Here is a 42,238-nt window from a genome sequence, read left to right on the forward strand (position 1 = left end):
GGAACCGATCGGCGTCGATCCGGCCCGCGGACAGAGCGTCGTAGAGTGCACCGTGCCCTCGGGTGAACACCCCGGTCAGTGACAAGCCCGGCAGCGAAACCACTGGCCCGGAGCTACACAGCACCGCGTCGGTCAGCTCGAACAGCGCATCCGAGCGGGCGGTCAGGCACTGATGGAATCCGGCCCGGAAGTCCCGCAGCGCCCCGGCTCCCGCGCCGGTGCCGGGTTCAGGGAGAATAGACAAACGAAGCCCTTGCTGTTGAGATTCTTTGTGTCGCAACAAGAATCATCAAGCAAGGGCTTCGCTCGTATTCAAGCGGGAGTGCCTGACCAGCACCAAAGGTTAAAAATCAAGCTAGGCGTGCTCGCGGTGGACGACGACTTCCCCGGCGGGGACGTCGACGACGGCTCCGTCGGTCTTGACCTTCGCGTCGGCATCGGTGTGGTTGATGCAGAACAGCCAGCTGCGGCCGTCCTCGTGCGCGCGGCGCACGACCTCGACGCCTGCGGGCGCTTCGGCGACGGGGGCGACCCCGGCGTCCTCGGCCGCGGCGGCGACGATCCGGTCGAGCGTGGCGTCGTCGGGGAACGTCGTCAGGTAGTGCGCTTTGCCCTGGCCGAAGCGGTTGACGAGCCAGGCGGGGGTCCCGTCCGCATAGGTGTCGCGCACGTCGGCGCCGGTGCTCTCGGCGGCCTCGCTCCAGATCGTGCCGGTCCCGCCCGAGGCGAGGGCGACGGTGGTGTCGATGAGCGGGTAGAACTCCTCGGTGCGCACGCCGAGGACGTCGCGGATCGCGCCGGGGTAGCCGCCGAGGTAGACCGTGTCGGTCTCGTCGGCGATGCCGGAGTACGGGGTCACCAGGACCGTGCCGCCGCCGTCGACGAACCGCCGCAGGTTCTCGGCGCCCTTGCGGGACATGAGATAGATCGCGGGGACGACCACGAGCCTGTACCCGGAGAGGTCCCCTTCGGGTTCGGCCACGTCGGCGGTGATGCCGGCGCGCCACAGCGCGGCGTAGTAGGTGTCGAAGACCGCCTGCGCGTCCAGGTCGGTGGTCGGGCGCGCCTCGTGCTCCTGGGCCCACCGGTTCGGGAAGTCCCACAGGATCGCGGTGTCGGCGCCGACGCGCGAGCCCTCGACCTCGGCGAGCTCCTTGAGGCGGGCGCCGAGTTCGACGACCTCGCGCCAGATCTTGGAGTCGGTGCCCGCGTGCGGGACCATCCCCGAGTGCCACTTCTCGGCGCCCTGGCGGGAGGCGCGCCACTGGAAGTACATGATCGCGTCGGCGCCGCGCGCGAAGTGCTGGAACGAGTTGCGCAGCAGTTCGCGGGGGGCCTTGGCGCGGTTGCGGCCCTGCCAGTTGACGGCGGAGGTGGAGTGCTCCATGAGGATCCACGGCTTCCCGGCGCCGAGCGAGCGGGCGTAGTCGGCGGCGAAGCCGAGGTTGACGTGCGGGTCCTGCCCGATCAGGTAGTGGTCGGTGGCGACGACGTCGACGACCTCGCTGAACTCCCACAAGTCGATCTCGGGGTGCGAGCCGGTCATGAAGTTCGTGGTCATGGGCTTGTCGGAGTACTTGCCGACGACGGCGGCCTCGGCGAGGTAGTTCTGCCTGAGGCGCCAGGACGAGTAGCGCTTCCAGTCGAGCACGTGGCCGGGGTTGGGGATCGTCGGCGTCGGGAGCGGGGCGAACACCTGGTCCCACGAGGAGTAGGCCTGGGACCAGAACGCGGTCCCCCAGGCGGCGTTGAGTCCGTCGAGGTCGCCGTAGCGCTCGCGCAGCCACACGCGGAACTTCGCGGTCGCGGCCTCGGTGTAGGAGCGGGCGTTGTGGCAGCCGTACTCGTTGTGGAGGTGCCACAGGGCGAGTGCGGGGTGCTCGGCGTAGCGGCGGGCGATCTGCTCGGTGATCGCGAGCGCCTTGGCGAGGTACACGTCCGAGGAGGGGTCGAAGCCCTGGCGGGAGCCGTGGGTGAGCTGTCGCCCGCTCGAGTCGACCATGACGGCCTCGGGGTAGGTCGCGGCGAACCACGGCGGCGGGGAGGAGGTGGGGGTGGCCAGGCACGCTTCGATGCCGTTGGCGGCGAGGAGGTCCATGACCTCGTCGAACCACGCGAAGTCGTAGCGGCCCTCTTCGGGTTCGAACTTGGCCCAGGAGAAGATGCCGACGCTGACGCGGTTGACGCCCGCTTCGCGCATGAGCCGCATGTCCTCGGCCCAGGTCTCGCGGGGCCACTGCTCGGGGTTGTAGTCGGCGCCGTAGACGACGGGCATGGGGGCTCCTTCGCGGGGGGAGAGGGTCGGGTGCGCCCTCCAGGCTACGGCAACCGCATTCCGGCATCAACCCCATTGACCAGCTTTTTCACACCCTTGCGCGAAGTGGTGGAGGTCTCAGTGCCCGGCACTGCCCAACCGGGCTGCGCACTGTCGCACCCATAGGGCAGGGTTGTTGTCAGGGGTGCTCAGAATGTCCGTTTTGAAGGCAAACGCCCGGACACTCCCGATCTCACTGGGCGGCCGTGTACCAGCCCGCCGCGCCCGGCTCGACCCACCAGGTGCGCTTGCGGCCCAGTTCGCCCACGAGCCCGTCCTGGATGTAGGTCACCGAGTCCTCGGGGTGCACCGCGACGGCCCGGCCCCGGGCCCGGCGCACCTCGATGCGCAGCTTCTTGCGCAGGCGCCCCACGGTGACGGGCACGGCGACCGCGACGTCGATCTTCCCGTCGGCGGGGTCGGGCTCGGCGAGCACCATGTCGTCGGTCGCGGCGTACCCGTCCGCGTTCGCGACCACGCACGCGAGGATCTGCTCGCTCCCGTCGGCGAGCACCACGTCGTCGAGGTTGACCACGCCGCGCCACGGCCGGTCGCCGCCGCCCAGGCGCACGCCGTCGACGGCGACGCCGCCGCCGTCGTGGCGCATCAGGTCGGTCCGCTTCACGCGCCCCGAGGCGACCGCCTCGGCCACGTCGGCGGGCTTCTCGGGCAGGCCGAGGCGCTGCACGATCCCCGGCACCGCGCTCAGCGGCAGCACCGCGAGCGCGGGCAGGTCGGCGACGGTGCGCCCGGCGGGCAGGTCGTCGGGACGCTGGCTCGGCGCGGGGAGGGTCCGGCGCATCAGGCGCGCGACCACGGCGTTGACCTGCTCGTCGGTGTCCGCGGCGAGGACGATGCGCTCGTCGGGGTCGTCGAGCACCGGGTCGATCTCCTCGGCCTTGGACGCTTCGACGGTCCGCACGACCGCGCCCCGCGACTTGAGTTCGTCGACCAGGTGCAGCGTCTGCGTCCGCGGCCCCGGGTTCGCGCAATTGGCTTCCAGGAGTGTCAGCACGACAACGTTCACAGCCGTCACCTTACGGTGTGACTGCGGTCCGTCGCATAGTGCTCAGCCCTGCTGAGACCCGCGATAAATGAATGCAAGTAGGCTTACCAGGTAATCGGGTGATCAACTTCCCGGGAGGATGGGCAGATGCCAGCGATCGCGGTCGTCGGAACGCAGTGGGGCGACGAGGGCAAGGGCAAGGTCACCGACCTGCTCGGTGCCGAGATGGACTACGTCGTCCGCTACCAGGGCGGCAACAACGCGGGCCACACGGTCGTGACGCCCGACGGCACCAAGTACGCCATCCACCTCGTGCCGGTGGGCATCCTGACCCCGGGCGTGGTCCCGGTCATCGCCAACGGCGTGGTCGTGGACCCGAAGTTCCTCATCTCGGAACTCGACGAGCTCGTCACCGGCGGCGTCGACGTGTCGAACCTCAAGCTCTCGGCGGACGCGCACCTCATCATGCCCCACCACCGGGCCCTCGACCGCGTGGTCGAGCGCTACCTCGGCGGCGCCCGCATCGGCACGACCGGCCGCGGCATCGGCCCGGCCTACGCCGACAAGGTGGCGCGCCAGGGCATCCGCGTGCAGGACCTGCTCGACCCGAAGATCCTCTCCATCAAGCTGGAGCAGATCCTCCGCGAGAAGAACCAGATCCTCGTGAAGGTCTACAACCGCAAGGCGATCGACCCGGAGGCCGTGGTCGAGGAGTACCTGGGCTACGCCGAGCGCCTCAAGCCGTACATCGCCGACACGCGCCTGCTGCTCAACCGGGCCCTGGACGAGGGCAAGAACGTGCTCCTCGAAGGCGCCCAGGCGACCATGCTCGACGTGGACCACGGCACCTACCCGTTCGTGACCTCCTCGAACCCGACCACGGGCGGCGCCTGCGTGGGCACCGGCATCGCGCCGAACAAGATCACGACCGCGATCGGCATCATCAAGGCGTACACGACCCGCGTCGGTTCGGGGCCCTTCCCGACCGAGCTGTTCGACGAGTTCGGCGAGTTCCTGCTCAAGAAGGGCGGGGAGTACGGGGTGACCACGGGCCGGCGCCGCCGCTGCGGCTGGTTCGACGCGGTCCTGGGCCGGTACGCGGTGCGCGTCAACGGGATCACCGACCTGTTCGTGACCAAGCTCGACGTGCTCTCGGAGCTGGAGCGGGTCCCGATCTGCGTGGCGTACGAGGTCGACGGCCAGCGGGTCGAGGAGATGCCGATGACCCAGACCGATGTGCACCATGCGAAGCCGGTGTACGAGTACCACGACGGCTGGTTCGAGGACATCTCCCACTGCCGCAAGTTCGACGAGCTGCCGCAGAACGCCCAGACGTACATCGAGCGGCTCGAGGAGCTGTGCGGCGCCCAGGTGAGCGTCGTCGGCGTGGGCCCGGGCCGCGAGGAGAACATCATCCGCCACCCGATGATCTAGGGGCGCAAGCGGACGAGAAGCAGTGAACGGAAGGGGCCCGCCGATGGCGGGCCCCTTCCGTCGTGCGCCAGCGGTCGCTCGGTCGCGGCCGGATCAGCACGCGCCGTCGGGAACGGAGGTCGGGTCGTGGAACTCATTCGTGTAGCAGCGGTCGCGGAAGTGCCCTTGGTTCCCGATCGCGACGATCCGGATGCCGCTGAGTTCCCCGTCCGAACCGTTGTACTGGGGTACGGACAGGTAGATGATGTGCTCACCTGCCCTCACGCGCGCCCTTGTGGGGAATTCGAACTCGTTCTTCATCATCTGGTTGGTCCTCCAGAAGCAGGTCACCAGGTTGCCGACATCCGTGCCGCTGCCTCCGAGCTCTTTCGCGATCAAATGGCAGCGGTGGAAGATCGCGAAGTCGTTGTGCTTCGCGGCCAACCAGTTCTCGACCTCGACCTCGTCCCCGTCCAGGGGCCAGTTCCACAGCGTCAGATTGCCCGCCTTGCTTCCGTCCGGCAGCGGCCTGCACAGGTAGGCGCCGGCGAACACGGCCTTCGGCCCGTCCGCGTAGCCGGGGGCGCTCGCCGTCGCCGGTTCGGCGCCGCCGTTGGTGTAGGTCGGGGTGCAGTCTCGTTCGGGGTCGCGCCAGTTGACGGCGGTGATCTGGTGCTCCGCATCGACCGTGACGATGTTCGCGGCGGCCAGCTCCTCGACGGCCGCCTCCGATAGCCCCAACCCGTTGAGCCGCTCGATGATCTGCTGCTCGGTAGGCGGTGCGAGCATGGCGCATAGCGACGCGAGCGGCCATTCGTAGTGGCCCGCGCCGTTGACGATCGTGAGGTGGTCGAAGCCGGAGCCTCCGCCTTCGCAGACGCTGGATGCGACCGGCGCGAGCAGCGTCTCCAGCTCGGGTGACCCGGCCGTCCATAGGTCGGGGATCGATTCGGGCACGACCAGGCGCACATGGACGGTGCATCCTTCGGCCGCCGCGGCGGCATTCCCGGTCGCGCGGTCGATCCCGGCGGCCAGGTCGCCGTTGGGGACCGTGGTGATCCCGGTGCAGCGCAGCTCTTCCGGAGTCGGGTACTCGCTGACGACCACCGCGTCCATCGGGGCTTCGGCGTCGCCCGGTACGTAGGTCAGGGAGACCGTGGGGGCGGCGGGGTCGGCCAGCTCCTGCAGGGCGGTCTCCAGGCCCGGCAGGTAGGCGGGGAGGTCGACCGCGTCGATGTCGTTGAGCTGCTGGGCGACCGACGCCCACGACGTGAACCGGTCCCCGGCGTCGGCGAGGCGGCGCAGGAGCGGCGTGTCGGCGTATTCGCCGCGGGCCGGGTCGGCCTGGGTGGCCTGGTCCATCGCGTCGAGGGTGTCCTCGACCGGCACGTCGGCGTCGAGCATGTCGTGCATGGCCTCGACCGCGATGTCCTTGGCCGCCTCGGCGAGCGGCGCCAAAAGCCGGTCGAGCGCGGGCTGCTTGGCCGGTCCGCCGAGCTTGTTCACCAGCGAGTTGTAGCGGTCGGGGCTGGTCCCGCCGATCTCGCGCGAGTAGATCTGGACGAGGACCTGGGCGGTCCCGGTCGTGGTCTGGCCGGGCGAGGGCGTCGGGGCCGGGTTGGGGATGGTCTTGGTCGAGGTGGTCGCCGAACCGCCGGGAGCGATGGGGCCGAGCGTCTCGGTGACGGGGCTGAGTCCGGGGATCACGCTGGTGGTGACCTCCGCGGTCCCGGGCCCGGTGCCGCTGTTGGTGACGGTCGCCGACACCGAGCAGGTCGGCGTGGTGCAGTACGGCGCGTTGATGCCGGCGGAGAACTCCGGGAAGGACGCGAGGAAGTCCTCCACCGTCGGCAGCGGTTCGACCTCGGCCGGGGCGCTCGGCGCGTCGGCGTCCGCCGCGGGGTCCTGGCCGTTCAGGGTCTTCGTGGTCTGCTCTTCGACGGCGGTCGCGGCCCCGGGAGGCGCGGGGACGGGCCGTGCGTCGAGGACGCCGACCCCGCCGCCGTTCTGGGCGTGCCCGGCGGCCACGTCGCCGCCGTCCCACACCGCCGGTGCGGCCTCCACCGTCGAGTGCGGTGCGGCGGCGGTCTGGAAGAGGTCGGCGCTGATCGGACCGGAGAGCGACAGGACCTCGGCCGGCAGGGTGCTGGTGCGCACGAGCGTCCAGCCCTCCCAGGTGACCGCGACGGCCGGGACGCCTTGGTAGGCGGTCAGATCGGGGTCCACGCTCCCGTGGTCGCCGATGTCGCGGATGAACTCGGCGAGCGCGGTCGGGTTGAACTCCGCGGCGAGGTCGATCGGCAGCGCCGTCCCGTCGTCGGGCCGGACCCACTGGTCCTTCACCATGCCGGCCTGGGAGGGGGCGCGCCGGGACCACCAGTCCTCGTCGCCCCGGACCGCGGAGCCCTCGGGGGTGGTGTGGACGGTCGCGGTGCCCGCGTAGGTGTCGGCGACGGTGCCGGTCGCGTAGCCGTCGGCGGTGATGGTGAAGTGGCCGGTGGACTCGGTGCCGTCCGCGGCGCGGTAGGTGAAGGCGAGGTCGACGGCTTCGGCGTCCTCGAAGACCGCCGCGGCGTCGATGCCGAGGGTGCCGGTGCGGGCCTCGCCGGCGTAGACGATCACCATGGTCGCGGCGCAGATCGCCGCCACGACGGCGATCATGCTGATCGGCAGGGTCACGTGGAGGTTCGCGTGCCAGGGCGGGCGCGGGGGGCGGGGCTGCGGGGGCGGAGGGTACGGGGCGTACATGGTCGCGCTCCTCGGGTCGGCGTCGGCACCGTTGGGGTGCATGGCCTTCAGATTCGCGGCGACCGTCATGTTTCCGTCCTGAACGGATCACCCTTCGGGCACGGGCCGCCCGCTCAGAAGTGGGTCGCGACGCCGAACGCCTCGCGCAGGCGGCGCATGTCCTCCAGGTCGCGCTCGGCCGGCTCGTAGCCCTGGTGGAACTCGATCTGCTGCGCGACCGACAGGCACGGGACCGGCTCGCCCTCGATCAGCCCGGTCGTGAAGCAGTCCGCGGGGTACCGGAACGGCCTGCCGTCCTCCAGTGAGGACTGCACGGCGGAGCCGTCCGCGTTGAAGCGCAGCGGATGCAGGTCGATGTCGAGGCCGGCCGGCTCGGTTAGGACGAACCGTACGGGCCGCCAGTCGAGCGTCTCGGCGTATCCGAGTCCGCCGAGCACCGAAAGCAGGCGCTCCTCCTGCTCTTCGCGGTGCATCAGGTCGAGGTCGCGGTGGGGCCGGGTCTGCTCGCCGAGGAGGGCGTCGATGCCCCAGCCGCCGCCGATCCACACCTCGAGGCCCGCTCCGCGGATCGCGGCGAGCAGGGACAGCACATCATGGGATTCCATCACCGCCAAGACGGTAGGGCACCGGCGATGCGGTCCCCCGGGACCCCTCCCGGCCGGTCAGCGCTACTACTGGGTGCCAGCCGCCCGGTCCGGTCTCCCGCGCGAAGACCGGTCGGCCCGCATAGCCCCCGACCCCTGCCCCAGGAGGACTGCCGTGAACCGCTCCACCGATCCGCATCTGCCCCGCATGCCGGGATCGGCGATCCTCGCGGTCGTCTTCCTGTGCCTGCTGGCCCTCATGTGCCTGACCTCCGGTTTCAACCTGCGTGCGTTGTCGCCGGCGTTCGGCGGCCTCCTCCTGGCCGCCGCCGGGTTCAACGCGTCGATCGCGGTGGGCGTCGCGCGGCGCCGGCGCTGGGCCCGCGCCACCGGTATCGCGGGGTGCGTCGTCGTGCTCGCCCTCGCGCTCTTCGAGGCCATGCGCACGACGGCCGAGGGCGGCGACGCAACGGTCTACTCCGGACTCATCGGCCTGAACGGATTCCTGCTCTTCTTTCTGGCGCACAGGAACACGCGCGCCTGGTGCGATCGGGGCCGGGAGCCGCGCCCCCAGATCCTGCCGCTCGCCCGGCCCGAGGCCGCACCGGAGCCGTTCACCTTCAACGACAGCGTCGAACTGCTCGAGCCCGTGGAGGAGTCGGGCCTGCGGGCGGGCCTCGTCGGCACCGTCGTCGACACGCCCTCCGACACGTCCGACGTCATAGTCGAGTTCACCGGCCTCGAAGGCGACCAGACCGCGCAGGTCGCACTGCGGCCCGACCAGATCCGCCTCCTCGACACGACCGAGTCCTAGGCGCGGGCGTCCTCAGGGGCCGGCGTCGGCCGGGCCGACGGTCCCGGTCGGGACTTGAGGGGAGTTCGTCGCGACGCAGGGGTACCGTTCGACCACACAAGGCCGCTATAGTGCGGGTTGGACGCTGTTCGCGCCGATTCGCCCCTTAGGAGCGGCTATGAGGACAATGACGACCTGCGTAGCGGCCTCGATGCTGCTGCTCGCCGTATCCGCGTGCAGCCCAGAGGAATCCGAGGAAGGCGACGGTTCGATCGTCTTCTGGACGCCGTACACGACTCCCGAGCGCATCGCCTTGCAGCAGCCGGTGATCGACGCGTTCACCGAGGCCACGGGCATCGAGGTCGAGATGGTCCCGCTCGAGCCGGACCAGGCCGGGCAGACCCTCGTCACCGCCGCGGCCTCGGGCGAGGTCCCCGACGTCATCGCGCACAATCCGTCCTCCACGGCCGCGTGGGCCTCGCAGGGCCTGCTCGACGACGAGGCGCCGCAGGAGGTCGTGGACGCGCTCGGCGAGGACACGTTCAGCCGGGGCGCGCTCGACATGGTCACCGTGGACGGATCGCTCCACGCCGTGCCCTCGGACGGGTGGGGGCACACCATCGCCTACCGCACCGACCTGTTCGCGGACGCCGGGCTGGAGGCGCCCGAGTCGGTGGCCGACATCGCGGCCGCCGCCGAGGCGCTGGACTCCGACGGGTTGGCGGGCATAGCGATCGGCACGACTCCGGGCGACGTCTACACGCAGGAGGGCATCGAGTCGATGCTGCTGCCGTTCGGGTGCGAGCTCGCGACCGACGGCGAGGTGACCATCGACGCGCCCGAATGCGTGGACGGCCTCGCGCACTACCAGCGCCTCGTCGCCGCCGCGGGTCCGGCGCAAGTGGACGTCGAGGCGGCGCGGGCGGCGTACCTGTCGGGGTCGGCGGCAATGGTCCTGTTCTCCTCGCACATCGTCGACGAGGTGGCCGGGCTCGACGTGGACAACCCGGTGACCTGCACCGAATGCGCCGACGATCCGCGGTTCCTGGCCGAGAACACGGCGTACCTGACCACGTTCACCGGGACCGGAGGCGAGTCGCCCGTCGAGTACGGGCAGACCACGAACTACGGGATCCCGGCGGGCGCGAACACCGAGGACGCCAAGGCGTTCATCGAGTTCATGCTCTCGGACGGCTATGTGGACAATCTCGCGTCCGCGACCGAGGGGCGCATCCCGGTGCGGCCCGGCCCGGAGGCGGGCTCGACGGAGTACCTCGACGCGTGGGCCGAGCTGCGGTTCGGCAACGACGAGGCGCAGGACGTGTCGATCGGGGAGGTCTACGGACCCGAACTGGTGGACCGGCTCGCGGCCGGGGCGGAGGAGTTCACCCGCTGGGGGTGGGGCTCGGGCGACGCCGAACTGGCCGGGATCGTGTTCTCGCAGACGCTGCTGGCGACCGAGGCGGAGGCGCTGTTCGACGGCGCCGACCCGTCGGAGGTGGCCGCTTCGATGGCGGCGGTGGTCGAGGCGGCGCAACAGGACCTGGGCTGATGGCGGTGCCCGAAGAGGATCCGGAGGAAGGCGCCCGGCCCGCCAAGGGGCCGCCGCCAGACTCGACCGAGGACGCTGTCGCCGGAGGCTTCCCCGCTTCGACCGAGGGCACTGCCGCCGCCGGGGGCACTCCCGTTTCGAACACCGGCCCGGGGCCGGTGTCGGACCCCGGTGGCACGGTTGCAACCGGGGGCCCTTTCCCGACGCCCCGCAGGACTGTCGGCGTGCCCGCCGCCCGAGCCGTCTCGTCCGGCCGCCGCAAGCCGCTGACCATGTCGCGCCGCGAGGATCTCGAAGGGCGCCTCCTGGTGGGCCCCACCGTGCTCGTGGTGCTCGCGTTCGCAGTGCTGCCGTTTCTGGCGGTCGTGCTGTTCGCGTTCCTCGACGTGCGCCTGGTCGACATCCCACGCCTGTACCTCGACGAGCTGGAGTTCACCGGGGACAACCTCGCGACGGTGTGGGGCTCGTCCCGGTTCTGGTCGGCGGCGGGCACCACCGTCGTCTACGCGGGCGCGTCCTCGGCGGGCGCGGTCCTGGTCGGGCTCGCGGTGGCCATGGCGCTGCGGTCGCCGTTCAGGGGCCGGGGCCTGATCCGCGCGCTGGTGCTGGTGCCGTACATCCTGCCGGTGGTGGCGGCGACGACGATCTGGAAGACCCTCCTGAACCCGGGGTACGGCCTGGTGAACGCCGTCGGCGTCGAGTGGCTGGGGTGGGCGGAGCCGATCGCGTTCCTGACCACGACGAGCCGCGACCTGGGGCCGTTCGAGATACCGGTGGCGCTGCTGTGCGTGATCGCGTTCGAGGTGTGGAAGACCTTCCCGCTCGCGTTCCTGTTCATCACGGCGAGACTCCAAGTGGCGCCGGCCGACATCGAGGAGGCGGCCGAGATCGACGGCGCGGGCAGGACCAGGGTGTTCTGGCACCTCTTGCTGCCGCAACTGGCCGGGGTGATGGCGCTGCTGGCGGTCCTGCGGTTCCTGTGGTCCTTCCAGAACTTCAACGACATCTACCTCCTCACCGGCGGAGCCGGAGGCACCGAGGTCCTCGCGGTGCGCGTCTACTCCGAACTCGTCGTGCGAGCGAACATCGGCACCGCCAGCGCCACCGGCCTCCTGATGACCGGCATGCTCGTCCTCGTGGTCGCGGTCTACGCCTGGATGATCAAACGGGAGAAGGCATGAGAGCAACACGCATTCCAGCCCGGCCCCGAACTGTCGTACCCCTATGTCAGGGTTTTGACCGGGGGCCCGTCGATCCGCGATCCGCTTCGCGCTGCCCGGAACCCGCGCGGAGGCCCTCATGAGCGCCCGAACCCGCACCCGCCGCAGCACCGAGGACCGGGTCCTCGGCGTCCTGCGCTGGATCGTGATCACCGTCGCGGTGATCGTCACCGCAGGGCCGCTGATCTACGGCTTCCTGCTCTCGCTGCGCCCGTTCCAGTCCGTCGTCTCCGAACCGCTCGACCTCCTCCCCTCGGCCGACGAGCTCACCTTCGACGCCTACCCCACCGCCATGGCCGAGTACGGGCTCGGCGGCAACATGTGGAACTCCCTCCAGGTCGCCCTCGCCACCGCCGCGCTCGCGATCGTGCTCAGCGTCCTCGGCGCCTACGCCGCCGTGCGCCTGCGCTTCTTCGGCCGCGACACCGTCAACGTCGTCTTCCTCGGCGTCTACCTCCTCCCCGGCATCGTGCTGGCCGTGCCGCTCTTCGTGCTGCTCAGCCGCATCGGGCTCACCGGGAGCCTGGCCGGCCTCGTCTTCGTCTACGTCGCCCAGACCGTCCCGGTCGCGCTCTACATGCTGCGCACCTACCTTGTCGCCGTACCGTCCTCAGTGGAGGAAGCGGCGATGATCGACGGATGCGGGCGCCTCGCGCTCATCCGCCGCGTCGTCCTCCCCCTCGCGCTCCCCGGCGTGGCCGCGACCGCCCTGTACGTGTTCATGATCGCCTGGAACGAGTACCTGTTCGCGCTCCTGTTCCTCGTCGCCGACCGCGACCGCTGGACCGTCTCGCTCGGCATCGCACAGCTCACCGAGTTCTCGGTGCCGACCACGGTCCTCATGGCCGGGTCGATCGCGATCACCGTCCCGGTGGTCGCCGGATTCTTCCTGGCGCAACGGCTGCTCGTCACGGGCCTGACGTCGGGCGCGGAGAAAGGTTGAGGCGCATGGTGATCCGACTGGGCATCCTGGGAGCCGGGGCGCGCGGCTCCGACACGTACGGGCGGTGGGCGATCGAGCGCCCCGACCGGGCCGCCGTCGCCGCGGTCGCCGACCCCATGGCCCACCGCGGGGACCGGCTCGCCGACGCCGCTGGCGTTCCCGCCGACCGCCGCTACCCCGACTGGCGCGACCTCGTCGCCGACGCCGACGCGATCGGCCTGGACGCCTTCGTGATCGCGCTGCCCGACCGCCTCCACCTCGACGCCGCGCTGGCGGCGGTCGGGACCGGGCTGCCGATCCTGCTGGAGAAGCCCGCCGCGACCACCCCCGAGGCCCTAGAGGCCCTGGCGGCGGCCGCTCGGGAGACCAAGGCCCGCATATGGGTCAGCCACGTGATGCGGTACCAGCCGTTCTGGCGCACCATCAGGTCCATCGTGGACTCCGGTGTGATCGGCCGGCTCGTGACCATCCGCGCCGAGGAGAACATCGGGTTCTGGCACTACGCGCACTCCTACGTGCGGGGAAACTGGCGCAACCTCGCCTCCTCCAGCCCGATGGTCCTCGCCAAGACCTGCCACGACCTCGACGTGATCCGCTGGTTCGCCGGCGAAGCCCCCGCCTCGGTGGCGAGCGCGGGCTCACTGCGGTACTTCCGGCCCGAGCACGCCCCCGAGGGCGCCCCGGACCACTGCCTGGACGGGTGCCCGGCGGCCGACTCGTGCCCGTTCTACGCGCCGCGCTACTACGTCGAGGCCCTCGCGGACACGGACGGCTGGCCGGTCGCGCTGCTCGGCGACGACCTGACGCCCGAGGGCCGGACGGAGGCGCTGCGACACGGCCCGTACGGGCGGTGCGTGTTCCACTCCGACAACGACGTCGTCGACCACCAGCAGACCGTCGTCGCCTTCCCCGGCGGCCTCACCGCGACGCTCTCGACGTCGGCGTTCACCGGGCAGAACACGCGCACGGTGCGGCTGACGGGCACCGCGGGGGAGATCGCGGGGAACCTGCGGACCGGCGTCCTCGAAGTGGACCTGTTCTCGCCCACCGCGGTCCTACCGGTGCCGCCCGAGGCGCAGGTGCGGCGGCGTTTCGAGCGCCCGCCGATGGGCCACCAGGTGGTCGAGCTGTACTCAGGGCCCGTGGACGCGAGCGGCGAACCCGACCACCGGGGGCACTCGGGCGGCGACGAGGCCCTGGTGGACGCGTTCATTACCGCTCTCTCCTCGCCCGACGAGCACGGCGCGAGCACCAGCCTCGAGGCCTCTTTGGACAGCCACCGGATGGCGTTCGCGGCCGAGCGGTCGAGACTCGAAGGGCGCACGATCGATTGGGAGGCACCATGACCTGGTGGCGGGACGCGGCGATCTACCAGGTGTACCTGCGCAGTTTCGCGGACGGCGACGGCGACGGGGTCGGTGACCTCGCCGGGCTCGAATCGCGCCTGCCCTACCTGCGCGACCTCGGCGTGGACGCCCTGTGGCTCAGCCCCTGGTACGCCTCCCCGATGGCCGACGGCGGCTACGACGTGGCCGACTACCGGGCGATCGACCCGTCCTTCGGCACCCTCCAGGACGCCGAGCGCCTCATCGGAGAAGCGCACCGGCACGGCTTGAAGGTCATCATCGACATCGTCCCCAACCACACCTCCGACCGGCACGCCTGGTTCCGAGCCGCCCTGCGGGCCGGAGCGGGCTCGCCCGAGCGTGAACGGTTCCACTTCCGCAACTGGCCCAACAACTGGCAGTCCCGCTTCGGCGGCCCCGCATGGTCCCAAGTGGACGACGGCCAGTGGTACCTGCACCTGTTCGACGCCTCTCAGCCCGACCTGAACTGGGACCACCCCGAAGTGCGGGCCGAGTTCGTGTCGATCCTGCGGTTCTGGCTGGAGCGGGGCGTGGACGGCTTCCGCATCGACGTGGCCGCCAGACTCGTCAAGCAGGAGGGCCTGCCGGACAAGCCGGACGAGCACGTGGGGCTGCCGTCCTTCGCCGACGGCAAGCCCGCCGCCGACAAGGACCGCCCCGAGGTGCACGAGATCTACCGCGACTGGCGGCGGGTGCTCGACTCGTACGGAGGCGACCGGTGCTTCGTCGGCGAGATCTGGCTCGACGACCCCGACCGGTTCGCCCGCTACCTGCGCCCGGACGAACTGCACACCGCGTTCAACTTCGCGTTCCTCAAGTGCGCGTGGGACGCCGGGGCGCTCCGCGCGGTCATCGACCGGACCCTCGCCACCCACGCGACGGTGTCCGCGCCGCCCACGTGGGTGCTGTCCAACCACGACGTGACGCGCCACGCGACCCGGTACGGGAGGGAGGACACCGAGTTCGTGAACCGGCTGCACCACCTGCCGTCCGACCTCGAACTGGGCACGCGGCGGGCGCGGGCGGCGGCGCTGCTGAGCATGGCGCTGCCGGGCGGCGTGTACGTGTACCAGGGCGACGAACTGGGGCTGCCGGAGGTCTTCGACCTGCCCGAGGAGGCGCGGCAGGACCCGGTGTTCCGCCGCACGGGCGGACTGGACCTGGGCCGGGACGGGTGCCGGGTGCCGCTGCCGTGGGGCGGCGAGGCGCCGCCGTTCGAGTTCGGCGGGGACGGCGCGTGGCTGCCCCAGCCCGCGGAGTGGCGGGAGCTGACGGCGGCGAGGCAGCTGGGCGACCCGGACTCGATGCTGTCGCTGTACCGGCTCGCGCTGCGCGTCAGGCGGGACGAGGAGGCGCTGGGCGACGGCGGGATGCGCTGGTTGGAGAGCGAGGAGGGCGTGCTCGCCTTCGAGCGGGACCCGGGCTTCGCGTGCGTGGTGAACCTGACCGGCCACGGGGTCGAGCTGCCCGAGGGCACCCCGCTGGTGGCCAGCGCGGAACTGGACGTGTCGGCGGCGGGCCGGGCCGAACTCCCGCCGGACGCGGCGGTCTGGCTGCGCACCGCGAACTGACCGGCCCCGCAACCCCGCAACCCCGCAACCCCGCAACCCCGCAACAATCGGAGGCTAATTGTGCCGCGGGCCACAGCGAACCGCGTTCTGTCGGACCCTTGAGGCACGGTTGAGATTCGGGGGCCCTTTCCCAGTGGCGCAGCGGGTTATCGCGGTGCCCGAATCCGGTCGAGGCCCACCCGTTTTGTCGGACCCCTCGGGCATCCTGGAAACCGGGGGCCCTTTCCCAGCGCCGCGAGACGTGTTCGGGGTGCCCGCCGGCCGGGAGCCCCGCAGCGAGCGGCATCGGCCGCCGCCTCGCGGCCGGTTCGGGGCGTGGCGCGATTCGACGGAGCTGACTACAGTTGCGTGTCGGAGGTGAGCCGTGCGCAGGAGCTCGGAATGGGTTGTCGTCGAGCGCAGTTCACCCACCCGTCGGATCTCCTCGCTCGCGCTCTACTCGCTCGCGTGCGCCGCCGTGATCGCCGCGCTCATCGGCCTCGTCCACACCGAGCCGGGCACCCTCGACTCCGGCGAGCCCAACCCGGTCGCCGCCCTGCCCGGTTTCTTCACGATCATGGCGCTCCTCGGCGCGACCTGCTTCCTCGTCCCGCTCGTGCGCCCGCCGAGGCTCACGGTCAACCACTTCGGCCTGCGCGTGCGCCCCAGCTTCGGCAAGAACCTCCTCATCCCCTGGAGCAACGTCGAGGAGCTGGCCGCGATCCACGTCGGCTCCCGCCGCCGCGGCACCTCGTACCTGCTGTTCGCCGCCGACGTCTACCTGGGGCGCGGCGGCTCCGACCGGCCCGGGTTCATCGGCCGGTCGGTCCTGCGCGAGGCCAACCGGGCCACCGAGGGCCTGGTCGCCGGGTTCGACCTCGCGGTGCGCTGCAAGGACTTCGCTCCCGAGCCGCAGCAGCTCCTGGCCCGCCTGGCCTCGTACGCGCCCGGCCACGTGCAGGTCGTCGACCGGCTCTGACCGGCCGCGCGCCGCACCGGCCGCTCGTGTTCGCGGCGGGCGAAACCGGGCCGGTCGCGCCCGTGCTCAGCACGTCGCGCGCCGCATGACCTCGGTCTCACCGACCGGGATGCGCGGCTTGCCCCAAATGCCGCCCCCTGCCTTCCGCGGTCGATCCGTACACTGGAGGCGACCCGGCGCCCAAGCCCCTGGCGCGAGGTCGCATCCACCGCCCGGCGGGCAAGGCCGGCGGACCATCCAGCATTGGGGGTACCCGTGGTGTCGAAACCGGACGAGGGCCTGCGAGCGACACTGGCCACCATGGCGCCCGGCACCGCGCTGCGCGACGGCCTGGAGCGCATCCTGCGGGGCCGCACCGGCGCCCTCATCGTGGTCGGCTGCAACAGCCTGGTCGAAGACCTCTGCACCGGCGGGTTCGAACTCGACATCGAGTTCTCCGCCACGCGCCTGCGCGAACTGTGCAAGATGGACGGCGCGGTGGTGCTGACCACCGACGGCTCGCGGATCGTCCGCGCCGGCGTCCACCTCATGCCCGATCCCTCGATCTTCTCCAACGAGTCCGGCACCCGCCACCGCACCGCCGAGCGCGTCGCGATCCAGACCGGCTACCCCGTGATCTCGGTCAGCCAGTCGATGCACACCATCGGCCTGTACATGGGCGACATCCACCACCTGCTGGAGCCGTCCACGCAGATCCTCTCCCGCGCCAACCAGGCCCTGGCGACCCTCGAGCGCTACAAGCAGCGCCTCGACGAGGTCGCCGGGAGCCTGTCGAGCCTGGAGATCGAAGACCTCGTCACCGTGCGGGACGCGGTGACCGTCCTCCAGCGCCTGGAGATGGCCCGCCACATCGCCGACGAGGTCGAAGGGCACGTGATCGAGCTCGGCACGGACGGGCGGCTCCTGGCGCTCCAGCTCGACGAGCTCATGGCCGGGGTCGACGCCGACCGCGAACTGATCGTGCGCGACTACCTGCCCGACGACGCCGACTACCCGAAGGCGCTGAACACCGTCGACGAGATGAGCTCGCCCGAACTGCTCGACCTCATCGCGGTCGCCCGGTCCCTGGGCTACCCGAACTCGACGGACGTACTGGACCGGCGCGTCAGCCCGCGCGGGTACCGGATGCTCGCCAAGGTGCCGCGGCTCCCCGAGGCCGTGATCGAGCGGGTCGTGGGCCACTTCGGGGCGCTCCCCGAGCTGCTCGGCGTCACCGTGGAGGAACTTCAGGACGTGGACGGCGTCGGCCCGGGCCGGGCCCAGAGCATCCGCGAGTCGCTCACGCGCCTCGCCGAGGTCTCGATCCTCGACCGCTACCTGTAAGACGGGCCCTACGTCAGTTTGAGGGTCGCCGACGCCGAGACGGCCTCGCCCAGGCGGGCGCGCAGCTCGTAGTCGCCGGCGGGCAGTTCGCGGCGGGCGCCGCGGCAGCCCTCCTCGGAGGCCAGGCCGTCGACGGTGAACTCGACCGTCTGGCCCTGGCCGTCGCTCAACGCGACCTCCTCACCCTGCGCGGTCTCGCAGTGCGCGGTGGAGTAGACGACGTCGGCGCCCGAGGCGAGCTCGACGGCGACCTCGCTCAGATCGGCCGTGCACTCGGTGTCGGCACCGCTGGCGACCAGGACGCTGACCGGGACCTCCGAACCCGAACGGACCTCGCTGAAGGCGGCGACCACCTGGAGCATGAGGTCCTCGGCCGAGCAGGCGACGACCGCCGGGGCGGTCGAGCTCTCGGCCTCGGAAGGCTCGGCGGTGGGCGACTCGGGAATGTAGGGGCGCTGCACGGTGCTCGACTGCGAGGGCGCCCGCCACTCCCCGGGAGAGGCGTCCGCCTCGGTGCCCTGTTGATCATCGCCGCCGCCGAACACGCTGAGGCCCAAGACGACCAGAAGCACGAGCGCGACCACCGCCCCGGCCACGATCCCCCGCCGCTTCCAGTAGACCGACTCCGGCTCCGAGCCCTTCACGAACTTGCCCTTGAAACCCTGCACGCCGGGACGCTAACGCAACCGAACGCCGCACCAGCGGAATTACACGCGACCACCACCCCGAGGTCCACGCAAACCCGCAATCCAAAGGCCCGTCCGAACACGGGCGCTCCTCGCATCCGTCGCCGCTCCGGGAGTTGTCGGACCCGTGTGTCAGGGTTTTGACCGGGGGCCCTGCGCTCAGCGGTTCGCTTCGCGCTGCCCGAAATCCCTTTCGCGTCCTGTTCGAACCCGGCGCTGTCGTACTCGCATGTCAGGGTTTTGACTGGGGGCCCATCGATCCGCGACCCGCATCGCGCTGCCCGAAAACAATTCCTCAAGCGTTCGCGCTCCGTCAGCGCCCGCCGGTGCCGACCGCACACCCCGGGACCCTCCCGGCCGAATGTCGGACCCCGCGCCGACAATGGGAGGCATGCGCGCCGTCGAAACCCCTGAGGCCCTTCCCTCTCCCGATCTGCTCGCCGAACGGCTCCTCCCCTGGTTCGACGCCTACAACCGCACCGAACTGCCCTGGCGCCGCCCGGGCACCACCGCCTGGGGCGTACTCGTCTCCGAGGTCATGAGCCAGCAGACCCAGGTCGCCCGAGTCGCGCCCGTCTGGGAGGCCTGGATGGCCCGCTGGCCCGCACCGGCCGACCTCGCCGACGCCCCCACCGCCGACGTCCTGCGCGAATGGGGCCGCATGGGCTACCCGCGCCGCGCCCTGCGACTCCAGGAGTGCGCGCGGATCGTCGCGACCGAGCACGGCGGCGTGGTCCCCTCCGACCCCGCCGAACTCGAACGCCTGCCCGGCATCGGCGTCTACACGGCCGCCGCGATCGCGGTCTTCCACTACGGCGGCCGCCATGCGGTCGTGGACACGAACGTCCGGCGCGTCGTGGCCCGCTTCGGCGGGCGGAGCGACGCCGGCACCGCCACCACCAGGACCGACCTGGCCGACGCCGAATCGCTCCTGCCGCCTGACGCGCCGACCGCCGCGCGAGTGTCCCTGGCGCTCATGGAACTGGGCGCGCTGGTGTGCACCGCGCGCAAGCCCGAATGCGGCGCCTGCCCGGTGAGCGACGCGTGCGGGTTCTCCGGCCAGGAGGTCCCCGCCGGGCCCAGCCGCAAGCGCCAGAAGTACAAGGGCACCAACCGGCATGTGCGCGGCGAGGTGATGGCCCTGCTCAGGGAGGCCGAAGGGCCGGTCGGGCGGGACCGGATCGACGCGGTGTGGCCGGACGCGCGGATGCTCGACGAGGCCGTCTCGCAGCTCATCGCCGAGGGTCTGATCGGCACCGACGAAGCGGGACGATTCGAACTCCCGAGTCAGTGACAAACCCACTGACCGCTGGTAGCGTCTGAATTGAGAGAACTTCATGATGCTCGATCGGCGCCGATTCTCAGATCGGCGACCCTGGGTCCAACCTCGCTCGTCACCAAGTGAGGCACCGTACGGACCAGAGAGTCCGGCTCACACCGGTGCCAGGGTCGAATCGCCTACCGCAGGGCCGCCCCCGAGCGGCCGGCCAGGAACACGACGACGCGGCTCGCGCCAACTACCGTCGCGTCGACCGCGGACCGGACGCACGTCAAGCGGGTCGTGCGGGAGCGGACGCCTTGAGCGACGGCCGCGATCGAGCAACAGCAATGCCGCTGGGGTACCGCGCGCTCAGACCCGGGCGGCATTGCTACGCGTCACCCCCCGAACCTCCCGAAGGCCCGCTGGAAAGCGGGCCTTTCTCATGTCCGTCGCGGGTCCGGGATTTGTCGGACCCGTGTGTCAGGGTTTTGACCGGGGGCCCTGCGCTCAGCGGTTCGCTTCGCGCTGCCCGAAATCCCTTTCGCGTCCTGTTCGAACCCGGCGTTGTCGTACTCCCATGTCAGGGTTTTGACTGGGGGCCCATCGATCCGCGACCCGCATCGCGCTGCTCTCCGCACCCCCAGCGAGGCACCCCGGCCCGTCAGGCCGTCTCCAGGCTCCGCATCACCGGCGATTCCTCGCGTTTGGCCCAGCGGACCAGCCACCACACGATGAGCACCGCGGGCAGGCCCTTCACCATCACCCCCGCGAGCACCGCCAGCGCGCCCAACCCGAGGCCGTCGCGCAGGAGCGGGGAGTTCCACACCGCGTGCAAGACGATCACCGCGGCCAGCGAGCCGGCGGCGACCCACACCGAGCGGCGCGTCCTCCGCGTCGCCGCATAGGCGACGCCCGCGCCCACGATCGCCGTGAAGATCGCATGGCTCCACAGCCCGGCCAGCACGCCGCGCACGATGAACACCGCGATCACCGGCTCGACCACGTCCCCGGCCCGGTTCAGCACCGTGCTCGACATCGCGAAGGCGTAGCCCTCCACGATCTGGAACCCCACGCCGCAGAACGCGCCCAGCACGATCCCGTCGAGCACGCCGTGGACGCGTCCCCAGGCGATGGCGATCACGAGGACCACCCCGGCCGCCTTGACGACCTCCTCGACCACCGGCGCGGCCAGTACCGGCGCCCAGCGCTCGGCCCAGGCGGGCCCCCACACGGTCGCGAGGAGCCCGTGGAGGGCCCGCGACCCGAACAGGGAGGTCATCACCGACACGGTCGCGCCCCAGGCCAGGCCGAGCGCGAGCGCCCCGACCGGGAGCGTGAGCCAGTCGGCGAGTCGCCGGCGCATGATCCAGAACGGGACGGCGAAGAGCGAGAACAGCGCGAGCGCGGTCGTCCCGGCCCGCGGGTAGGCCAGCGCGACCGGGAGGGTGTTGTACAGCAGCAGGATCGCGGCCGCGCCGATGAGCAGCACGGCCGTCCACTGGGCGGGGGAGGCGGGGTCGGGTCGCATCAGGCGGCGCCGAACGACAGCTGGGCGATGAGCGCGTCGATCCTGTCCACAGTGTCCGAGTCCAGCGAGGCGCCGGCGGCGGTGACCTCGGCGCGGATCTCCTCGTGGACGAACGCGCACGCGAAGCCGGCGCCGGTCTCGGTGACGAAGCTGCGGCCCGCGCCCTCGACGCCGTCGGCGTCGCAGTCGCGCGGCTCGGTGAGCTGGACGCCGGGCTGGACCTCGAGGAGGCGCGCCATCTCGTCGGCCAGGTACTCGGCGTCGAAGTCGTACGGCCCGGCGACGGCGATGTCGACTTCCGCGTCGCCGACGAGGAACTCGGCCCTGCCGCTCTGGGGCTGGTAGTAGCCGGGGCGCATGCGGACCTCGTCGGGGGCGGTGACGGTGACGCCTTCGAGGGCGAAGGTGTCGCCGCCGACGTCGACGGTGGGGGAGACGGCCTTGTTGAGCAAGGGCACCCCGAGGGCGAATATCAGGACCACCGCGGCGACGGCGGTGGCCACGGCGAGGCTCATCCTGCGCGACACGCTTCAAGCGTGGCACGTGTTGTCCGGCAACGCATCGGTAATGTCCGGTTGTGGGCGGGTTTTCGGGCAGCGCGATGCGGGTCGTGGATCGATGGGCCCCCAGTCAAAACCCTGACATGGGAGTACGACAACGCCGGGTTCGAACAGGACGCGAAAGGGATTTCGGGCAGCGCGAAGCGAACCGCTGAGCGCAGGGCCCCCGGTCAAAACCCTGACACACGGGTCCGACAATCCCCGGACCCGCGACGGACATGAGAAAGGCCCGCTTTCCAGCGGGCCTTCGGTGTCGGGTGTTGCCGGGTGTCGAGGGGGGTTGTGTCGGCGTTCGGGGGCGCGGGCCCTGAGGGAGGGCCCGCTTCCTCGTCTATCGCTTTCCGCGGCGCCGACGTCCGCGGCTTCGATGGGGCGGTATGGCCGGAAGGGTGGTCCGGCCTCGGTTCCTCGCGTCGCCTCCGCGCACTGGCGCGGCGGCGGCGCTCTCATTCATTGCTACGGCGATGCCTGGTCGGTGGCGTCTCCGCGACGGGTGCTACTCCGCGGCGACGCGCTGCGCCGGGATCTCGCCGTTGATGAGCGAACGGATCTCGGACTCGCGGTAGCGGCGGTGGCCGCCGAGGGTCCGGATCGCCGAGATCTTCCCGGCCTTCGCCCAACGGGTGACGGTCTTGGGGTCGACGCGGAACATCGCGGCGACTTCGGACGGGGTTAGCAGGGCCTCGGATTCCACCGGAAGGTTCAGCTCTGTCGTCATCGTTCTTCTCCTCCACAGACGGGCTGCGAATCACCGGCGCCGAGCCTTGATTCGTTCCTTCTGCAATCGTCCGGCCTGTCGTAGATGTCCGACATAGGCCGAACGGCCGATTTTGCTTGGACTTTCCGCTCGGTTCACTCAGCCGAGTGATCAGTCCACAAGCGAACACGCTGGCAGCGGGCTTGCGGCGGCGCCCGACCCGAACTCAGTTCAGGCGTTCGGCGAGACGACGATCACGCCATCGGTCGACAAGGCGCGCATAACAGTCCTGCGCCTCCTCCGGCTCCGAGGCCCCCAGGTGGTCCAGGGCCTGCCAGGTCAGGTCGACCGAGTCCTCGTCGCGGAGCTCGTCGGGCTTCATCCGGGACACCAGGCCCCCGTAGTCGAGCTCGACCACCGAGTCGCGGTGGAACCCGTCGAGCCACTGCCCGGTCTCCGACAGGGCCTCGCCCAGCTCCGCACCGTCGCCGAACTCGGCCCGCACCAGATTGCGCGCGACAGCGAGGCCGGTACGGGACTTACTGATCGGCGTCCGGTACCGCAGCTGCGCGTGGCCGGGCTGGATCACCAGTTCGCGGTCTTCGGCCCGCACGCACGCGAACCAGCGCAGCGGCACCGACCAGGACGCGACGTGCTCGTGCGCGTCCGCGGGGGCCTCGTGGCGGTCGGCGCCGTCGTCGAGCGCGACCACCTCGGCCGCCGACGCCAGGAACTCGGGCGGGAACAGCGCCTCGGCCACCGCCTCGGGGGTCAGGCGCTTCACCTCCAGCGCGGAGGCGGCGATCCGGTAGCGGAGGTTCCACGGGCATACGAGAGGATCGGCCTCGCGCCCGCGGTCGATGACGTACGCGTCGCGGCCGAACGGCGGCACGCTCCGCCACGGCCAGCCGATGCGCTCGTACAGCGCCTCGCGGCGCAGGCGCGGGCCCTCCAGGGGGTCGACCGCGCGTCCCGAAGCGGCGTACGCGCGCCAGTAGTCGGCGTCGACGAAGGCGCCCGCGGGCTCGTAGACGCGCAGATAGGACGCGTTCGGTGCGTACACGAGGCAGATACTTCCATAGTCATATGCTGGGGGCGTAGGCATACCCGCGCTACGAGAGTCGAGTCGGCCGAGACCCGGCCGCCCCCTCGGGAAGGCCCGGCGGCGCACCGCGCCCCAGGGTCCGATCCCTGAAGAAGAACTGGAGACCAAGCCATGAGCATCTTCGACGCCAGCGGCCACGAGCAGGTCGTGTTCTGCCACGACCCCGAGTCGGGCCTGCGGGCGATCATCGCGATCTACTCCACCGCGCTCGGCCCGGCGCTGGGCGGCACCCGCTTCTACCCCTACGCCTCCGAAGAGGAGGCCCTCACCGACGTGCTGCACCTGTCGGAGGGCATGGCCTACAAGAACGCGATCGCGGGACTCGACCACGGCGGCGGCAAGGCCGTCATCTGGGGCGACCCGGCCGTCGACAAGAGCGAGGCGCTCCTGCGCGCCTACGGCCGCTTCGTCGAGTCGCTGCACGGCCGCTACGTGACCGCCTGCGACGTCGGCACGTACGTCGAGGACATGGACCACATCGCCCGCGAGACCCGCCACGTGAGCGGGCGCAGCCCCGAGGCCGGCGGCGCCGGCGACTCCTCGATCCTCACCGCCTTCGGCGTGTTCCAGGCGATGCGCGCCGCCGCCCAGCACCGCTGGGGCGCGGTCGACCTCCGCGGCCGGACCGTCGGCGTGGCCGGGCTCGGGAAGGTCGGGCGCCACCTCATCCCCCACCTGGTCGAGGCCGGCGCCGAGATCGTCGCCTGCGACGTGAACCCCGCGGCGACCAGTTGGGCGGCCGAGCACTTCCCGCAGGTGCGCCTCGTCGCCGACGCCGAGGAGCTCATCGCCTCCGGCATCCACGTCTACGCCCCCTGCGCCCTCGGCGGCGCCCTGAGCGAGCGCTCGCTCAAGACCCTCGACGCCGAGATCGTCTGCGGCGCCGCGAACAACCAGCTGGCCGAGCCGGGCGTCGCCGACGAGCTCGACCGCGCCGGGATCCTCTACTGCCCCGACTACGTGGTGAACTCCGGCGGGGTCATCCAGGTCGCCGACGAGTACGACGGCGCCTTCGACTTCAAGCGCGCCGAGCGGCGCACCGCGGGGATCTTCGACACCACCGCGCGGATCCTGGAGCGCGCCAAGGGCGAGGGCACGACCCCGGTCGCGGCGGCGGACGCGCTGGCCGAGGAGCGCATGGCGGCCGTCGGCCGCCTCCAGCGGCTGCGCGTGTTCCGCTAGCGCCGCAGGCCCGGTCCCCCTGCGGGAATCCCTCGGGGAGACCGGGTCCCGCATGCCGGGAGGCGCACCATGTGGCCCCGCGACTCCATATGGTGAGAACGACTTTCACCATTCGGACGGTTGTTCGTCCCCGTCTGGTGGTCATCGCCGGTAATCTGTGGCATCCAACTCATGGGCCGGGATGCAGTCGGGCGCCACGAGGTTGTACCGTAGGACCCACGAAGAGATTGCAAGCATTCCGGGGCGCCTTAACGGCTGCCCCGATGATTTCTGTGCGAGGGGGTCGAGCCATATGGGGCGCGGCCGAGCTAAGGCAAAGCAGACCAAAGTGGCCCGGAAGCTCAAGTACCATGCTCCGAACACCGACCTGCGCGCGCTTGAACGCGAGCTCGGGGGCGGTCGTGAGGACGTCGTGGACATCGAGCCCGAACCTCCTGAAGAGGAGCCGGATCCATACGATGCTTATGCCGACGATCGGTACGACGGAGACGAAGACGACCTCCGTGAAGATGACTGGCTCCCGCCGAAGAAGCAGTTAACCGACGCACGGCGACGCCCACAAGGCGTCGAGCGCGGCCCCAGCGGCCAGCGACCGTGAGCCGGAACGGCGGGCCCGCCCACCGATACCCGCGATCTCCATATCCAGTGCGAACAGGCGCCCGCGACGGCGCCTCGGCGACCCCCGTTTCCGCAACCGCTCCCGCCTCGGCCAGCCGAGGGGCGCACCGCGGACGCGGCTCTCTGGAGCAAAGACTTCGGATATCGGCGCGGACACGATATCCACCATGAGCACGACGAAGCGGCGGCGGGACCATCAGGTCCCGCCGCCGCTTCGGCTGTCCGTGACGCGTTACTGCTGCGGCGGCTGGGGCGCCTGCGGCCACTGGTTCTGCTGCGTCTGGGGCGCCTGCGGGGCCTGCGGCTGCACCGCGGGCTGCTGCCCGGTCGGGTAGGCCGGCGCGGCCGGAGGCGCGGCTACGGCCGTGCCGGGAACCAGGAGCGCGCCCGCGACGAACAGCGCGTAGGCGCCCAGGAGCAGGAGCGCGCCGATCCAGGCCGAGGCGTCCGAGGCCGAGTTCCCGTCGGGCAGCGACAGGAGCTCGTACAGGAACGTCGCGAGGAAGACGCCGGCGCCGGCGACCGTGAGGGCCTTCCACAGCGACCGCAGCTTCTCACCGGTGAACAGCGCCAACGCGAACACGACGATGACGGCCGTCAGGACCGACGGGAAGCCGTACAGGTTCCCCGCCACGTCGCCCTGGAGGTCGGTGCCGTCGCTGGTGCCGGTGATGAGACCGGACAGGGCCAGCGCGCCCAGGCCCGAGAGGCCGAGGATCGCGGGCATGGACGGGACGCCGAGCTTGTCGAACAGCGACGGGGCCGGCGGGGCGTAGGCCGCGTACTGCTGCTGAGCCTGGTACTGCGCCTGCGGGGAGGCGTAAGCCTGGGGATAGGCCTGCTGGGGCTGGCCGGAAGTGGGCTGCTGCGGATAGCCCGCACCTGATTGCTGTTCACTCATGACCTCATCATGCCTTGGGCGGGCAAATGGACGCATCCGGGTTGTGAAACCGATCCGCTCCGCCATGTCCGCGGCGACGCTGCCGCGCACGCCCGCAGCGGCGCGGAACGGGCGGATTCGCGGAGCCCATCCGCAGCGGCGCAGGCGTGTGAACCCGTAGTCTGGAGACATGTCCCAACGTCTCCGTCCCGTTTCGCCCATTTGGGTGGCAGGCCGTCCGCAGCACGGCGAGGAGGAGTTCTTCGTCACCCACCCCTTCGACGAGTCGCCGGTCGGCGCCACCTCCTGGGCCACCGCCGGCCAGGTCGAGGCCGCCGTCGCCGCCGCCTCGGGGGCCGCGCGCGAATGCGCCGGGCTGCCCGCCCACGTGCGGGCCGAAGCGCTCGAACACGTGCGCAGGCGCCTGGACGAAGAGGCCGAGACCTGCGCCGAGCTCATCACCGCCGAATCGGGCAAGCCCATCTCGTGGGCGCGCGCCGAAGTGCGCCGGGCCGTCTCCACGTTCCGGTGGGCCGCCGAGGAGGCGCGGCGCTTCGGCGGTGAGGTCCAGCGCCTCGACACCGACCCGGCCGCCGACGGCCGCATGGCGATCGTCCGGCGCTTCCCGCGCGGACCGGTCCTGGGCATCACCCCGTTCAACTTCCCGCTGAACCTCGTGGCGCACAAGGTCGCCCCCGCGATCGCGGCCGGCTGCCCGATCGTGCTCAAGCCCGCCCCGGCCACGCCGCTGTCGGCCCTGCACCTGGGCGCCCTGTTCTCCGAGACCGACCTGCCCCCCGCGATGCTCTCGGTCCTGCCGGTGCCCGACCACCGCGCCGAGCAGCTCGTGGACGACCCCCGGCTCCCCGTCGTCTCCTTCACCGGCTCGGGGCCCGTGGGCAAGCAGCTCCTGCGCCGCGTCCCCGACAAGCACGTCACGCTCGAACTGGGCGGCAACGCCGCGGCCCTCGTCGCCGCCGACTACGCCAAACGCGACTGGGCGGCCGAGCGGATCGCGATGTTCGGCAACTACCAGGCCGGCCAGTCGTGCATCGCGGTGCAGCGGGTCTTCATCGAGGCGCCCGCGTTCGCCGACATGGCCGGGCGCATCGTCGAGTGCGTCAAGGCCCTCCCCTCGGGCGACCCGAACGACCCCTCGTGCAAGGTGGGGCCGCTCATCAGCGCCGACGCCGCCGCGCGGGTCGAATCGTGGATCGAGGAGGCCGTCGACGAGGGCGCGAAGGTCCTGTGCGGCGGCAGTCCCCGCTCGGGCTCGCTCATCGAGCCCACCGTGCTCACCAACGTCCGCCCCGACGCGAAGGTCCTGCGCGAAGAGGTCTTCGGGCCCGTACTCGTGCTCGCCAGCGTCGACGGCTTCGAAGCCGGACTCGACGCGGTCAACGACTCCCGCTACGGCCTCCAGGCCGGCGTGTTCACCGAGAGCCTCCCGCAGGCGATGCTCGCCCACCGCGTCCTCGACGTCGGCGGCGTCGTCATCGGCGACGTGCCCTCGTTCCGGGCCGACCAGATGCCCTACGGCGGCGTCAAGGCCTCCGGAGTCGGACGCGAGGGCGTCCGGTGGGCCATGGACGACTACACGGTCGAGCGGGTCCTCGTCCTGCCGGACACGCTGTGACGACCCGAAAGGGGCACCCGGTGCGCCGCGGGCGCGACCAGGGTCGAAACCGCCGATGCGTACGTCACGCCCCATCCGCGCCGATCGACGCGAACAGGGCGCGAACACCACGCTGACCTGCGACTTTTCTCACCCGGTTCCGGCACTCTCGACATGCGGTGTTGACAAAGCCCTATAGCGTGGCCTATATGACGGTCCCTCCCAACTACGGTCCCCCGCCGGATCAACCGCAGACGCCCGGCTACGGCTACCAGTCGCCCTACAACGGCGGACAGAGCCCATACGGGAGCCAGCCGCAGCAACCGCAGCAGCCGCCGTACGGCGGCGGTCCCCAGTACGGCGGCCAGCCGCCCTACGAGCCGCCGACCGGGCCCTACGGCGCGCCGGTCCCGCCGCCCGAGCCGCCCAAGCGCAACCTCGGCCTCATCGGCGGCATCGTCATCGGCGCCGTCGTGCTCGTGCTCGGCGCGACCCTGCTCGTCGTCTTGAACATGCGCGGCGACGACGACCAGGCCGACGGCGGCGACGGCACCACCAGCGAAGAGGCCAGCGACGGCGAGACCTCCCCGCAGGAGGAGACGACCACCCAGGAGGAGACCGACACCGAGGTGGGCCAATGCCTGCCCTACGCGCCCGTCATCGAAGGCGACGGCCTCGCGCTCCTCGACTGCGCCGACCCCGCCGCGTTCTGGACCATCACCGCGCAGTCCTACGACGTCGACGGCGAAGTCGACGCCGAAGGCAACCTCGTCGACTCCCAGGTCGCCTACGACCTGTGCGGGGCCGGCTGGGGCCAGGTCTACCCCGGCAACGCCTGGCAGACCTGGCACACCGTGTACTCCTCGGGCGTCCTGGACTCCCTGTACTGCTACGAGGCGATCGGCGCCGCCAACCCGGACAACCCGGAGCAGACGCCCATCATCCCCGACACCGGGGACTGCTTCGACGACAGCGACTCGTGGTGGACCGTCGACTGCGGCTCCGGCTCGGCGATCTACCGGGTCGACAGCACCGTCGTCTACGACAACCCGGTGCCGATGACCGAGGACGAGCTCAACACCGCGGGCACCGAGTGCGGCACCGACTGGTACTTCTCCATCCTCGACTTCGAGGACAACGTGCTGGCGCTGCTGTGCGCCAACGACGTCTGACCGGGTGAGGGACGACAGCGGGGGCGGCCCTTGGCCGCCCCCGCTCTCTCATGTCCGCGCCGCTAGCCGAAGCGGCCCGTGATGTAGTCCTCGGTGCGCTGGTCCGACGGGTTGGAGAACAGGCGCTGCGTCTCGTCGAACTCGACGAGGAAGCCGAAGCGCTCGCCCTCGTCGTCGACGTCGGCCGAGTAGAACGCCGTCGAGTCGGAGACGCGCGCGGCCTGCTGCATGTTGTGGGTGACGATCACGATCGTGTAGTCGCGCACCAGCTCGTTCATGAGCTCCTCGATGCGGGCGGTCGCGATCGGGTCGAGCGCCGAGCACGGCTCGTCCATGAGCAGGACCTCCGGCTGCACCGCGACCGCGCGGGCGATGCACAGGCGCTGCTGCTGGCCGCCCGAGAGCGCCAGGGCGCTCTTCTTGAGGTTGTCCTTGACCTCGTCCCACAGGGCCGCGCTGCGCAGGGCCCGCTCGACCCGGTCGGCGAGGTCGTCCTTCATGCCGTTGATGCGCAGGCCGTAGGCGACGTTGTCGAAGATCGACTTGGGGAACGGGTTGGCCTTCTGGAAGACCATGCCGATGTGGCGGCGCACCGCGATCGGGTCCACGCCCGGGCGGTAGATGTCCTGGCCATGGAAGGTGATCTCGCCGGTGACCTTCGCCCCGGGGATGAGGTCGTTCATGCGGTTGATCGAGCGCAGCACCGTCGACTTGCCGCAGCCGGAGGGGCCGATCATCGCGGTGATCTGGTTGCGGGCGACGGGCAGCGAGACGTCGCGCACCGCGTGGGCCTTGCCGTAGTGGATGTCGACGCCCTTGAGCTCGATGACCGTCTCGGTCTCGGTCCCTGCGGGCGAGCCGGCACGGCCCTGCGCAGCGAGGCCCGTGATGGGCGCCTTGGTGCGGATACCAGTCTCGTTCACGCTCACGCGAACTCCAATCACCGAATGTCAACCGCCGTTAACGTGTCCTGCCCTCATGGAACGCCATCGAGGTGCACGGCAGGGGGCGCGCAGGTGAACTGGGAGTGAATGGGCTGCGGGCTCGCTCACGCGGCCCGGAGCGGCTCTCGGCCGCGTCCGGGGCGCGCCTCAGGCGTGCTCGGGCGGCAGCAGCTCGTCGTTCGGGTACCCGCCCAGGAGGTCGTCGGAGGCGGTGAGCGTGAACTCGTCGGCGACGGGCACCTCGCCCAGGTCGACCGACCCGGCGACGTCGCCGTCCTCGGCCAGCTCCATGAGCATCCCGCGGATCACCGGGGCCGGGACGCCCGCATCGTCGGCGAGCGCCGCGAGGCTCACGGTGACCGTGGCGGACTTGGCGTTGCCCGGCAGCACGAAGTGGCCCTCGTCGTCGAACTCGTAGTCGACCCCGCCGATCCTGCGGATCGCGATGGCCGTGAGCTCCTCCAGGTCGCCGCGCTGGTCGGCGGCCTCCTCGATGGCCTCGAGCTTGTCGAAGGCGAGGACGTCGAACGGGTTGATGTACAGCAGCGGGGCGACGAACAGCTTCCCCTCGCGCATCTCGGAGCGGTACAGGCCGAGGGCGAGGAGGAATTCGAGCAGGTCGCGGACGGTGTGGGGGACGGGCAGGCCCGCGCGCCGGCAGTGGGTGGTGAAGGTGTCGATGCGCTCGGAGCGCTCGGCGGTGGCCCGGTCGTACTCCTCGCGGGCCTCCTTCTCTATGACCTCGGGGGAGGCGCCCAGGTGGTGCTCGGAGGCTTCGGCGATCCAGTCGTCGACGTCGCCCGGGTCGCACCAGACGGGCTCGTTCCAGATGTCGTCCTCGGGGAAGGCCTCGGCCCACCAGTTGGCCGGGAACGGGTTCACGGAGGGGACGGTGCGGAACAACTCGATGCTGCACGGCATGATGCGGATCCACGCGGGGTGCATCGGGGCTTGGACGGGGCCGGTCTCGTCGCCGAAGGGCCTCTCGAAAGATTCCACCCATCGAAGGTATCAGCGCGGGCCGACGCTCCAGCGGCGCTGTGCCGGGACTTCGCTGTCAGCGTAGCGGTGCGGAGGGGGCCGTCCCGGGGTCGGTGATTCCAGGAATTGCTCAGTGCCCGTTGAGTGCCCGATCGTCGGCGCACGCTCCCCGGCCCGGGGGCCCGTCGGCGTGCGCCGGCCCCGGGACGGCCCTCGCGCGTCGGGCTTGCCGGCCCCTGGTCGCCTGCGGCTCCCGGGGGAGCCGCGGCGCCGCTGCGCGGAGGGCCGCGCCTCTCGCGTCGGGGCCGACGTTACTCCGATGGGGACGATCGGGGTTCGACCGTTCGGCCGGGTCCGGTTAGCCGTTCAGCCGAATACCGGTGAGGTCCGGTTCGAACTCGGCGAGGCTCGCCGCGTAGTCGGGGGTGAGGTATTCGAGGGTGCGGACCTGCTGCTCCAGCAGCTTGCCGACGGTGACGATCTGGTCGGCGGCGTTGAGCACGAGCCAGTGCTCGTAGTCCGCGTAGCGTTCTTCGACCTGCGCCTCAAGGGTCACAGCGGATGCCTCCCTGTATGCCGTGCTTCGGAATGCGATGTGCTCGGGACAACGTAATGCGCGGTGAGCGCCACACGGATTCATGACACGCGACCGCCCGGCGAAATACGCGGACGGACGACGCGCCGCGTTCAGGACCGCAGCACCAACCGCAGCGTAGACACCCCGTCCTCGGCGATCTCGACGGGCACGCCCCAGTCCTGGCGGGTGAGGTGGCACGCGGGGTGCTCGGCCTCGGCGTCGCAGGTCGCGGCCTGGGCCACCACCTGCAGGACGCCGCGGTCGACGCTTTCGGCGAGGACGAGGTCGCGGCCGAGCTCCTCGCCCCTGCCCGCGCCCTCGGCGAGGAGGTGGGGCGGGTCGGCGGAGACGGTGACCTGGAGGGGCGAGCCGTACGTGTAGTCGAGCTTCTGGCCCGCGGCGGGCTCGAAGAGCACTTCGAGGCGCAGCGCGCCGGGCGCGACCCTGGTGCGCTTGCGCGCGACCCGGTGGTGCTGCCCGGCGACGGCGGCCTCGCCCAGGTCGGGGGCGGCGAGGCGGTGCGCGGCCGATTCGACCACGACCACCCGCTCCCCCAGGACGAGCACGTCGCTGGGTTCGGCCAGGCCCCCGGCGAGGGTGGCGACCTCGTCCTCGCGCGGGTCGTAGACGCGCAGGGCGCCGTTGTAGGTGTCGGCCACCGCGATCCGCCCGTCGGGGAGGACGGCGAGGCCGAGCGGGTGCTGCATGAGCGCTTCGCCCGCGGGGCCGTCGACGTGGCCGAAGTCGAACAGGCCCTGGCCGACGGCGGTGTGCATCCGGCCGCGCTCGACGTAGCGGAGCGCGGAGGTCTCGGCGTCGACCAGCCAGAGGCGCTCGCCGCCCGCCTCGGCGGAGGGGCCCACGGCGAGGCCGGAGGGCTGGGCCATCCAGACCTGGTCGAGCGGGCCGTCCTTGAGGCTTTCGACGGTGGTCCCGGCGTAGACGCCCGCGGTGCCCGCGACCGGGTCGAAGGACCAGAGCTGGTGGATGCCGGCCATCGCTATGACGACCCGGTCCTCGAACCAGGCGAGGTCCCAGGGCGAGGAGAGGTCGGTGTCGAGGGCCGCACCGGCGCCGTCGTCCATGCGCCACTGCCTGCCGGTGCCGGCCACGGTGACGGCGGTGCCGGCGGCGAGGTCGACGCCCCGCAGGAGGTGGTTGACGGTGTCGGCGACGACGAGGTCGTAGCCCGCCTTCGCGGCGACGTCCTCGGGCAGGAGGACGAGGCCCTGGGGTTCGTTGAAGGTCGGTTCGGGGCCGTCCGCGCGGCCGCGCTCGCCGGTGCCGACGACCGCGACGACGGTGGTCAGGTCGGGGGCGAGGCGGACGAGGCGGTGGCGGGCGGAGTCGGTGACGAGGACGTCGCCGCCGGGCAGTTCGACGGCCTTGCCGGGGAAGCGGAGCGCGGTATCGGCGGGCCGGACGGCCACGTAGGGGCTGCCTTCGGGGTCGAGGGTGCCCTTGGCGGTGTGGGCCGCGACGAGGCCGCCGATGATCGCGTCGAGCGCCTCGAGGTGGCCTTCACCGGCCATCGTGGACACGACGTAGCCCTCGGGGTCGATGACGGCGAGGGTGGGCCAGGCGCGGGCGGCGTAGGCGTCCCAGGTCTTGAGGTCGGGGTCGTCGAGGACGGGGTGCTCGACGCCGTAGCGCTCGACGGCGGCCGCGAGGGCCCGGGGATCGCGCTCGTGCTCGAACTTCGGGGAGTGGACGCCGACGATGAGGAGGGCGTCGCCGTACTTCTCCTCGAGCGGGCGCAGCTCGTCGAGGACGTGGAGGCAGTTGATGCAGCAGAAGGTCCAGAAGTCGAGGACGACGATCTTGCCGCGCAGGCTTTCGAGGTCGAGCCGCCGGTCGCCGGTGTTGAGCCAGCCGCGGCCGGTGAGCGGGGCCGCGCGGACGCGAGACTGTGCCATCGGGTGAGCCTAACTCGGACCCGAGGTCAGGGGCGCCGCGGCGGCCCGCGGGGAGACGAGCGCGACCCCTTGGAGGCGAGGCCGTCTCGCAAAGTGGGGCGGGGCCGGCGGAACGCGTCCGCCGGCCCCGGAGGCCTGTCGTACCGTCAGGATATTTTTGAGCTCTGCAAATTCATGGCTCGCAAGCTTCGCCAAGGCCGGGTCCCTTAAGACCCGAAATATCATGACTTATCGGTATTCAAGTAGATATGACCAGCTGGAGGCCTATTCAGCGGGCGACTCGGAGGCTTCCTCGCCGCCCTCGCCCTCTTCGGGCGCGCCGAGGAGGCTCAGGCAGTAGACGTCCTCGCCGACGGTGAGGGTCTCGCGGCCCGCGTCGGCGCACTCCTGGCCGTCGCCGACCTTCGAGACGATCTCGTAGTCCTCGCCGTCCTTGGCGTCGGCGCAGTCGATCGCCTCGGCCTGGTCGCCGCTGGTGTGGCGGACGCAGCCGCCCTCCTCGAACTTCGGCGCCGCGAACAGCAGGAAGTAGACGCCCACGGCCGCACCGATCACGACCACGGCGGCCACGGCCGCCAGGATCGGCACGAGCGCCTTCTTGCGGCCGCCGCCGGAGGGGGCGGGGGCCGGCTGGGGCGGGTACTGGCCGGGCGGGACCGAGCCGGGCGGCATGCCCGGCTGCGTGTACTGCTGGGCCATCTGCGGCTGCGACTGCCCCGGCTGCGCGGACTGCCCGTAGGCCGAGGCCGGAGCCGGCGGCGGCTCGCTGTGCGGGTTGTGCGGGCCGATGATGAGCTTCTGGGTGTCGTCCGACTGGACCGGCTGCTGGCCCTGCGGCGCCTGCGGCTGGTAGGCCGAGGGCGGCTGCGCGTACGGCGCGGCGGGCGGGGGCGGCGGCATCGCGGCCGGGTTCATGCCCTGGTTCGCGAGCGGGTTCGGCGGCGGCGAGGGCCAGGCCTGCGGCGAGGCCGGAGCGACCGGCGACGGGCTCGGCGCGGGAGGCTGGTCGCCGTAGGGCGCGGGAGCGTTGAAGCCCGAGACGCCCTGGGGCGGGAGCACTTCGGTGCGCTCCTCGGCCACGTTGGCGGGCGGTGCGGCGGGAGCGGGCGGCGACGAGGGGCCCAGGCGCAGGATCTGCGTCCCGTCCTCGTCGAACTGCGGGCCCGGAGGCGAGGCCTGCGGCGCGGGGGCCTCGAACGCGGCGGGCGGCACCTGCTCGGGGGCGCTGTCCGCGGCGGGTGCGACGGGGACCTCGATCTCGTTGGCCGCGGCCGTCGGGAAGGACTGGGTGGCGCCCTCGTCCACGGAGGGAGCGCTGTCGGCGACGGGCGCGTCGGGGACCTCGGCGGCCGGGACGGGCGCTGCCGCGACCTCGTCCGCGCCGGGCGCCTCGGGCTCGGCGGGAGCGGCCGGCGCCTCGGGGGCCGCTTCCGCGGCGGGTGTCTCCGGTACCTCGGTCGCCTCCGCGGCGGCCGGGGCCGCCTCGGGTGCGCCCTCGTCCGCGGCGGGGGCCTCGGGGGCGCTGTCGGCGGGAGCGTCGGCGCTCGCCGCTTCGGGGGCGGGACTCGGGCCCGGGCCGGCCTCAGGGGAGGCGTCGGTCGCGTCGGCCCGGTCGTCGGGGTTCTCGCCCTTAGCTGGCGTGTTGCCTTGCTCGGAGGTCACGGCTGCTCCTCAATGCTGCTTCCGGCCTGGCGTCTTGGGGGCACGCCAGACGGGTCACACGGTACCGCAGCGGCGCTAACGGTCACTCGACAGGGTTAAGGAGGTCGCCGGAGGGCCCCAGTGGACCGGAAGACGGCGAGGAAGCGGCGACGGAGCGTCAGCAACGTGAGGGAACCCGACGATTTCGGGGCAGAGATGAGGCCGGGCGCCAGCGGTTGCCCACCCCTCATGGCAAACGCGGCGCCCGGCCGGTGTGAGAACCCCCTGGAGAGGGTCTCAGCGATGTGGGAACTCGGCGCTGTCCGCCACACCGCTTGGGAGGAGATAAAGTTCGCGGTCTCAGTTGCCCGAGACGTCCGGAAACTTCGAAGATATGTTTCCCCGTTGTTTCCGTGCCTCAATTACAACACCGAAAGCCGAGTTCCGCCAACGAATCATCGGTGCCCTTGATCACGTCCAGGCGAGGAGCGTTTCCCCAGGGTGCTGGAGGAACGCGCCCACGTCGGCGAGGAACTGGGAACCGAGTTCACCGTCGACGAGCCGGTGGTCGAAGGACAGCCCGAGCGTGGTCACCTGCCGGACCGCGATCTCGCCCTCGTGCACCCACGGCTGCGGCCGGACCGCGCCGAACACGAGGATCGCCGACTCCCCCGGAGGGAGGATCGGCGTACCGGTGTCGATGCCGAAGACGCCGACGTTGCTGATCGAGATCGTGCCCCCGGTCATGTCGGCCAGCGAGGTCTTCCCCTCGCGGGCCGTGCGGGCCAGCGCGGTGAGGGCCTCGGCCAGTTCGATCAGGCTCAGGTCCTGGGCGGCCTTGACGTTCGGGACGACCAGGCCGCGCGGGGTGGCGGCGGCGATGCCGAGGTTGACGTCGTGCTTGACGACGATCTCCTGGGCCGCTTCGTCCCACTGGGCGTTGATCATCGGGTGGCGGCGGGCGGCCAGGAGGACCGCTTTGGCCACGAACAGCAGGGGGGTCACCTTGACGTCGGCGAACTCCTTGCGGCCCTTGAACTCCTTGACCGTCGCCATCATGGCGGTGACGTCGCAGGTGAGGAACACGGTGGCGTGCGGGGCGGTGAACGCCGAGGCGACCATGTTCTGCGCGGTCAGCTTGCGCACGCCCTTGATGGGGATGCGCTGGTCCTCGGCGGCGGCCTTGACGCGCGCCGGCGCGGTGGGTGCCGCTGCCGCGGGGGCGGCCGCGGCTTCCACGTCGGCGCGGGAGACCGTGCCGTTCGGTCCGGTCGCGGTGACGGCGGCGAGGTCGATGCCGAGGTCTTTGGCGAGTTTGCGGACCGGGGGCTTGGCGAGGACCGGCCCGGTGGGGGCGGCCGGCGCGGCGGGCGCGGGCGGTGCGACCGGTTCGGGCGGCGCTGCGGGCGCCGCCGGCGCGGTCGGGGCCGCCGCTGCCGCGGGTGCCTCGGGGTCCCGGCGCTTGCGGCGCTTGGACCCGGCTTCGCGTGCGCCGTACCCGACGAGGTTGGGCGTGCGCTTGTCGGCCTTCTGGGCCGGGGGCGCTTCGGCGCCTTCGACCTCGAAGGTGGCGAGCGGCTTGCCGACGTCGACGGTGGTGCCCGCTTCGGCGTGGTGCTCGGCGAGGACCCCGTCGTAGGGGCTGGGGACCTCGACGAGGGCCTTGGCGGTCTCGACCTCCACGAACGGCTGGTTGAGCGTGACGGCTCCGCCCGGCTCGACGAGCCATGCGGCGACTTCGCCCTCGGTGAGCCCTTCGCCGAGGTCGGGCAGGTTGAACGTGATCTTCTGACCCATGTCCGGCTCCTCAGTACTCGAGGGACCGGTCGACGGCGTCGAGCACCCGGTCCAGGTTCGGAAGGTAGTCGTCTTCGAGGCGGCTCGCCGGATAAGGGACGTCATAGCCGGTCACCCGCAGGACGGGCGCCTCGAGGGAGTAGAAGCACTCCTCGCTGACGCGGGCGGCGACCTCGGCGCCGATGCCGATGTTGCCGGGGGCCTCGTGGACGACGACGGCCCGTCCGGTCTTGCGGACCGAGGCGAACAGCGGGTCCCAGTCGATCGGGGAGAGGGCGCGCAGGTCGATGACCTCGAGGTCGAGGCCTTCCTCGGCGGCCGCGGCGGCGGCGTTCTCGGCCACGTCCACGGTGGGGCCGTAGGCGATGAGGGTCGCGGTGCGGCCTTCGCGGACGGTGCGGGCCCGGTAGAGGTCGAGGGCGGCGGCGCCGGTGTCGACGTCGGCTTTGGCGTGGTAGCGGCGCTTGGGCTCGAAGAAGATCACCGGGTCGTCGCCGGCGGCGGCCTGCTGGATCATCCAGTAGGCGTCGGCCGGGTTGGAGCAGGTGACGACCTTGAGGCCGGCGGTGTGCGCGAAGTAGGCCTCGGGGGATTCCGAGTGGTGCTCGATCGCGCCGATGCCGCCGCCGAAGGGGATGCGGACGACGACGGGCAGGCGCACGCGCCCGCCGGAGCGGTTCGGGATCTTCGCGAGCTGCGAGACGAGCTGGTCGAAGGCGGGGTAGACGAAGCCGTCGAACTGGATCTCGCAGATGGGCCGGTAGCCGCGCAGGGCGAGGCCGATCGCGGTGCCGATGATGCCGGACTCCGCGAGCGGGGTGTCGATGATGCGGTCGGCGCCGAAGTCCTTGTGGAGGCCGTCGGTGACGCGGAAGACGCCGCCGAGGCGGCCCACGTCCTCGCCCATCACGAGGGACCTGGGCTGGTCCTCCAGGACGCGGCGCAGGCCTTCGTTGAGCGCTTTCACCATGGTCATGGTCGTCATCGGGCCTCGCTCCCCTCGTCAAGGGAGGCTTGGAACTCGAGGGCCTCCGCCCGCTGGGCCGCGATGCCGGGCGGCATCTCGGCGTACACGTTGTCGAACATCTCGGCGACCTCCGGGTCGGTCAGCGCCATGACGCGGGCGCGCAGTTCGCGGACGAGTTCGCCCGCCTCGGTGTCGACGCGTGCGAAGTAGTCCTCGTCGGCGAGCTTCTCGGCCGTCAGCCACTTGCGGTAGCGGACGATCGGGTCCTTCGCGCGCCAGAAGTCGAGTTCGGCCTCGTCGCGGTAGCGGGTGGCGTCGTCGGAGGTGGTGTGCGGCTGCATCCGGTAGGTGTAGGCCTCGATGAGGCTGGGTCCTTCGCCGCGGCGGGCGCGGTCGAGCGCGGTCTCGGTGACGGCGTAGGTCGCGAGGACGTCGTTGCCGTCGACGAGGACGCCGGGGACGCCGAAGCCCTCGGCGCGGCGGTGCGGCGGCAGCCGGAACTGGCGGGCGTTGGTCTCGGAGATCGCGTACTGGTTGTTCTGGCAGAACAGCACGAGCGGGGAGTTGAACACGCCCGCCCAGATGAGGGCTTCGTTGAAGTCGCCCTCGCTGGTGGCGCCGTCGCCATGGTAGACGACGACGGCCTCGCCGTCGTCGGTGCCGACCGCGCCGTCCTTGGCGACGCCCATGGCGTAGCCGGCGGCGTGGAGGGTCTGGGAGGCGATGACGATCGCGTACATGTTGAAGCGGTCGGCGGCGACGTCGCGTCCGCCGAGGTCGGTCCCGCGGAAGAGCGCGAACGACGAGATGAGGTCGATGTCGCGGCACCACTGGACGCCGAGTTCCCGGTAGGCGGGGAAGACGGTGTCCTGGGGTTTGAGGGCCCGGCCGGAGCCGACCTGGGCGGCTTCCTGGCCGAGGAGGCTCGGCCACAGGCCGAGCTGGCCCTGGCGCTGCAGGGCGGTGCCCTGGGCGTCGAGTTCGCGGGTGACGACGAGGTCGCGGTAGAGGCCGCGGTACTCGTCGTCGGTCAGTTTCAGGTCGTAGTCGGGATGGTTGACGCGCCGGCCCTCGGGGGTCAGCAGCTGCACGAACTCTGGTTCGTTCGTTGAGGCGGATTTCTGACGGTTCTTGGCCGTCTTCCTGGCAGGACGCTGTTGGTCGCCCATGATTGCCTCCTCATATTCGTATTCCGGTGTATCCAAGCATCCCAAAGCCTTGGGCGGTGCGCGTCACAGCCGGTCCCCGATTACTATTCGGGATTGAAGTCTGACACTGAGTAGTCGAACTGCACTAATTTACGGCTCGCGAGCGACGCCGAGGGTCTTGAACTCTCGACATCATCGGTCCTGAACGGCCGTTTCGTCGCACGGGGGTGGCGGGAAGGAGCGCGCGGTGCGCGGCAGAGGCAGCGACCAGGCAGGACGCTGGCCGGTGGGGATCTGGTTCGCCCTGGTGGGGATGAGCGCGGGGACCGTGGCGTCCTTCGCCCTGGTCGGGTGGACCTTCACCAGAGGCCTGTACGGCGGCGTTGAGACCGCCCAGCCCTACGAGTTCGAGTCCGGGACGGTGGTCATCGAGGAGGAGCCCTCCGCGGAGGCGAACGCGGGCGAGGGCGCCGAGGAGCCCGGCCCGGGCGGGATCGCCGAGCCCGGGAGCGCCTCCGAGGTCGACCCGAGTCCGGCCGATCCGCAGGCCGAGCCGAGGCCGGACGCCGATCAGGAGCACCCGGACGAGGAGTCCGGCGAGCCCGAGGCGCCCGCCGAGCAGGACGAGGTCCAGGACCCCGAGCTCGTGCCGGTCGAGGAGTCGTCCGAATGCGGGAACGAGGAGTCGCAGGCCCCCGCCGATCCGGACGACGATCCGGACCACGGCCACGACTGGGACCACGAGTGGGACGGCGACTGGGACCGGGACGACCCGTGGCTGCGCCCGGAGTCCGACGCGATCGAACTGCCCCTGCTCGACTGACCCGCCTTCGCCGGAGACCGCCCCACCGCCCCTGATCGGGGCCCGTCCGCGGGCCCGGTCCCGCCGGTCCCGTTCCGCCCGCTACCGCGACGTCCGCTCGCCCGAAGGGGTGAGTTGTGGGCAAGGCCACGCAGCGGCCGTAACTTGCACATGCGAATTGCCGTTAGCCCTACTGAGAGCGCGCCGCACAGTCACGGACGCACACGGATACCTGGTGGGGTACAAGCAGATGGATCTTTTCTCGCGCACGATGCTCGCCTGTTCGGCCGAGGCCGGCCTGACCACGACGGCCCTGTCCCGTCACGTTCCGATCCTGCGGCGCAACATCGGGTCCGGCGACCAGGTGTCCCTGCTGAGCAGGTGCGTCGGGTCCGACGGGCTCGGCAGCGGCGACTACGTTCTCATGCTCACCGGCGAGCGGATGGTCGTGACGCGCCAGTCGCGGCTGCTCGGCCGGGTGCGCCTGTGCCTCGACGCGCCGGTGCCGGCGATCGAGAACCTCCGCTGGTCGGCCGACCCGGCCGGGCCGGGGGTCGAGCTGAACTTCACCGTCCTGGAGGGGCCCGGCGCGGCCGAGCCGCACCGCTGGCACTTCTGGCTGCCGGCCACGCACGCCAAACGCGTCTGGCGGGTCGACGCCCTCCTCGCCCGGGCGTTCCGGCGCCCGAAGGCGTCGGCGCGGCCCGCGAACGCGCGCCGACCCGAGATGCGCCGTCACGCGCTCGAGAGCGCGAGCGGCGTGTTCCCGGTGATCCCTGCCCCGATGGCTGCGGCGGTGTTCACCGCCGCAGCCGGCCACCCGGCGTCCGCCATGCCCGGGGCGGACCGCGCGAGCCGCACGGTGGTGGTCGAGGGGCCGACCATGGCGCTCGACCACGTGGTCGCCGCGGTGCCCGCGCAGCTTCCCGCCCGCCACGCGGAGCGGCCGAACCCGACGGCGCCCGCGCCCCGGCCCGCGACGCACCAGCAGCCCCGCCACGCGGCGCCGCAGGACCTCGAGACCACGCTGGCCGCGGCCTGACCGCCCGCGCCCGGTATTGCCGCCGTACCGGTGAACGGCGCGGCGAACGGCTTGGATGCGGACCGCGGTGACGCCGCAAGGGCGCCTGGCAGGACGCGGCCCGCATCCTCGAGAACGACCCGCGGTTGATGAAGGGGGCGGGTGCTCCAGCGATGCTGGAGCACCCGCCCCCTTGCGTGTCAAGGTGTTCAAGGCCCGGAGCTCACCGGTGCCGCGAGGTCCTGGCGGCTATCGGCGCAGTTCGGCGGTGCAGCATTTGACGGAGCCGCCGCCCTTCTTGAGCTCGGAGAGGTCGACGGGGACGGGCTCGTACCCGGCCTCGCGGAGCTTGCGGACCATGCCCGCGGCCTCGGCGTTGACGACGACGTTGCGGCCGTCGGAGACGAAGTTGAGGCCGAACGCGGCGGCGTCCTCGGCGTCGGCGATCAGCGCGTCGGGGAAGAGCCGTTCGAGCAGGAGGCGGCTGCCGGGGGCGAAGGCCTCGGGGAAGTAGGCGATGCGCTCGTCGTCGAGGGGCGCGAGCGCGGTGTCGAGGTGGTAGTAGCGGGGGTCGACCAGGCGCAGCGAGACGACTTGGCGGCCGAACACGTCGGCGGCCTCGGCGTGGGCGCGGGCGTCGGTGCGGAAACCCCAGCCGGCGAGGATGAGCTCGCGGCCGGGCAGGTAGGTGAAGTCGCCTTCGCCCTCGTTGACGAACTCGGGCTTGGCGTAGGTCCAGCCGCCGGTGCGGTACCACTTCTCGTGGGAGTCGGCTTCGGGGCGGCGCTCGGGGAAGCGGAAGCTCGCGCCGTAGGCGATCCCGTCGACGACGAAGGCGCCGTTGGCGGCGTAGACCATGTCGGGCAGACCCGGCTCGGGCTCGATGCGGATGACATCGTGGCCGAGGCGGGTGTAGACGTCGACGAGCTCTTCCCACTGGGCGCAGGCGAGCGTGGCGTCGACGGGCGCGGTCGTGTCCATCCAAGGGTTGATGGCGTACTCGACCGCGTAGTAGGCGGGGCGGCACATGAGGTACGTGCGGCGGCCCGGCGACCGGGTCGCGGGCGCCAGGGCAGGTGAAGAACGGTGTTTCTCCATGGCGCGAGTTTAGACAGGCCGAGCCCCGGTCTCCTCATCCGCAGGCCCGCGACACCCCGGAGTGTGACCAAACCACCTCAATTGGCACCTGACCAGCCCCGGAGCGCGGATCCACGGGGGAGAAGAGCGGACCATGCGCAGCCCGGCGAAGCGCCATGCGGCGGGCCGAATCGCGACCGGTTCGCGGTTCGCGGTTCGCGGTTCGCGGTTCGCGGTTCGCGGTTCGCGGTTCGCGGTTCGCGGTTCGCGG

General features: G+C 71.4%; 35 protein-coding genes and 1 pseudogene. 16 read left to right on the plus strand and 20 right to left on the minus strand.

Annotation, left to right across the window (positions count from 1 at the left end; translation table 11 throughout):
- The 3 genes and pseudogenes from BLQ63_RS28935 to BLQ63_RS25570 all read right to left on the minus strand — a co-directional run.
- Positions 1-244: pseudogene (locus BLQ63_RS28935) on the minus strand (NF041680 family putative transposase); the annotation flags it as partial.
- A 111-nt stretch (positions 245-355) separates the two neighbouring features.
- Positions 356-2,275, minus strand: a complete 1,920-nt coding sequence (locus BLQ63_RS25565) for a beta-galactosidase (protein WP_091040374.1) — start codon at positions 2,273-2,275, stop codon at positions 356-358.
- 232 nt (positions 2,276-2,507) lie between these two features.
- Positions 2,508-3,341, minus strand: a complete 834-nt coding sequence (locus BLQ63_RS25570; RefSeq protein ID WP_091040375.1) for a diacylglycerol kinase family protein — start codon at positions 3,339-3,341, stop codon at positions 2,508-2,510.
- 126 nt (positions 3,342-3,467) lie between these two features.
- On the opposite strand from BLQ63_RS25570, the gene BLQ63_RS25575 reads away from it, so the two are divergent.
- Positions 3,468-4,754 carry an adenylosuccinate synthase gene (locus BLQ63_RS25575; protein WP_091040376.1) on the plus strand — a complete coding sequence of 429 codons (1,287 nt, stop codon included), beginning with the start codon at positions 3,468-3,470 and terminating at the stop codon, positions 4,752-4,754.
- Between the two features lie 93 nt (positions 4,755-4,847).
- On the opposite strand, the gene BLQ63_RS25580 is transcribed toward BLQ63_RS25575, so the two are convergent.
- Complete coding sequence (locus tag BLQ63_RS25580; protein WP_143015093.1) at positions 4,848-7,550, minus strand: hypothetical protein; 2,703 nt, start codon at positions 7,548-7,550, stop codon at positions 4,848-4,850.
- Positions 7,551-7,594: 44 nt separating this feature from the next.
- A complete protein-coding gene (locus tag BLQ63_RS25590; protein ID WP_143015094.1) occupies positions 7,595-8,086 on the minus strand; it encodes a nucleotidyltransferase domain-containing protein in 492 nt (163 codons plus the stop codon).
- A 154-nt stretch (positions 8,087-8,240) separates the two neighbouring features.
- Here BLQ63_RS25590 and BLQ63_RS25595 point away from each other — a divergent pair, with 154 nt between their 5' ends.
- From BLQ63_RS25595 to disA, 8 genes are all read left to right on the plus strand, one after another.
- Positions 8,241-8,879 carry a DUF4926 domain-containing protein gene (locus BLQ63_RS25595; RefSeq protein WP_177155109.1) on the plus strand — a complete coding sequence of 213 codons (639 nt, stop codon included), beginning with the start codon at positions 8,241-8,243 and terminating at the stop codon, positions 8,877-8,879.
- A gap of 157 nt (positions 8,880-9,036) precedes the next feature.
- Positions 9,037-10,410 carry an ABC transporter substrate-binding protein gene (locus tag BLQ63_RS25600; protein WP_091040380.1) on the plus strand — a complete coding sequence of 458 codons (1,374 nt, stop codon included), beginning with the start codon at positions 9,037-9,039 and terminating at the stop codon, positions 10,408-10,410.
- Positions 10,411-10,634: 224 nt separating this feature from the next.
- Positions 10,635-11,591, plus strand: coding sequence for a carbohydrate ABC transporter permease (locus tag BLQ63_RS25605; RefSeq protein WP_218125506.1), 957 nt, complete (start codon positions 10,635-10,637; stop codon positions 11,589-11,591).
- Between the two features lie 118 nt (positions 11,592-11,709).
- A complete protein-coding gene (locus tag BLQ63_RS25610) occupies positions 11,710-12,573 on the plus strand; it encodes a carbohydrate ABC transporter permease (protein WP_091040381.1) in 864 nt (287 codons plus the stop codon).
- 5 nt (positions 12,574-12,578) lie between these two features.
- Positions 12,579-13,919, plus strand: a complete 1,341-nt coding sequence (locus tag BLQ63_RS25615; protein ID WP_091040382.1) for a Gfo/Idh/MocA family protein — start codon at positions 12,579-12,581, stop codon at positions 13,917-13,919.
- Entirely contained in the window at positions 13,916-15,511 is a 1,596-nt protein-coding gene (locus BLQ63_RS25620; RefSeq protein ID WP_091040383.1) for a glycoside hydrolase family 13 protein, read from the plus strand. Before BLQ63_RS25615 ends, BLQ63_RS25620 begins: the two co-directional genes overlap by 4 nt.
- A gap of 364 nt (positions 15,512-15,875) precedes the next feature.
- Complete coding sequence (locus tag BLQ63_RS25625) at positions 15,876-16,469, plus strand: hypothetical protein (protein WP_091040384.1); 594 nt, start codon at positions 15,876-15,878, stop codon at positions 16,467-16,469.
- Positions 16,470-16,622: 153 nt separating this feature from the next.
- On the plus strand, positions 16,623-17,792 hold the full coding sequence (gene disA, locus BLQ63_RS25630; RefSeq protein ID WP_419774927.1) for a DNA integrity scanning diadenylate cyclase DisA: 1,170 nt from the start codon (positions 16,623-16,625) through the stop codon (positions 17,790-17,792).
- An 8-nt stretch (positions 17,793-17,800) separates the two neighbouring features.
- Here the strand turns inward: disA and BLQ63_RS25635 are convergent, their stop codons facing one another.
- Complete coding sequence (locus tag BLQ63_RS25635) at positions 17,801-18,460, minus strand: hypothetical protein (RefSeq protein WP_091040385.1); 660 nt, start codon at positions 18,458-18,460, stop codon at positions 17,801-17,803.
- A gap of 409 nt (positions 18,461-18,869) precedes the next feature.
- On the opposite strand from BLQ63_RS25635, the gene BLQ63_RS25640 reads away from it, so the two are divergent.
- Entirely contained in the window at positions 18,870-19,772 is a 903-nt protein-coding gene (locus BLQ63_RS25640; RefSeq protein ID WP_245681093.1) for an HhH-GPD family protein, read from the plus strand.
- A 628-nt stretch (positions 19,773-20,400) separates the two neighbouring features.
- Here BLQ63_RS25640 and BLQ63_RS25645 read toward each other — a convergent pair.
- The 4 genes from BLQ63_RS25645 to BLQ63_RS25660 all read right to left on the minus strand — a co-directional run bounded on the left by BLQ63_RS25645 (position 20,401) and on the right by BLQ63_RS25660 (position 23,587).
- On the minus strand, positions 20,401-21,267 hold the full coding sequence (locus BLQ63_RS25645) for a PrsW family intramembrane metalloprotease (protein WP_091040387.1): 867 nt from the start codon (positions 21,265-21,267) through the stop codon (positions 20,401-20,403).
- A complete protein-coding gene (locus BLQ63_RS25650) occupies positions 21,267-21,794 on the minus strand; it encodes a hypothetical protein (RefSeq protein ID WP_143015095.1) in 528 nt (175 codons plus the stop codon). Before BLQ63_RS25650 ends, BLQ63_RS25645 begins: the two co-directional genes overlap by 1 nt.
- 529 nt (positions 21,795-22,323) lie before the next feature.
- Positions 22,324-22,545: a BldC family transcriptional regulator gene (locus tag BLQ63_RS25655; RefSeq protein ID WP_091040389.1), complete on the minus strand. Its 222-nt coding sequence runs from the start codon at positions 22,543-22,545 to the stop codon at positions 22,324-22,326.
- Positions 22,546-22,750: 205 nt separating this feature from the next.
- Positions 22,751-23,587 (minus strand): DUF8083 family protein, encoded by an 837-nt coding sequence (locus BLQ63_RS25660; protein ID WP_091040390.1) that lies wholly within the window; start codon positions 23,585-23,587, stop codon positions 22,751-22,753.
- 153 nt (positions 23,588-23,740) lie between these two features.
- On the opposite strand from BLQ63_RS25660, the gene BLQ63_RS25665 reads away from it, so the two are divergent.
- Positions 23,741-24,811: a Glu/Leu/Phe/Val dehydrogenase dimerization domain-containing protein gene (locus BLQ63_RS25665; protein ID WP_091040391.1), complete on the plus strand. Its 1,071-nt coding sequence runs from the start codon at positions 23,741-23,743 to the stop codon at positions 24,809-24,811.
- Between the two features lie 292 nt (positions 24,812-25,103).
- Positions 25,104-25,409: a DUF3073 domain-containing protein gene (locus BLQ63_RS25670; RefSeq protein WP_091040392.1), complete on the plus strand. Its 306-nt coding sequence runs from the start codon at positions 25,104-25,106 to the stop codon at positions 25,407-25,409.
- Between the two features lie 252 nt (positions 25,410-25,661).
- Here the strand turns inward: BLQ63_RS25670 and BLQ63_RS28655 are convergent, their stop codons facing one another.
- Complete coding sequence (locus tag BLQ63_RS28655) at positions 25,662-26,330, minus strand: hypothetical protein (RefSeq protein ID WP_091040393.1); 669 nt, start codon at positions 26,328-26,330, stop codon at positions 25,662-25,664.
- A 169-nt stretch (positions 26,331-26,499) separates the two neighbouring features.
- Here BLQ63_RS28655 and BLQ63_RS25680 point away from each other — a divergent pair, with 169 nt between their 5' ends.
- The gene (locus BLQ63_RS25680) at positions 26,500-27,945 is read left to right on the plus strand and encodes an aldehyde dehydrogenase family protein (protein ID WP_091040394.1); all 1,446 of its coding nucleotides are present in this window, start codon (positions 26,500-26,502) and stop codon (positions 27,943-27,945) included.
- A gap of 188 nt (positions 27,946-28,133) precedes the next feature.
- Positions 28,134-29,096 (plus strand): hypothetical protein, encoded by a 963-nt coding sequence (locus tag BLQ63_RS25685; RefSeq protein ID WP_091040395.1) that lies wholly within the window; start codon positions 28,134-28,136, stop codon positions 29,094-29,096.
- A gap of 62 nt (positions 29,097-29,158) precedes the next feature.
- On the opposite strand, the gene pstB is transcribed toward BLQ63_RS25685, so the two are convergent.
- The 8 genes from pstB to BLQ63_RS25725 all read right to left on the minus strand — a co-directional run bounded on the left by pstB (position 29,159) and on the right by BLQ63_RS25725 (position 39,088).
- A complete protein-coding gene (pstB, locus tag BLQ63_RS25690; protein ID WP_419774926.1) occupies positions 29,159-30,025 on the minus strand; it encodes a phosphate ABC transporter ATP-binding protein PstB in 867 nt (288 codons plus the stop codon).
- Between the two features lie 162 nt (positions 30,026-30,187).
- Positions 30,188-31,039: a DUF6042 family protein gene (locus BLQ63_RS25695; RefSeq protein ID WP_091040396.1), complete on the minus strand. Its 852-nt coding sequence runs from the start codon at positions 31,037-31,039 to the stop codon at positions 30,188-30,190.
- A gap of 340 nt (positions 31,040-31,379) precedes the next feature.
- Positions 31,380-31,577, minus strand: a complete 198-nt coding sequence (locus BLQ63_RS25700) for a hypothetical protein (RefSeq protein ID WP_091040397.1) — start codon at positions 31,575-31,577, stop codon at positions 31,380-31,382.
- Positions 31,578-31,708: 131 nt separating this feature from the next.
- Positions 31,709-33,514 (minus strand): NHL domain-containing thioredoxin family protein, encoded by a 1,806-nt coding sequence (locus BLQ63_RS25705; RefSeq protein WP_091040398.1) that lies wholly within the window; start codon positions 33,512-33,514, stop codon positions 31,709-31,711.
- A gap of 264 nt (positions 33,515-33,778) precedes the next feature.
- Positions 33,779-35,176 carry a hypothetical protein gene (locus tag BLQ63_RS25710; protein ID WP_091040399.1) on the minus strand — a complete coding sequence of 466 codons (1,398 nt, stop codon included), beginning with the start codon at positions 35,174-35,176 and terminating at the stop codon, positions 33,779-33,781.
- A 450-nt stretch (positions 35,177-35,626) separates the two neighbouring features.
- The gene (locus BLQ63_RS25715; protein ID WP_091040400.1) at positions 35,627-36,952 is read right to left on the minus strand and encodes a dihydrolipoamide acetyltransferase family protein; all 1,326 of its coding nucleotides are present in this window, start codon (positions 36,950-36,952) and stop codon (positions 35,627-35,629) included.
- Positions 36,953-36,962: 10 nt separating this feature from the next.
- Complete coding sequence (locus BLQ63_RS25720) at positions 36,963-37,937, minus strand: alpha-ketoacid dehydrogenase subunit beta (protein ID WP_091040401.1); 975 nt, start codon at positions 37,935-37,937, stop codon at positions 36,963-36,965.
- Complete coding sequence (locus BLQ63_RS25725; protein ID WP_091040402.1) at positions 37,934-39,088, minus strand: thiamine pyrophosphate-dependent dehydrogenase E1 component subunit alpha; 1,155 nt, start codon at positions 39,086-39,088, stop codon at positions 37,934-37,936. The genes BLQ63_RS25720 and BLQ63_RS25725 overlap by 4 nt, the downstream gene beginning before the upstream one ends.
- Positions 39,089-39,314: 226 nt before the next feature.
- Here BLQ63_RS25725 and BLQ63_RS25730 point away from each other — a divergent pair, with 226 nt between their 5' ends.
- Together BLQ63_RS25730 and BLQ63_RS28660 are read left to right on the plus strand one after the other, a co-directional pair.
- Entirely contained in the window at positions 39,315-39,890 is a 576-nt protein-coding gene (locus BLQ63_RS25730) for an ICP22 family protein (RefSeq protein ID WP_091040403.1), read from the plus strand.
- 214 nt (positions 39,891-40,104) lie between these two features.
- A complete protein-coding gene (locus tag BLQ63_RS28660) occupies positions 40,105-40,911 on the plus strand; it encodes a hypothetical protein (RefSeq protein ID WP_177155110.1) in 807 nt (268 codons plus the stop codon).
- A 228-nt stretch (positions 40,912-41,139) separates the two neighbouring features.
- Here the strand turns inward: BLQ63_RS28660 and ddaH are convergent, their stop codons facing one another.
- The gene (gene ddaH / locus BLQ63_RS25740; protein ID WP_091040404.1) at positions 41,140-41,988 is read right to left on the minus strand and encodes a dimethylargininase; all 849 of its coding nucleotides are present in this window, start codon (positions 41,986-41,988) and stop codon (positions 41,140-41,142) included.
- Positions 41,989-42,238: the final 250 nt, after the last annotated feature.

The sequence above is a fragment of the Glycomyces harbinensis genome (assembly GCF_900101745.1).
Lineage (GTDB): Bacteria > Actinomycetota > Actinomycetes > Mycobacteriales > Micromonosporaceae > Glycomyces > Glycomyces harbinensis.

What these genes read in the sequence shown, in the direction of transcription:
- BLQ63_RS25565 (WP_091040374.1), bottom strand. Translation starts at nt 2,275, where the DNA reads ATGCCCGTCGTCTACGGCGCCGACTACAACCCCGAGCAGTGGCCCCGC.
- BLQ63_RS25575 (WP_091040376.1), top strand. Translation starts at nt 3,468, where the DNA reads ATGCCAGCGATCGCGGTCGTCGGAACGCAGTGGGGCGACGAGGGCAAG.
- BLQ63_RS25580 (WP_143015093.1), bottom strand. Translation starts at nt 7,550, where the DNA reads ATGACGGTCGCCGCGAATCTGAAGGCCATGCACCCCAACGGTGCCGAC.
- BLQ63_RS25590 (WP_143015094.1), bottom strand. Translation starts at nt 8,086, where the DNA reads ATGGAATCCCATGATGTGCTGTCCCTGCTCGCCGCGATCCGCGGAGCG.
- BLQ63_RS25600 (WP_091040380.1), top strand. Translation starts at nt 9,037, where the DNA reads ATGAGGACAATGACGACCTGCGTAGCGGCCTCGATGCTGCTGCTCGCC.
- BLQ63_RS25610 (WP_091040381.1), top strand. Translation starts at nt 11,710, where the DNA reads ATGAGCGCCCGAACCCGCACCCGCCGCAGCACCGAGGACCGGGTCCTC.
- BLQ63_RS25615 (WP_091040382.1), top strand. Translation starts at nt 12,579, where the DNA reads ATGGTGATCCGACTGGGCATCCTGGGAGCCGGGGCGCGCGGCTCCGAC.
- BLQ63_RS25620 (WP_091040383.1), top strand. Translation starts at nt 13,916, where the DNA reads ATGACCTGGTGGCGGGACGCGGCGATCTACCAGGTGTACCTGCGCAGT.
- BLQ63_RS25640 (WP_245681093.1), top strand. Translation starts at nt 18,870, where the DNA reads ATGCGCGCCGTCGAAACCCCTGAGGCCCTTCCCTCTCCCGATCTGCTC.
- BLQ63_RS25645 (WP_091040387.1), bottom strand. Translation starts at nt 21,267, where the DNA reads ATGCGACCCGACCCCGCCTCCCCCGCCCAGTGGACGGCCGTGCTGCTC.
- BLQ63_RS25655 (WP_091040389.1), bottom strand. Translation starts at nt 22,545, where the DNA reads ATGACGACAGAGCTGAACCTTCCGGTGGAATCCGAGGCCCTGCTAACC.
- BLQ63_RS25665 (WP_091040391.1), top strand. Translation starts at nt 23,741, where the DNA reads ATGAGCATCTTCGACGCCAGCGGCCACGAGCAGGTCGTGTTCTGCCAC.
- BLQ63_RS25670 (WP_091040392.1), top strand. Translation starts at nt 25,104, where the DNA reads ATGGGGCGCGGCCGAGCTAAGGCAAAGCAGACCAAAGTGGCCCGGAAG.
- BLQ63_RS28655 (WP_091040393.1), bottom strand. Translation starts at nt 26,330, where the DNA reads ATGAGTGAACAGCAATCAGGTGCGGGCTATCCGCAGCAGCCCACTTCC.
- BLQ63_RS25680 (WP_091040394.1), top strand. Translation starts at nt 26,500, where the DNA reads ATGTCCCAACGTCTCCGTCCCGTTTCGCCCATTTGGGTGGCAGGCCGT.
- BLQ63_RS25685 (WP_091040395.1), top strand. Translation starts at nt 28,134, where the DNA reads ATGACGGTCCCTCCCAACTACGGTCCCCCGCCGGATCAACCGCAGACG.
- BLQ63_RS25705 (WP_091040398.1), bottom strand. Translation starts at nt 33,514, where the DNA reads ATGGCACAGTCTCGCGTCCGCGCGGCCCCGCTCACCGGCCGCGGCTGG.
- BLQ63_RS25715 (WP_091040400.1), bottom strand. Translation starts at nt 36,952, where the DNA reads ATGGGTCAGAAGATCACGTTCAACCTGCCCGACCTCGGCGAAGGGCTC.
- BLQ63_RS25720 (WP_091040401.1), bottom strand. Translation starts at nt 37,937, where the DNA reads ATGACGACCATGACCATGGTGAAAGCGCTCAACGAAGGCCTGCGCCGC.
- BLQ63_RS25725 (WP_091040402.1), bottom strand. Translation starts at nt 39,088, where the DNA reads ATGGGCGACCAACAGCGTCCTGCCAGGAAGACGGCCAAGAACCGTCAG.
- ddaH (WP_091040404.1), bottom strand. Translation starts at nt 41,988, where the DNA reads ATGGAGAAACACCGTTCTTCACCTGCCCTGGCGCCCGCGACCCGGTCG.